This is a genomic window from Gordonia sp. NPDC003425, assembly GCF_053588635.1.
The window spans coordinates 115,343-159,314 of record NZ_JBSFQI010000010.1; the positions used below are offsets into that span (position 1 = coordinate 115,343).

Here is a 43,972-nt window from a genome sequence, read left to right on the forward strand (position 1 = left end):
CGGTCAACGAAACCCTCCCGCTGCCGGATCATCTCGCCGCGATCGAGGCGGCGAAGGGCCTGTTCGACGCCCACGGGGTGTCGCTTGCGCACGCCGGACTTGCCGCCGTGGGCCACCGCGTCGTGCACGGTGGTCGTAGCTTCTTTCATCCCACGTTGATCACGCCGGAGGTGATCAGCGAGATCTCGCGGATCTCTCCGCTTGCGCCACTGCATAATCCGGCAAACCTCACCGGCATCGAGGCGGCACGCAAGCTGCTTCCCGAGGTGCCGTCGGTCGCCGTCTTCGACACCGCCTTCTTCCACGACCTGCCCGACGCCGCCGCCACCTACGCGATCGATCGGGGTGTGGCCAGCCTGCACGCGGTGCGCCGCTACGGGTTTCACGGCACCAGTCACGAGTTCGTCTCCGGCCGGGTGGCGCAGTTCCTCGGCCGCGATCTCGCCGACCTCAACCAGATTGTGCTGCATCTGGGCAATGGCGCGTCGGCATCGGCGATCGCCGGGGGGCATCCGATCGACACCACGATGGGCATGACACCGCTGGAGGGACTGGTGATGGGCACCCGCAGCGGCGATATCGACCCCGGCCTCGTGCTGCACCTGAACCGGGTGGCCAAACTGAGCGTCGATCAGATCGACACCCTGCTGAACAAGAACTCCGGACTGAAGGGATTGTGCGGGGAGAACGACTTCCGCGTGATCACGACACGGATGGAGAACGGCGACGTCCACGCACATCAGGCCTACGACGTCTACATCCACCGCCTGCGCCGCTACATCGGCGCCTACATGATCGAACTCGGCCGGGTGGACGCCATCACCTTCACCGCGGGAGTCGGCGAGAACGCGGCAGGTGTGCGTGCCGACGCTCTGGCGAACCTGGAGAACTACGGGATCGTGGTCGACCCGGAACGAAATGCGGTGCGCAGCAAGGAACCGCGGCGGATCTCGGCCGACACCAGTGCCATCGACGTACTGGTGGTACCGACCAACGAAGAACTCGCGATCGCCCGACTGGCCGCAGAAGTGGTGACAGGAGGCGGCTAAAGCCATCTCTCAGCGGTTCTCGGTCAGGACGTGCCGGTACGTTCAGCGTAGTTCTTCCGTTTCCGGTGGTCGACGTCACCGAGGAAGACATGGTCGGCACCGACGAAGCGCTCGACGGCCTCAGCCACACCCTGAGGAAGAAATCTCCTGGCGCTCAACGCCAGGACAAATGATCGCGGCACCACGAGGCGCGGGCGCGGATTGTCGATCAGCCCGACAACCGCTTGCGCGACGTCATCGGGTTCGATATTCGCGAATCCCCTCGCGTGCCCGATCCCGGCGATCATCTCGGTGTTGGTCAGCGAAGGCAGTACCGCGGAGAACTCGACACCGGTGCCGCGATTCTCCAACCGGACCGCGTCGGTGAAACCGAGCACGGCGAACTTCGAGGCCGAATACGTTGCGATACCGGGTACCGGCATGATCGCGCCGGACGAGGAGATGTTGATGATGTGCCCGCGGCCCCGGGGGATCATGCGTGTGGCCGCGAGTTTGGTGCCCAGCATCATGCCGTAGGTGTTGACGGCCAGCACGCGCTGGGTGTACTCGTCCGGCTCGTCCACAAAGGGGCCCACGGCGATGATCCCGGCGTTGTTGACCAACACGTCGATTGCTCCGAGGTCGTCCTCGACCGCGCCGAGGAAGTCGCCGAAGGACTGCCGATCGGTCACATCCACACGGCGGTGGAGCTCGAACCCATTCGCGGCCGCCGCTTGTTCGAGGGCGCCCTGGTCGATGTCGCAGACGGCGACTCTGGCTCCGCGGACATGCACGGCCGCGGCGATCGCCAGGCCGATACCGCGCGCTGCACCGGTGACGGCGACGACCTTGCCCGCAAGACTGACTGATCGACTCATTTGCGCCTCCGCGAGGGAACACGTCGTAACGTCACTCTAGAACAATGTCCACGGCCGCACGTAGTTCGCGAGGTCGACCAGCATGAACCGGTGATCGCGATTGGTGCGCGTGGCGCGCGCGAGTTGCCGCAGCGACCGTTCGGTGCCCGCCCGCAGCCCCTGCTCGCTGAAGGGAAAGCCCAGGAGCTTCTTCGGTTCACCGCCCCCGTCGGGGTGCGCGATCACCCAACCCAGTGCGGTGCCGAGCACGATCAGGAGTAGTCGCGGCTTGCGGGGCTCGGAGTCGGGCATCGCCTCCATGCGGGCGGCCGCGGCCACCAACTGCGCCTTGGTCACCTCGGCCGGATCGCGACCATGCACGAGTGCGATCACCGCGGTGGCCCGTGCGGTGTTGAAATGCCTACTGGTGGCCGGAACCTCATCGAGCGGTTCGATCGCCGCATCGAAATCGCCGCGGGCCACTGCGAGGCGGGCCATACCGAAGGCCGCGGTCACGATACTGTGATCGGTCAACCACAGGTCGTGATAGTTTTGCGCGGCAACATGATACAGCTCGAGCACCCGATCCCGTGACCGATCGGAGTGGTCCTTCTCGTCGGACAGCCAGCGGCCGATCAGTTCCGCAGTGCCCGCGACGGCCAGCTTGGGTGCCACCTCGCCGGGCATCGCCAGCAGCACCTCGTCGAAACGTTCGTAGGCGAGTTCGGGCTCGTCGTTCATCAGCGCGCAGATACCCATATACCACTGCACCCGCCACGAATCGCCATGCTGCACAGACACTTCACGCAGCAGCGCCAGCGCGGTGTCCACGTCGTCGAGTTCCAGGTGTGCGCGTGCCTCGGCCAGGTCGATCTCCAGGGACGGGTGTTTGTCGCTCGACGCGTGTCCCAGCAGTGACCGGAATCCCTCGGCACGGGCGGCATGGATCGAATCCAGCGTCTGCCGCGGATCGGACAGTGCCGCCGAATTCAGCAGTCCGGCAGCGGGATCGGCCGGATCCACCAGCGGCACCGGCAACGCGCGGGCCATGTCCACCGGATCGTAGAAGGCCGCCTGGTCGGGATCGAAGAAGCCGTCGACCGGCGCCAGCATCAGATCGGTCCCGAAGGTGGAGCGCTGCGGGGTGAACACCGTCGACAGCGACGGCCGCGGCACACCGGTGTGCACGGCGACCGTCTCGCGCAGCACATTGAGCATCTGCGTGGTCATCTCCTCGGCGGAGGAGAACCGGTCGTGCGGATCGGTCGCGGTGGCCCGCGCCAACAGCAGGTAGAACGACGGATTGTCCCGGAACACCGGGGTGGTCTCGGCGTCGGGCAGCCCGTCGACCAGTCTGCCGTCCTTCTTGGGCATGTGGACGGTCAACGCGGCCAGGGTGCGCCCGATGCTGTAGATGTCGGTCACCACCTGCGGGCCGGTGCGCACGATCTCCGGTGCCTGGAAACCCGGGGTGCCGTACAGGTGCCCGTACCCGTTGATCGGCGACACCGCGCCGAGGTCGATCAGCTTCACCTCGTCACTGCCGACCATCACGTTGTCGGGTTTGACGTCGTTGTACACCAGACCCACCGAATGCAGGTATCCGATCGCGGGCAGCACCTCGAGCATGTAGGCCATCGCCTGCTCGACGGTGAGCAGTTTGCCCGGGCGCGTCGCGGTGATCTGCTTGAGGGTGCGGCCACCGATGTACTCCATCACGATGTAGCCGAAGCGCTCGCCGTACTCGTTGATGTGCTCGACGAAGTTGTAGATCTTCACGATGCCGGGGTGGTTCACCGACGCCAGGAACTGTCGTTCGGCCAGCGCCACCTGCTGCGCCTCGGAATCCGAGGAGTTCAGCAGACCCTTGAGCACCACCGGCCGGTCGGAGACGTTGCGGTCGATGGCCAGGTAGATCCACCCCAGCCCGCCGTGTGCGATGGCCCCGGCGATCTCGTACTGGCCGGCCACCAGGGTGCCGCGCGCCAGACCCGGCACAAACGAGTACCGCGCACCGCAATGCGGGCACACTCCGGTGAGTTCACCGGCACCCGAGCCGCCCGAACGCCCCACGGGTCGTCCGCACCACCAGCAGTCCCGCTTGCCCTCGGCGATGACCGGCGAGTCCAGCACGGCGTCTTCGGGTTCGATGTCGGTGATCTTGGGAAGCTCCACCAGTCCGCTGCCCAGCCGCCGGTCGTGCACGCGGGCGCGTTGGCGCGGCACCAACCGTCGGGTGTGTCCCACCGACACCAGCGCCTCGGTGGGAATGGTCGGACCCGACCGCACCACCGGTCCGGTGGAGTCACGGCTACCCGACTGCGGCGTGGCCTCGGTGCCCATGTCGAGTTGATCGAGACTCGCCTTCTGGGTGCCCATGTCGAGCTGATCGAGACTCGCCTTCTGGGTGCCCATGTCGAGCTGATCGAGGCCGGCCTTCTGGGTGCCGACGTCGAGTTGGTCGAGGGTCGCCTTCTGGGTGCCGACGTCGATATCCGAGCGCGCCCCATCCCCGGAGGTCCCTGCCCGCGTGGCGTCCGGGCCTTCGTCGGATGTCGACATCTCACACCGCCTCGATCAGGATCGCACCGCCTCAATCACGGTAGTCCGGTTGTGGTGGACCGTCGCCGGGTCCCAGGATCGACAGCCACTGGTTGTACATCTCCTGCCATCTTCCGGAGGCGCGGAGACGTTCGAGGGTGCCGTTGACGAATCGCACCATGTCGTCGTGTCCGCGTGGGATGCCCACCCCGTAGTACTCCTCGCCCAGACCCGGACCCACCACCTCGACCCACGGATCCTGGCTGGCGAGTCCGGCGAGAATCGCGTCGTCGGTGGTCACCGCGTCCACCTGGCCCTGTTGCAGCATCACCAGGCAATCCGCCCACGTCGTGGTCGTCACCATCTTCGCACGGGGCTGGATCTGCTGCATCCGGCCGAGCGACGTGGTGCCGCGCGCCGCGCACACCCGCTTGCCGGCGAGCTGTTCCGGCCCGCTGATCCCGGAATTTCGTTGTGCCAGAATCTTTTGCGACGCAACGTAATACGGGCTGGAGAAGCTGGCGTCGCGGAGCCGGTCGCAGGTGATGCTCATCGTCTTGACCACCACGTCGACCTCTTCGTTGCGTAACGCCTCGGTGCGTTCGTCGGAGCTCAGCACGCGGTACTCGATCCGATTCGGGTCGCCGAAGATGTCGCGGGCGATCTCGCCGGCCACATCGGCGTCGAATCCCTTGATGTCACCGGAGATCGGGTCGCGGAAGCTGAACAGGTTGGATCCGATGTCGAGTCCGACGATGAGCCTGCCGCGGCGCTCGATGGCCTCCATCGTGCTGCCCGGCGGCATCTTCATCGGTTCGGGGTGTTCGCCGCGCGGGCGCAGACTGGCCGTCGCGTCGCATGATTCGGAGTTGGGTGGACTCTCCACCGCAACGTTGGTCTCGGCGCCCGGCGGGGTGGGCATCATCGCCGCGGCGACAGGCGCGGGTGAGTCGGGTGCGGGAAACGTGACGCATCCTGTCAGCGTCACCGCGGCCGCCGCCATCGCCAGCGCGGCGGCGGCTCGCGTGCGCGCCTGCCGGCCGTTCATCGGTACTCCCGGATACGGGGGATGAGTCCCAGCACGAGCGCGACGGTGGCGAACACGGTCAGGGCGAGGATGCCGTTACCGGTGAAACCGAGCACGCGTTGGGCGGTGTTGATGTCGTCTCGAAACGACGTGCGGGTGGTGGTGATCCCCTCGACCAGAGCCGCATCCACCGCGTCGTAGCTGGTGGCCGAACTCTGCGGTGACTCGCCCACCGTCATCTCGCGCGCGGCGATGAAGTCACCGGCTTCCATCTTCTGCCGCACCTGCTCGTCGGTGGTCGTCCACTGGTCGAGCGCACCGCGCAGCGAGGTCAATTGCGTGGCGCTCAGGGAGCCGGCCGAACCCTGGTCGTCGCGCAGTTCGGTCAGGATGCGCCCGATCTGCGCGGTGGAATCCTCGAATGCGCTCTGCTGGGCGGCCTGGTCGCCGCGCCGCAGCAGCGAGAGCATCTCCGCCGACCGCGCCTGCTGGGTGAGGATGCGGGCCTCGGTGAGCTGCCGCAGTGGTTCGGCGCCGTCGGACTTGGCCGCGCTCGTCGCCGCCACCGACAGCAGTCCCGATGCCAGCAGCCACACCAGGCCACCCAGGATCGCCACCAGCGCGGCGAGAATGCCGACGTTGAACCGGCGTCGGGTCCGCTTGGCCAGGTAGCGGGACACCGCGACGAAGGCCATCGCCAGTACCAGCAGTGCCGCGTACACGCCCCACGGCGGCACGGTGAGCGTTTGCTGCGGGTCGGCGATCGCCGCCGACCGTCGTTCGTAGAGTCGCTGCGCGGCGGGCAGGATGCGGCTCTGCATGAGCGCGGAGGCCTGCCCGAGGTAGGCCGATCCCACCGGATTGTTGAGCCTGTTGTTGGTTCGGGCCGTTTCGATCAGTCCGCTGTAGACGGGCAGCGCGGTCGCGATGATCTTGAGATCGGAGTTCATGGCGCGATCGACGGCCGAATCCTGGGTGCCCGGGGTGCCGGTGTCGCCCGCGGCGATGAGCAGCGACGCCGACGCGGTCGCGAGCGCGTCGGAATAGCGCTCGCGCAATTGCGGGGTTTCCAGCCCGCCGGAGATGAACGCCGAGTTGGCCGCGGCGTCGGCGATCGACAGCGAACTGTAGAGCACCTGCGCCGCCTCGGCGAGCGGCTCGGCGCGATCGATCATCGTCTGCAGCGACGCGGTCCGGTCCTTCAGCGTCGTCGAGGCGTACCAGCCGGTGACGAGCGCAGCCACCGACAGCACCATGGAGATGAGGATGAGTTTTCCGGGCGTGGTACCCGCGTAGTGGCGCATCGACGACAGCGGCGACTGGGTGCGCGTCGGTGCGGAGGAGATGAGTTCGCGGCGGTCGGCGAGGACCTGGCGGATCGGCGGCGAGGTCGGATTGGGGCGGAAGGTTCTCCCGGCGCGGGTGAGTGCCGTGCGCACGGGAGAAGCGTCGCCGGTCACCTCAGATCCCTTCCGAGTGCTCCATCATCTGTGGTCCGCGCTCCCTGGATGCCTGCCATCTGTACGTATATCGCTCGCCGGTGCGAGTCCGTTTCCAGCCTAGCCCCCGACGCCGCGATCCGAGGTGGACCTGGCCCTCGCCGGGTGAGTCCCCTACGGTTGACCTGTGGTACGCGGAGACGGCGACGGCTGGGTGCTCGACCCGGACGGTACGCGGTACTGGGGTGTGCACGGTGCGGCCGGATTGCTGCTCCGCGCGCCGCTGCCGGACGGCACGATGACCGTCCTGCTGCAGCATCGGGCCATCTGGTCACATCAGGGTGGCACCTGGGCGTTGCCCGGGGGCGCCCGCGACTCCCACGAGAGCGCGATCGACACCGCCGTGCGCGAGGCCGACGAGGAGGCCGGCATCGGCGGTCACGATCTGCGGGTGGTGGCCGCGCTCGTCACCCACCGTGCCCGGGCCGGCTGGACCTACACCACGGTGATCGCCGACATCGACGAGCCGGTGCGCACCTTCCCGAACGGTGAGTCCGCGGAGCTGCGGTGGGTTCCCGAAGCCGACATCGCCTCGCTTCCGCTGCATCCGGCGTTCCGGGAGAGCTGGCCCCGACTGCGTGACCGGCTGGCCGCGCTCGATTCGAGTGCCTAGGCGATTTCCAGCAGCCGATTGGCCCCGGCGACCAGCGCGTTGATATTCGCCTCATCGGGTGAGGCGCCCACCCCGCATCCCCATCGCTGCAGCCGATCGCGTTCGCACAGCACGAACGTGGTGATCGTGCCCGCGGTCTCACGCTGGTGCAGGCGCAGGATCTGCACCGCGGCGCCGATGTCGTAGAGGATCGACGTCATCGCGCCCATCGCGCCCGACGCGGTGCCCGTCAGCGACATGATGCGGTCGGCATAGGCGATGGTCGCACGACATTCCACCAGGTCGGAGGCTGTGGGGGTCAGCGACCACGAACCGAGCCGGATGGCTCCGGAGGTCGAGTACTCGTCGATGAATTCCTGCCAGGACATGCCGGGGACCTCCTCGCGGATCGCGGCGGGCAGCAGCCCGCCGGGTGGACACGACAAGGCTGACTCGCGCAGATGAAGGCTGTGCATCACGAATGGTCATTTCGGTGGAAGAAGCGATGACCGACGAGCGCGCAACGACCCCGCAGCGGGGGGTCGATCGAATCAGACCCCGCTGCGGCGGGTTACGAGGAGGCTCGCGCTGCACAACATGATGTCGGTCAGCCTAGCAGGTGCGCGCGCAGTTGGCGGGTGGCGGTCGCGGGGTCGTGCGCGGCGGTGATCGCGCGCACCACCACCGCCCGCCGCGCCCCCGCGGAGCGCACCTGTGCGAGCCGCCCGGTATCGATGCCGCCGATCGCGAACCACGGCTTGACCGCAGCGACGGGCGCGGCGGCCACCTGCCGCACCAGGTCGAGGCCCGGGGCGGGCCGTCCCGGTTTGGTGGGGGTGGGCCAGCACGGACCCACGCAGAAGTAGTCGACGTCGGTGTCGGTCGCGGCGTGCATGGCCTGGTCGATGTCGTGCGTCGATCGCCCGATCAGCACGTCGGGGCCGACGATCGTGCGGGCGTCGGCTGGGGCCAGGTCATCCTGGCCGACGTGCAGCACGTCGGCACCGGCGAGAGCGGCGATATCGGCACGGTCGTTGACCGCGAGCAGCGCATCGCGAGCGGAGGTCAGCTCGCGCAGGCCGGCCAGGATCTCCAACTCGTGGCGTGCCTCGAGTGCACCGAACCGCTGCTCACCCACCGATCCCTTGTCGCGCAGTTGGACGATGTCGACGCCGGCGGCGAGGACGGCGTCGACGAAGTCGAGCAGATCACCGCGCTCGCGGCGGGCATCGGTGCACAGGTACAGCGTGGCGGCGTCGAGTCGCTGCCGTTTCCCTCCGGTCACGACGACAAGCGTAGGCGCGGGTAGCATCGCGACAACAAGCACACGGGAGTCCGCGGAACGCCGGGCTGAGAGTGCGGGACGCCCCCGCTGACCGTCACACCTGATCCGGATCATGCCGGCGAAGGAAGGATCTCTGCACTCATGCCAGCTGTACGCCCGTCGCCTGAGACGTACCCCCGCCCCACCGATCTCGCGGTGATCGGCGGTGGTGTCATCGGGCTGACCTGTGCGCTGGCCGCAGCCGACGCCGGACTGCGGGTGGTGGTTCACGACGCGGGTCCGGGGCGACGGGCCTCGCAGGTGGCCGGGGGCATGCTCGGCTCGCTCGGGGAGGGCATCCCCGGCGAGGAACGGCTACTGGCCATCACCTCGGCATCGGTGGCGCGCTGGCCGCAGCTGCTCGACCGTCTCGACGAGGTGTCGCCATCGGAGACCCCGCATCGGCCGGTGCGCACCGCCACCGACTCACTGTTCGTGGGAACCTCGTCGGCAGATTTGCGTGAACTCGATCGGCTGGCCGAATCCTCATGGGATGCAAGCCTTGTGCCCGGACGCGAGGTGCGGCGCATCGACCCGGCGCAGGTCCGCGACCTCGAGCCCGCACTGTCGCGCGTGCGCGGCGGGTACCTGGTGACCGGTGAGGGGGCCGTCGACAACCGTCTGCTTCTCCTTCGCCTGCGGGCGGCGCTGCTTGCCGCGGGCGGCACGGTGATCGACGGGCCGGTCTCCTCGCTCGACGACGTGCACGCCGGCCAGGTGCTGATCGCCGCGGGCGCCGGAGTGCGGAGGCTGTGGCCGCAGGCGCCGATCCACCTGCTCAAGGGCGAGATCCTGCGGTTGCGCCGCACCCCGTGGTCGGTGCCGCCACCGACCCGCGTCATCCGTGCCCGGGTGGACGGGCGCGCGGTGTACCTGGTGCCGCGTGACGACGGAATCGTGCTCGGCGCAACACAATACGAGTCCGACGACGAATCATCCGGCGCAGACGTGGGCGGTGTCACCGACCTGCTCGCCGACGCGGCAGAAGTCCTCCCCGGGTTGCGCGGTTACGAACTCGCCGAGGTCGGTGTCGGATTCCGTCCGTGCACCCCCGACGCGCTGCCGATCATCCGCCGCCTCGACGAGCGGACGTGTGTCGCAGCCGGATTCGGCCGCAACGGGATCGTGCTGGCGCCGTATGCCGCCGCCGAGGTGCAGCGTCTGCTGGGCGTGGACGCCACGCTCACGGTCGCGGGCACCGGGGGTGAGGGTCGATGACGATCACGGTCAACGGCGAACACATCGACTGGGCCGCGGGCACCTCGGTGGGTGATCTGGTCGCCTCGCTCGGGCTACCCGATCGCGGCATCGCCGTCGCGGTCGACGGTGCGGTGGTCCCGCGCGGGCGCTGGCACACCGCGGTGTCCGACGGCGCGATCGTCGAGGTCGTGACGGCGGTGCAGGGTGGCTGAGCGCCTGGTGATCGCCGACCGAGAGTTCGAATCGCGGCTCATCATGGGCACCGGCGGGGCGGCGAATCTCGCGGTCCTCGAACGCGCACTGATCGCCTCGGGCACCGAGCTCACCACCGTCGCCATGCGCCGGGTGGGCGCGGGATCCACAACGGGGATCCTGGATCTGCTGCGGCGGCTGCGCATCGACGTGCTGCCCAACACCGCGGGCAGCCACAGCGCCGCCGAGGCGGTCCTCACCGCGCAACTGGCCCGCGAGGCACTCGACACCGCATGGGTCAAGCTCGAGGTGACCGCCGACGAACGCACCCTGATGCCCGACGCCGTCGAACTCGTCGACGCCGCGCGCAGGCTCGTCGACGACGGATTCACGGTGCTCGCCTACACCAACGACGACCCGGTGCTCGCCACCCGCCTCGCCGATCTCGGGGTGGCCGCGGTGATGCCGCTCGGCTCGCCGATCGGGACGGGCCTGGGAATCGGCAACCCGCACAACATCGAGATGATCGTCGCCGGAGCCGACGTCCCGGTGATCCTCGACGCCGGGATCGGCACCGCGAGCGACGCCGCGCTGGCGATGGAACTCGGCTGTGACGGCGTGCTGCTGGCATCGGCGGTCACCCGCGCGGTCGATCCCGAACGGATGGCTACGGCGATGCGCCACGCGGTGGCGGCCGGGTGGCTGGCCGCCGGTGCCGGTCGGATCCCCAAACGCTTCTGGGCGCACGCCTCCTCGCCCGGCGCCGATTGATCGCTAGGGTCGAGGACGTGCTGGAACTAGTCCACCTGACCAAGAACTTCGGCGGGGTGCGCGCCGTCGACGATCTCACGTTCACCGTCGCACCCGGGCACGTCACCGGGTTCCTGGGACCCAACGGCGCAGGCAAGTCCACCACGATGCGCATGATTCTGGGACTTGACAGGCCCACGTCGGGGACCGCCACCATCAACGGGGCGCCCTACACGGCGCTGGCGCATCCGCTGCGGGAGGTCGGCGCCCTGCTCGACGCGAAATGGGTGCATCCCAACCGTTCGGCCCGCGCCCACCTGCGGTGGCTGGCCACCAGCAACGGCATTCCGACGGCCCGGGTCGACGAGGTGCTCGCGATGGTGGGCCTCACCGACGTCGCGGGTAAACGCGCCGGCGGGTTCTCCCTGGGTATGTCCCAGCGTCTCGGACTGGCCGGTGCACTGCTCGGCGACCCGCACACGCTGTTGCTCGACGAGCCGGTCAACGGTCTCGACCCCGAGGGCATCGTGTGGATCCGCAACTTCATGCGGGCGCTCGCCGGCCAGGGACGCACCGTGCTGGTGTCGAGTCATTTGCTCACCGAGATGTCGCTGACCGCCGACCATCTGGTGGTGATCGGCCGCGGCAAGCTGATCGCCGACTGCTCGGTCGCCGAGTTCACCGCGCAGGCCAGGCCCACCGTCCGGGTGCGTACGCCACAGCCCGCGGAACTGCACCGGGCGCTCGTCGACGCCGGATTGCACGTCACCGGGTACACCGCGCCCGACGGCCGGGTGGTGTTATCGGTGGCCGACACGGTCACCGACCGGGTCGGTGACGTCGCCGCGGCGGCCGGCATCACGCTGCACGAGTTGGTTTCCGACACGCCCTCGTTGGAGGACGTGTTCATGTCGGTCACCGCCGGCGCCGTCGAATTCCAGGGAGGCCGATGATGTGGGCCGGTGCATTGCGGGCCGAGTGGATCAAATTGACGTCCACCCGCGCGCCGTTCTGGTGCCTTGGCGTGGTGATCCTTCTGGGACTTGGTCTCTCGCTGTTGATCACGATCGCCACCCGCGGTGGCACCGGGGGCGGCCCCGACGCGGTGGCGGGGTTCGGTGCTGCCGACTATCTGACCGGGGTCAACTTCTTCGGCGTGGTGGTGTTGATGATCATGGCGGTGCTGGCCATCACCACCGAGTACCGGTTCGGCACCATCCGGGCGTCCTTTCTCGCGGTGCCGCGGCGCCCACTGGTGCTGTGTGCGAAGGCCGTGATCTACGGAATCCTCACCGTCGTGGTGGTCGCGCTGCTGTCGGCGGCGTCGCTGCTGCTGGTGCTCGCGGTGTCCGACGGGGCGAGCGGACTGCGGCTGGATTCCGAACTCACCCTGCGCCAGATCTGGGGGACCCCGATCTGGGCGGCGCTGTGTGTCCTCGTCGGCCTCGGTGTGGGCGCATTGATCCGGCACACGGCGGGGGCCATTTCGATCGTGCTGGTGTGGATGCTGGTGGTGGAGAACATCCTCGGGGCACTGCCGGTGATCGGGCGGCGGGTGGGACCGTTCCTGCCGTTCCAGAACGGGTCACGTTTTCTGTCCGGCGATGTCGGTGACTACCACTGGAATTCGTGGGTCTCGCTGGGGTATTTCGCCCTTTTTGCCGCACTGATTTTTGTCGCCGGAATCATGGTGATGAATTCCCGGGACGCTTGAGTGAATTTGCCGATGGATCGGTCCGTCGATTTGTATACAACACCCGGAAGTATCGTGGTAGAGGGCTAAAATCTGATCCATGCCGAACAGCTGGCCCCTGGTCGAGCGTGAAAAAGAATTCCGCACGATCCAGGCCGCCCTGACCGATGAGACGCAGGTGTGCGGAGTGGTTCTCACCGGCGATTCCGGGGTGGGCAAAACCACGCTCGCGCGGCACGTCACCTCCGGATTGTCCTCGGGGGTGCGGTGGGTGGCCGGCACCGAATCGGCCCGCTCGATTCCGTTGGGGGTCTTCGCGCATCTGGTGGGGCCCGCGGTGTCCAGCGATCCGGTCACCTATCTCGCCGCCGCACGCGAATCGTTGCTCGCCGACGGCAGCGTGGTGATCGGCGTCGACGACGCCCACCTGCTCGACGAACTGTCGGCCACCCTGCTGCACCAGCTGGCCATCGACCGGGCGGTGCACATCGTGGCGACCGTGCGTAGCGGCGAGGTGGTACCCGACGCGGTGACGTCGCTGTGGAAAGACAATCACCTGGTGCGGATCACGTTGTCGCCGTTCACCAAACAGCAGAGCGTCGAACTGGTCGAGTCGGTTCTGGGCGGGCAACTCGAGGAGCATTCGGCCGACCGGATGTGGGAGGCGTCCGGGGGTAACGCCCTGTTCCTGCGGCACCTCGTGGAAGGTGCCCGCGAAGCGCGGACTCTGCGGCAGGTCAACGGGGTGTGGCAGTTACGCGGTCGCGCGGCCATCACCTCCGAGCTCGCCTCCCTGCTCGCGGGGCGCATCGACCACCTGTCGCCCTCGGTGCTGGGCGCGCTGAAGTATCTGAGTCTGTGCGAACCCGTCGACATCGACGTGCTGTCCGAGCTCGCGGGTGAGGAGGCGGTGGAGCAGGCCGAGATCGACGGCCTGGTGCGCATCGTCCGCGACGGCAGGCAACTCAACGTCTCCTTCCAGCATCCCCTGTTCGGCGAGGTCATCCGGCGTCGGCTCGGCCTGGCCTCCTCACGCCGGTTGCGCGGGCAACTGGTCTCGGCGTTGCGATCGCGTGCGCTCGACACCCCGGCCGACCGGATCCGCCTCGCCGATCTGGCGCTGGAGAGCGACGTGTCGGCGGTGGACCGAGCCCTGCTCGGCGCCGCGGCCCGCGATGCACTCAACCTGGCGCAGACGCCGCTGGGGGAGCGGTTCGCGCGGGCGGCGATGGCCGAGGGCGGTGGGCCGGTCGAAGCCGAACTGCTCGCTCGCGCCCTGATGTGGCAGGCCCATCCGGATGAGGCCGAGGACATCCTGTCGCGGTTTCCCGTCGACGATCTCGACGAGGTGACGGCGACGAGTATCGGGCTCGTGCGGGTGGGCAACATGTTCTGGGCGATGGGCGACGCCGACCGAGCAGACGCCTTGCTGGGCGCCCTCCGCACGCGGGTGCAGGACCCGAACCTCACCGAGATAGTCGACGGAATAGGTTCTGCCTGTGCACTTTTCGAGAACAACCTGTCGCTCGCGGTGACCCTGTCCGATAAGGTACTCGGGTCGGCGGCGCCACTGCCGTGGGCGGTGGAATGGGCGGCTTTCGGCGGGATGCTCTCGCGTGCGTTGCAGGGGTGCGGTGATCAGGTGGCGCCGCTGGCCGAGCGTAGCCGGGAGGCCGAGGTGAAGACCGACGGACTCCTGCGTTTCCCCACCGGGATCGGGGAGATCCTCGCGCTGACGCTGACGGGCAACCTCCCGGCCGCCGAGACGGCTGCCCAGCGCTACGTCACCTTCGCCAACACCGCGCAGTATCTGGGATGGGCGATGGCCGGCGAACTCGTCGCGGCCGTCGAACTGGCCGGCGGTGCGTGCGGGTCGGTGGTCCGGCGTATCGAGCAGACCCTCGCCACCCTCGACAGCGAGGAGTTCGCGGCCGCCTGGAACTTCCCCGGATTCATCTTCCTCACCCAGGCGCTGAGCGCTCTGGGCCGTGTGGAGGATGCCGAGCGGGCGTTGTCGCGGGGGCGGGCGCGGTACGGCAGGCACGTGGCGGTGTTCGGGCCGATGCTGGAGATCGCGGCGTCGTGGCAGGCCGCGGCGGCGGGCACCCTGACGCGCGCCATCGAGATCGCGCACCAGGCTGCCGCGTCGGCCCGCGCCTCGGGCCAGTTGGCGATCGAGGCGGAGGCGCTGCACAGCGCCGCCCGGTTCGGCGACGCCTCCGTGGCCGACCGTCTCGGCGAACTCGCCGGTCTCGTCGACGGACCGCTGGTGGCCCAGTACGCGCGGCACGCGCGGGCGTTGCGCGACAAGGATGGCGTGGAACTCGATCTGTGCGCGGCAGACCTCGAATCGCTGGGCGTGCGACTCTCGGCGGCCGACTCGGCGGCGCAGGCCAGCGTGCTCCACGACAAGGACCAGCACCGGTCGGCGACCGTCGCGTCGTCGGCGATGGCCAATCGCCTCGCCGCCGAGTGCGGCGGATTGCGCACGCCCGCGCTGGTGCAGGCGGCGCAGCCGCTGCCGCTGACCACCCGCGAACGTGAGATCGCCAACCTGGTGGCCGCGGGCCTGTCGAACAAGCAGATCGCCGAGCGTCTTGTCGTGTCGGTGCGCACCGTGGAAGGCCACATCTATCGCGCGTGCGTGAAACTCGACGTCACCGACCGCGCCGAACTCGCCGCGCTGCTGCGACGCGACGGCTGAGGTCACCCCTTCATTCAGGTACTCAGGGCAAGACCCACCTCGTCGTCACTCACCTGGTGGAAGTCCTTGTACGACAATCCAACTGCGACGAACCCAGGGGGCACCGCCACCGCCACCGCCGCATCGGCCAGGGTGCGCATCACGGCGAGGGTGTCGGCGGGAGCGGTGGGCACCGCGACGATCACGCGGGCCGCACCGCCGCGTCGTGCAGCCTCGACGGCCACGCGCATCGTCATGCCCGTCGCGAGGCCGTCGTCGACGAGGATCACCGTGGCGCCGCGCAGAGCCGGGGCCGGGCGGTCTCCCCGGTAGCGGCGTGACCGCTCGTCGAGAAGTCGGGTTTCCCGGGCCACCGCCTCGTCGAATCGTTTCTGCGACACGCCGAGCCGTCGCGGCACGTCATCGTTCACCACCACCAGACCGCCGCCCGCGACGGCTCCCATCGCGTACTCGGGATTGCCCGGTGCCCCGACCTTGCGCACCACCAGCGTGTCGAGTTTCGCGTCGAGACGGTCGGCGACCTCACGGGCAACGGGGACACCACCGCGTGCCAGCCCGAGCACGATGACCTCGGTGCCGGGGTCCTCGGGGTGGGGGCTGTGGGGGTCGAGGCCGCCGATCTGCGCGATGAGGGTGGCCGCGAGTTGCCGTCCCGCGTCGGCGCGGTCGGCGAACACGGCATCGGAGGCCATGACTCAACCTCACCGGCCTGCACGGTCGGTGTCAAGGCGGTGGCGGACCTAGGGTTGATCCGTGGCAGACGAGTCGGCGCCCGACGACCAAAGCGGTGCACGCACCCACTGGTTGCGCGGCCTCAAGAATCTCGTCGCATCCGAATGGCGCATCATCCGCGGACGCGACCCGGATATCGACGCGCACGAGATCTCCGAGTTCTCCGGGCCCCTGCTCGCCGGCGCGATCATGGTTATCGTCGTCGGGCTGCTGCCGCTGGTGGGTGTGCGGCTCACCGCCGACTCCGAGGCAACCTTCGGTCCGCTGGTCGGATCGTTCGCGCTCGCCGCGGTGTGCACCACCACCGTGGCCTGGCTGATCGCGGTGGTGCTCGCCGGATTCGTGGTGCTCATCGTCTACGACGCGAGCCCGAAGGCGGCCAGTGCGGTCACCGAGCAGGCGGTCCGGTCGTCGTTCGGGCGCATCGAGGACGCGACGGGCAAGGTCACTCTGCTGGCGCTGATCTCCGGTCTCGTCTCCCTCGCGATCGGTCTCCCGGCGATGAGTTCGTCGGATGACGAGACCTCGGTGCTCGAACAGCTACTGGCCGCGCAGGTGGCGTGTCTGCTGCTGGTGTTGGTGCTCGGCTTCACCGTGGAGGCCATCCGCACCACCGCGGAGATCCTCGGATCACAGATCAAGGCGATCTCGTGGCTGGGGGCGCTGGTCATCACCCTGGTGGCGTTCTATCTGGCCGCCACGGTCGGCCCGTTCGAGCCGATCGCGCTGACCCGAAACCTGCTGGACGCCTGGTTACCGGCCGAGGTCGAGGGCGTCCCGCGCGCCGAGGTGGTGGCCGACCTGGTACCGAGTTCGGCCGGGTGGTGGTCGGCGCTGGTGATCGCGCCCTTTGTGCTGATCACGTGGACGATCACCGCGTGGCGTTCCGGCGAGCTGCGCCATCTGCGGGCCGAGATCCGTCAGGCCGGCCGGGAATGATCGCGGTGGACCTCGTCGACCTGCGTGTCGGTCACGTGCGTGTCGCCGACATGGGTTTCGGTGACATGGGTTTCGGTGACATGGGTTTCGGGGACGTGGGTGTTGGGGGCCGCGTCGGCTGCGCGGCGCTCGTCGGGATCGGGTGCATCGGCATCGGGGTCTCGGGCGTCGGCATCCTCCCGGCCGCGCCGCCACCCGCCCTTGAGCGGCGGTGCCTCACCGAAGTGATCGGGGTCGCCCGAGCCGTACCAGGCCACCAGCACCGCGCCGATCACCGCGCCGGCAAATCCCACCATGGCGAGCAGGCCCATGCCCGGTTTGGCGGTATCGCCGAGGAACAACACGCCGATCAGGCTCGGGCCCGCCGTCTCGCCGACCACCAGCATTGCGGTGACCCCGTTGACGGCGCCGATCTGCAGCGCGATCGTCTGCACGAAGAAGCCCACCGCACCGGCCACCGCGATCGTCCATGCCGCGGGGTCGAGTAGCACCGTCACGAGATCGAACGGGTGCACCCCGTCGAGGATGCGCACCGAAATGGCGATGACGCCGAACAGCAGGCCCGCCATGGCACCGCCCACGACGGCCGCATGCTTGCCCAGCCGATACACCGCGAACAGCGCGAACGCCGCCAGCCCGAGGGTCGCGATGAACAGCGCCCAGTGGAACGAGCGCTCCTGGCCGCCGCCGGTCTGATCGCCCGCCGACATGCCCAGCAGGCACAGCGAGAGCACCACCAGCCATATCGCCACCCAGTCGCGGGTGTGCAGGGCGATGTTGAGCATGATCGTGCCCAGCAGGGCGGTGATGATCAGGTTGGCCGACACGATGGTCTGCGAGAGGAACAGCGGCAGAAAACGCGCGGCCACCGCACCTCCGGCGAAACCGATGGTCACCAGCAGTGTGCCCAGCAGGAATGCCGGGTCGAAGAAGGTCGATACCGTCGACCGCAGGGTGGGGCCGCCGGCCGGATTGGTGGTGTCGGTGCCCTCGTCACGTTCGGTCTGGGCGACGCGGCGTGCGCCGAGCGCGCGCAACACCGTGGACATGCCGTAGGCCACGGCGGCCAGGCACGCAGCGACCACACCGATGAAGAACACCACGCACCTCCGATCGCCATCGCCGTGATCTCCGAGTTCGAGATTCTCGTGATTCCCGCCGCCTCGTCAACGAGAATTTCCAACAGCGTGCGACGGGTCTCCTATTCCGCTCTCAGTATTGCCCAGACCCCCGACAGTGGTCGCAGGGGCTGATCGGACGGCGCACACGGTGTCATTAGACTCGCCGTGTGGCCAGTACCGGGAAGCATGTGCTCATCACTTTCGGCCGTTCGTTTCTCACCCTCAACCTGGCGCGGCTGATGTCGGCCGGGGGTCATCGGGTCACCGTCGTCGACAGCATTCCCATCGGCGTCAGCAGGTTCTCCCGCGCCGTCGACGGCTTCCATCTGGTGCCCCCGCCCAAGTTCCGTCCCCAGGACTACTGCCGTGAACTGGCCCGGATCGTCGCCGACGAGGCCGTCGACATCGTGATCCCGATTCACGAGGAAACCGACATCCTCTCGATGATGACCGGTCTGTTCCCGCCGGAATGCCTGCTCTTTCTCTCCGATTTCGAGACCGAGAATCGCCTGCACAGCAAGTACGACTACCAGCGTGAACTGGTGGAACTGGGGATCGAGACGCTGAAGTTCGCGCGGGTCGACGGCCCCGAGGACGCGGCGAAACTCGACTTCGACGTTCCCTTCGCGCTCAAACGCTGCTACTCCCGTGGTTCGCAGAAGGTGCACAAGGTGTTTCCCGGCGACGACCTGTCCTGGGTGGACCATGACCCGGGCAATCCGTGGCTGGCGCAGGAGTGGCTGGCCGGCGATCGGTACTGCACCTATTCGGTGTGCCACGACGGCAAGGTCCTGGCGCACGCCACCTATCCGGTCGACTACGCCATCGGCGGCAGCTCCTGCCTGAACTTCACCTCCGTCGACCACCGGCCCATCGCCGACTGGGTGTCGCGGTTCGTGGCCGCCGAGAAGTTCACCGGTCAGATCGGACTGGACTTCATCGACCATCCCGACCGCGGGCTGTTCACCATCGAGTGCAATCCCCGCGCCACCAGCGGAATCATGATGTTCCGTCCGCACAACCGGGTCGATCGGGCCTTCCTGGGAGAATTTCCGGACGGGGCTTCCGCAGAGGGGGAATCCGCAGAGGGGGAATCCGCAGATCACGCCCCGATCGTGCCCGACCCCGACATCAACCGGATGATCGGATTCGGCATGGCGCTCTACGGCTGGCGACGCTCGGCGCGCAACGGCCGGTCACTGCGACAGTTCTTCCGCGACTTCCGGGCCGGCGACGACGTCATCACCGAGAAGGGTGATCAGAAACCCGCGATGATGCTGCCGTTGGCGTACGTGTGGATCCTGCGCAGCTGTGCGCGCTACCGGGTGGGATTGGCCGAGGGTTTCATGCACGATCACGAATGGGACGGACGTCCCATCTGATCGTCCGGCGCCGCCCCCCGGCGGTGTTCACCGAGGCGCCCGCACCCGGGCGCCACGCACGTACACCTCGGCGATCGCAGGCTCGCGCAACCCCATCAGCAGCGCGAACAGCGTCTGATCGCGCGCGAGCTGCGCGTCGTCGGCGCGCACCCCGTGACGCAGCGACGCGGCCAGCGGCGGCCACCGCTCCGGTTCGATCACCAGGAAGTCGGCCTCCTTCCCGACGTCGAGATTGCCGAACCGATCCTCGGCATCGAGCGCACGCGCTCCGGCGAGGGTGCCGGTGAACAGCATTTCCGCCGGATGCATCGACACGCTCGCGTCGCCGGGTTCGGAGATGTGCACCTTGAAGGCGTCGGCGAGCACCCGCGACACCAGCCACTCGTCGCCCGCGCCGCAGTCGGTTCCGGCGCCGATCGTCACACCGGCGGCGACGGTCCGTCGCCACGGCATGGTTCCCGAGCCCAGGAACAGTTGGGAGGTGGGACAGTGCGCGATGGAGGTACCGGTCTGTGCCATCCGCGCGAGTTCGGCGTCGGTGCAGTGCACCGCGTGCGCCATGATCGTGCGTCGTCCCAGCAAGCTGTCGCCGCCTTCGCGTGACCCCGGCAGAAACTTGCCGTCGTAGGTATCGAGGTATGAGTCGACGGCGAAAAGCTGCTTGACGGTGTCGATTTCGCCGGTGCCGGGGCGGTTGTTCTCGTTGAGGTGGCTGTGCACGAACACCCCGCGGTCGCGCACCGACGCGTACAGGTCACCGAGGGCGCGCAGCGTGTCGGTGGTCACCGACAGCGTGAACCGGGGGACGATCGCCACCTGTAGCAGCGCGGTATCGGGCCCGGTCGCGTCGGCCTCGTGCCACCGGTCGATCTCCGCGGTGGTCAGTGCGATCGCGTCGGCCTCCGACGTCATCAGCGGTGCCGCCGACGGCGGACCGGCGGTCTGGATGCCGCGTCCGCTGACAATGCGGAGTCCGGCGCGTCGGGTGGCCTCGAACAGCTCGTCCTGGGCGGAGGGGAACGCCGACCCGAACACCATTGCCGCGGTGGTTCCCGCGGCCACGCGGCGGCGGGTGAACTCGCGAGCCGCCGCGCGCGCGAAGTCGGGGTCGGCGAGGCGGGCCTCGGCGGGAAAGATGCAGTTGTCCAGCCACTCCAGCAGCTGCCCGCCGCCGTAGGCGTCGAGCGAATAGATCTGCGGAAAGTGGACATGGGTGTCGACGAACCCGGGGATCAGGAAGGCGTCGCCGTGATCGATCACCGGGCCGGTGCCCTCGGCGGTCCCGGCGCTCTTGGTGTTTTCGGTGTTTTCGGTGTTTTCGGGGGGAAGCTCGGTGCGTGGGCCGCAGAACGTGATCCGGCCGGTGTCGTCGTCGATCGTCAGCGCACCGTCGGGCAGGTCGACGAGATGTTGCGCCGCCGCGTCGACGGTCGGCGCTCCGGAGATGTGCACGATGTGGCCGAGGTGGGTCGTCACCCGAGACAGCCAAACACAACGGCCCCGATGGCGCTGGCCGGCCGATCGGACCCGATCAGCCGGTTTCGCGTCTGCCGACGGTGTGGATCACGGTCACCTCGGGATTCCACGGCAGAAGCCGGTCGACGGTGTGCCGCAGCGAGGACACCGGCGGAAGGTCGTGCGGTCCCAACACATTGACCGTCACCGATTCACCGCTGATCGACACGCCGGACACCTCGGTGTCCCGGACCCCGCCGTCGCTCAACCACACCTTCGTGGCCCCGGTGATCTGGCTGACCCACAGCGACGACAGCGAGTACCCCACCATCGGAACCAGGACGATCACCAGGGCCACGGCGACCGCGATGTAGGCGTTCCTCCGCCGGGTGACCGGTCCCTCGTAGGCGACGGCGGCCGCGTAGGCGTAGCCGGCCATGGTCAGCACCACGATGGACGTGATGACCATCGCCACCACGTTGGAGGCGAACAGGATGAACGCTCCCAGCGCGAGTGCGGGCGCCCCGGAGCCCAGGCACACACCGACCACACCGAGCGGGGGAACCAGCGAGATGGCGATGGCCACGCCGGGCAGCACGTCGCCGACGTCGCGTCGCGTGATGGCGATCGCCCCGACCAGGCCGGTGGCCAGCGCCGCCAGCAGGTCGTCGATGGTGGGGGAAGTCCGTCCCAGCACCTGCGCATTCGACAGCACAGTGACCGGATTGGGAATGACCTGCGCGAGGAGTACACCCATCAGCGTCACCACCGCCGCGCCGGCCACCACGTAGCCGACGCTGCTGACAATCAGGTGGCGCCTTCCGGTGACGATCCCGTGCCCGATCCCCAGGATCGGGGTGGACAGCGGTGCGACGATCATCGCGCCGATCACCGTGGCCGTGCTGTCGCCGATGATGCCGGCGATCGCGATGATGCCCGAGAGCGTGAGCATGATCCAGAACGCCGACCGCTTGGCCGATCGGTCACCCACCGCGAAGTCGAGTCGTTCCTCAAGTTCGACCAGTGTGCGGCGTTGCGAATCGGGGATGAGTGCCGACCTGATCGCTGCGCTGACCATCACGGCTTACAGTGAACACGCTCGGGTAGCCGGTCTTCACCTTTTCCGGACGAATCCTGCGACGGCCATGACGTTCTCCGGGCGACGCGCCGGGCGCCGCCGTACTCTCATGGCGTGACGTCGACAGCCCCCACCCAGGACACGGGAATCGCCCCCGACCGGCCGGGACTCGTACTCGCCGCACTGATCCTGGTGGCGGGCGTGGCCAACATCAATCTCGCCGTGGCCAATGTCGCACTGCCCGACATCGGCCGCGATCTCGACGCCAGTTCCACCCAGCTCAATCTCGTGGCGGTGGGCTACTCGCTCGGGCTCGCCGCGTCGGTGCTGTATTTCGGGGTGCTCGGCGACCGGTACGGCCGCAAGAAGTTACTCGTCCTCGGCATGTTGCTGACCCTGCCCGCGTCGATCATCGCGGGTACCGCACCCAACCCCGACATCCTGTTCGGAGCGAGGGTCCTGGGTGGTATCTCGGCGGGCCTGGCCTTCCCCACCACACTGGCGGTCATCACGGCCCTCTGGTCGGGGCCGCGCCGCACCAGGGCGATCGCGCTCTGGTCGGCTCTCGGTGGTGCCATCTCGGCCACCGGCCCCGTCATGTCCGGCGGACTGCTCGAGGTGTGGGACTGGCATTCGGTGTTCCTGGTGACCATTCCGTTGGCGCTGGTGGCCCTGGGCATGGCGTGGTTCTTCGTGCCGGCCGACGGCGGCGACAGCAAGGTCACCGTCGACAACATCGGCGGCATCACGTCGATCGTGTTGGTGGGTTCGCTGGTGATCTCGATCAACTTCGCGCCGTTGGGTTCTGCCTACCGAACCGCGGTGATCGTGCTCGCCGTGATCGCGGTGGTCTCGACGGTGTTCTTCGTCTGGCGTCAGTTGCACATCCCGGTGCCGCTCTACGATTTCCGGATCGCGTCGCGACGCACCTTCTGGGTTGCCGCGGTCGGGGGGATCATCATCTTCGGCACCCTCATGGGCGTCATGTTCATCGGTCAGCAGTACCTGCAGAACGTCCTCGGGTATTCCACCCTGGAGGCCGGCGCCCTCGCCTTGCCGGCCGCGGCCGCCATGATCGTGGCCGCGCCCCGGTCGGCCAAACTCGTCGAGTCGGTCGGTTCGCGCGTCACGCTGCTCCTCGGGTACGCGTTCATCCTCGCGGGATTGGTGCTGGCCCTGTTGACCTGGAGGGATACCGCATCACTGTGGATGGTCATCGGGGTGTACCTGCTGATCGGGCTGGGCGTGGGATTCGCGGGCACACCCGCATCACATTCGCTGACCGGGTCGGTGCCGGTCGCCCGTGCGGGCATGGCGTCGAGCACGTCGGATCTGCAGCGTGACCTCGGTGGGGCCGTGATGCAGTCGATTCTCGGCGCCATTCTCACCGCGGGCTATGCGAAGTCGCTCAACGAGTCGATCTCCTCCTCGCCACAGGCCGATCAGATCAGTAGCGAGACTGCTGCGGCGCTGACCAAATCGTTCTCCAGCGCAGCCGATCTCGCGCAGCGCTATCCGCAGTACGCCGAGCAGATCATCGCCGCGGCCCGCGACGCGTTCGTCCACGGCGATCTCCGTGCGTACGCCGCGGGCGTCGTGATCGTCGCCGCCGGTGCGGCACTGGTGGGCTTCTGCTACCCCAACGCCGCCGACGAGAAGGCTGCGATGAAGGAGTATGCGGCAGAGAATGACGAGGCCTGACGCCCTCGCGGCGTCGAGCGCCGCCGACGTTCTCACCGCGGTGGGTTCCTCACCGCGTGGTCTCACCGAATCCCAAGCGCGGCAACGGCTCGAGCGAGACGGGCCCAACGCACTGCACACCGTGCGGGTGCACCCGCTGCGCATCCTGGCCAACCAGTTCAAGAGCGCACTGATGGTGCTGCTGATCGTCACCGCGATCCTGGCCGGGGTGCTCGGCGACGTGAACGACGCGGCCGTCATCGGGGTGATCCTGGCCGCGAGCGTGCTCGGCGGTTTCGTCAACGAACTGCGGGCCGCGCGCGCCACGCAGGCCCTGCACGACCGTGTGCACCACACCACCACCGTGATCCGCGACGGCACGCCACGCTCCATCGACGTCACCGGCCTCGTGGTGGGAGACATCGTGCAACTCGTTCTGGGACAGATCGTTCCGGCCGACCTGCGGCTCCTCGAGGTGACCGACCTCGCCTGCAACGAGGGCGTTCTCACCGGCGAATCGGTGGCCGTGGACAAGAAGCTCGACCCGGTGGCCGCCGACGCCGCCCTCGCCGACCGTACCGACTGCGCCTTCATGGGCACGGTGGTGCAATCCGGTGGCGGGGTGGGGGTGGTCATCGCCACGGGTCAGCGCGCCGAGTTCGGTGCCATCGCAGGCGGTTTGGGCGGTGAACCACCGCAGACGGCATTCCAGAAGGGGCTGTCGAAGTTCTCGATGCTGCTGTTGCAGGTGGCCGTGGTGCTGACGATCTTCATCCTCGCCGCGAATCTCATCCTGGGCCGCCCCATCATCGACTCGGTGCTGTTCGCACTCGCGATCGCGGTCGGTATCACCCCGCAGTTGCTGCCCGCGGTGGTCACCACCGCACTCGCCGCGGGGTCTCGCCGGCTGGCCGCCGACAAGGTTCTCGTCAAACGCCTTGTGGCCATCGAGGATCTCGGCGACATCGACATCCTGCTCACCGACAAGACGGGGACCCTCACCGAAGGCCACATCGAACTCACCGCCACGTTGCGGCCCGACGGCACCGCCGACGACACGGTGCTCCGCGCCGGCCTGCTCGCCACCGACAGCACCCTCGCGGCCGGCGGCAATGAGCTCGACGCGGCGCTGCGGCGCGGTGCGGGGCACCTCGCCGACGACGCCGCGGCCCGCACACGCGTGGCCACACGACCATTCGACCACGACCGGCAGATGGCATCGGTGATCACCGTCGACCCCGACGGGGCGGCGCGACTCGTGGTCAAGGGCGCCCCGGAGAAAGTGCTGGAACGCTGCGGAGTCGGCGCCGACGAGACCGCGGACAACACGCTGACCGGCCTGTTCGCCGCCGGTTCGCGGGTGGTGGCGGTGGCCGACAAGCCGATCGCGCCCGACTCCCGGGTCATCACCGACGCGGACGAGCACGACCTGCGGCTGGTGGGCTTCCTGGTGTTCCTGGACAAACCGAAAGCCTCTGCGGCGCAATCCCTACAGCAGCTCGCCGACCTGCACATCACGGTCAAGGTGGCCACCGGCGACAACGTGGTGGTCGCCGCCAAGGTAGTCGACGATCTCGGCATGGCCTCCGGGGGCGCGATCACCGGCGCCGAACTCGACGGCCTCGACGATGCCGAGTTCGAGTCGGTGGCACGCGACTACACGGTGTTCGCGCGCGTGACGCCCACCCAGAAGGCACGGCTCGTCCGCGTGTTGCGTGCGCACGGCCAGGCGGTGGCCTTTCTCGGTGACGGCGTCAACGACTCACTCGCGTTGCACGCCGCCGACGTCGGGATCTCCGTGGACAGCGCCACCGACGTGGCGAAGGACTCGGCCGATGTGGTGCTGCTCGAGAAGGACCTCGGTGTGCTCGCCCGTGGGGTCGCCGAAGGCCGCCGCACGTTCGCCAACACCATCAAGTACGTCCAGATGAGCACGTCGAGCAACTTCGGCAACATGTTCAGCGCCGCCGGGGCATCGGCGCTGCTGCCGTTCCTGCCGATGCTGCCGAGTCAGATCCTGCTCAACAACCTGCTCTACGACAGCAGCCAGCTGGCCATACCGAGCGATCGCGTCGATCCGGAATCGCTTCGCTCCCCATCGCATTGGGACATCGCGGCCATCCGCCGATTCATGTTGTTCTTCGGTCCGCTCAGTTCGCTGTTCGACTTCATCACCTTCGCCGTCATGATCAACGTGTTCCACGCGAAGGCGGCGGAGTTCCACACCGCATGGTTCGTGGAGTCGCTGGCCACCCAGACGCTGATCGTGTTCGCCATCCGCACCCGACGCATCCCCTTCCTGCGCAGCCGGGCCGGCGGGTGGCTCATCTTCTCGGTGTGCACCGTGGTCACGATCGGCGTGGTGCTACCCTTCACCCCGCTTGCGCACCTGCTCGGTTTCGTGGTGCTACCCGCGACGTTCTACGCATTCCTGGTCGGCATGGTGCTGACCTATCTGATACTTGTCGAGTTGGGCAAGCACGTGTACTACTCCACGGCCACGTTCGGCCCGCAACTACCGCCGCGCTGGCGTGACGAGGTGCATCACCTCGAGCGGCGGGCCTCACGCTTCACCGTCACGCACTCACGTCGAATGCGGGGCTGACGCCGGTGAACGAACTGATCGTTCCGCCACCACGTTTGGCGTCCCCGAAGTAGCGGATACGGAAACGCCCGCTCGATCCGGGCGCGATTCGCCACGCGATCGTGATGATCGACGACGTCGTGGAACCGGCCGGTCGGCGCCAGTTCAGTTCGCTGTCCCAGCTGTCGTCGTCGACGGCCGCGGTCCACCGGCCCGACTCGAATCTCTCGATCACGAGTAGCCGTCGCGTGCCGCCGAACCCGACGCGCCCACCCGGCGCACCTTGTTCGCCGGATGAGCACCGCAGAAGTCCACCGACACCGTATCGCCGACGCGATACCCGGGCTTCGGACCGCGCACCACATCACCGAATCGCCGGCCCGCAACCGGGGTGTCGGCGGGTGTCGGGGGCAGCAGGTCGGGTTGCACGCCGCTGAAATCGGCGGGCGAGGGACCGCCGCCGGTGCGGCGCCCGGCCTTCATGTCGCGGGCGAGACGATCGAACTCCTGCATGTATGCGCATAGCGTGTACCGCCCGAACTGCGTCTCGCCGCCCTCGTACTGCTGCGACAAATACTCCTCCGGCGTCGTCACGTACTGGCTGTAGGCGTTCGAATATCCCTGGATGAGAACGTATTCCAGTGGCACGCCGAGAGCCTCGGCCACCACTCGGCGGATGCGCAGGCCGGCGGTGATGGTGTACTCGGCCGGTCCGGCCACCAGCACGAGGTCGGCGATGCGCAGAATCTGAATCGGCAACACCTGCTGAATCCACGGACGGGGCGGCATGAATCCGAGCGGGAACAGCGGCACCTTCGGTGCCTGCATCTGCAGCACCCAGTCCGGCGCGTTGGCGTTCGGGTTCACCCCGAGCGCGGCGGCAAAGGGAAGCACCATGCCCTCGGACAGGAACGACAACTGGCTGCGCGTGTTGTCCTCGGTGCTCGTGGCCGCGGCGGCTGCGCCCATCACCGCCGGTGTGGTGCGTGCCGGCGTGCCCGACGGTGTGTAGCGTCCGTCGATCGCGACGTCGGACATGTCGACGAACCGGTAGGCGTAGTCGATACTCCCCGACATCGGCCTACTCGATGCGAGAGCGCGGTTGCCCGCCTGGAACTGACGTTGCCCGATGATCGCGCAGTTGGCGCGGTGATCGGCGGTCGGGCCACCCGGATGCAGCTTGCGAACCCACAGGTTCGGCGTCATGTCACCCGCGTTGGTCTGCGGGAACGAGGCGACGACGGCCGGATCGCGCCGCTCGGCCAGGTACGAGGCGTAGCCCTTGTTGTCGGTGGAGATGAGGGTGTTGGCGTCGGTCAGCGAGGTGCCGTGGGTGGAGAACCAGGTGATCTCGCCGATCACGGTGCCGCCCTGCCGAAGTCGCAGCGAGGTGACCTGCGGATCGATGTGTTCGGGAAAGTGGTCGCGATCGGCGGCCGGATTCTCCATGAACGCGGCCAGCGAGCGATTGGCGCTGGCGTTGTGCAACTCCGAGTGCCCGATCTCAAGGGTGCCGGGGGAGAGGCTGCGGTGCGCGGCATCGATGGCGTCGACGAGCCCGGCGATCTCGGCGCGATACGAGTTCTCCCGATGGCCCTGTGCGGCAAGCACGTACGCGTAATCCCAGGCCGTACCGCCACACGTGTTGTGGTTGTGCGTCGCGTTGAGGTTGACGTTCTCCTCGCGGTAGAGGTTCCCGAAGCGGCGGCGCAGTTCCTTCATCACACCCACGCGGTGGGATTCGAAGATGATCGCGAGGTCGGCGTTGACGAAGACGATCCGTTTACCCGTGGCGGCGTCGGCGATGATGTAGGCCCGCGCCCAGGTGCGTTGCAGCAGACCGGATGCCACCTGACTGAGGTCGGAGTATCCCATCATTCCCTGCCCGGCGATCGCGCCGGTGAGATCGCCCTTGCCCGCGCCCACCAGGTAGCCCGAGGACGGTGCCGCATGCACCGGCCCGGCGGCGGCCGATCCGGTCGCGATGGACGCGCCCAGCAGGCCCACACCGGCCGCACCGGCGGCGGCGCCACCGAGGAAGCCGCGTCGGGTCACTCCCCGCATGCGTGTGTCACGTGATGTGCTCATGAATTTCCCCCTTGGACAAATGGACGCGGGTCAGCGAACGCTACGGACGAGCAGAACCGAGATGCCACCGAAAATGCCGAACACGGCCGATGCCACGTAGAGACCGGTGAATCCGCCGGTGAGTTCCACGATTCCGGCGCCGACGAGCGGGCCGACCGCCTGCGGCACGGCCATGGCGATGTTCATGATGCCCAGGTCTTGGCCGTTGTGTTCAGCGTCGGGCAGCACCTGCGTCGCCAGGGCCTGGTCGACGCCGAGGAACACCCCGAAGCCCATCCCGAGTAGGCCTGCGGCGACCATCGTCATCGACAGGTCGGCGACCGATGCGATGCAGATGGCGGCCGCCCCCTGCGCGACGCCCGCCGCCAGCACGAACGGCTTCCGTCGGCCCACCTTGTCGCTGAGCACACCGGAGATCAGCGCGCTGGCCACCACGAACACCATGTACACCACCGACACCAGCAGCACGTCGTTGTCCGGATCGCCCGAGTGCAGCCCGAACGCGAGGAAGAAGAACAGCAACGAGGTACCCAGTGCATTACCGAGATTCACCAGTATCCGGCCGAGCAGTGTCCAGCCGAAGTCGGGATGTTCGGCGGGCGAGATCCACAGTTCGGCGATGATCGTGCGCGGACTCAGCCGGCCCTTGTCGTGCGCCTGCTGTGCGGGGTCGTCGAGGTAGAAGGCGAACGGCACCACACACAGCAGGAGTACGAGGGCGTAGAACACGTACGCCGGCAGCGCGGCCAGCGCCAGCGTTGACACCACGGCGATGCCGAGGATGGCGCCGATCGCCTGCGGCGCTGACACCCAGCTGGACACCACACCGCGCTGGAACACCGGGACCTGATCGCTGATCAGGGCCGTCAATGCCGCCGAGACGGCGCTGAAGCCCGTGATGACGGCGCACCACAGCACCGTGATCGCGATGATGTTGTGGCTGAGACCGAGTCCGATCAGCGAGGCCGCGAACAGCGCTGCGCCCCCGAGAATCCAGGGCCGTCGCCGACCGAAGCGGCTCGTGGTGCGATCCGACAACGATCCGGTCAGCGGAAACGCGATCAGCGCGCAGACCGCCGAGATCCCCGACACCACACCGAAGGTGAGCACGCTCTGCCGCCAGTTACCGGCGTCGACGGTGCTCCCGATGCCCAGCCAGTCGTTGATCTGGTTCGGCAGGGTGAGCTGGAACGGGGCGAGCTGGGCCAGCCAGACGCCGAGCCAGGACAGTGCGAACAGTGCGATCCACTTGCCCGGCACCCGCTGCCACGGCAGCGTCGCCATGTGCATGGTGTCGCGTCCCGGCGCGTCGGTCACCGACTCACCCATGCCGTGCCCGCACCACTGTGAACGCCTCGTCTGCCACCTCGAGGGTGCGGGTGATGTCCGTGTCGGTCAGTGCGGCATTGATGAAGTGATTGTGATGGGAGGTGAGGAAGACGCCCCGGCGCACGCATTCGGCGATCCACTCCTGGTGCAGCATCAGGGTGTCGTCGTCGGCGATGCGCAGATAGAAGAGCGCCGGCTCGCCGGAGGCGACCAGATGAAAGCCGTTGTGTGCGGCCACCTCCACCAGTCCGTCGGTCAGCGTGGTGCCGAGCCGGCGGAACAGGGCCGGCGCGTCGATCTGTTTCAGCTTGGTGATGGTGGCGATGGCGGCGGCAAACGGCACCGCGCTCATCCAGTAGCTGCCGGTGTAGGTGATGGAACTGACCGATTCGCGCAGTGATTCGCGTCCGCACAGTGCGGAGACGTTGTAGCCGTTGGCGATTGCCTTGCAGAAGCAGATGAGGTCGGCGCTGAACCCGTAATGGTGGTCACTGCCGGCCAGGTCGAGCCGCCACCCTGCGCGCACGTCGTCGCAGATGAGTACCACGTGGTGCTCGTCGCACAGGGCCCGCACCGCCTGCCAGTACCCGTCGGCGGGCAGTTCGTTGTCGACGAAGTTCCCGTGCTTGTACGGTTGCGCGATCAGCGCGGCGATCTCGCCCCGATGGTCGCTGAATGTCTTTCGCAGGGAATCGATGTCATTCCAGGGCACTTCGATGTTTCCGGCCACGTCCTGCGGCAGGACTCCGGGGTAGTCGAGTTTCTGGGTCCACGGATCCACCCCGTGGTAGTAGCCGTCGAAGAACACGATGCGCTGCCTGCCGGTGGCGGCACGCGCGGTCATGATCGCGAGGGTGGTCACGTCGCCGCCGTTCTTGGCGAAGAACGCCCAATCCGCGCTGGCCACCGTGTCGGTGAGGAGTTCGCCGAGTTCCACCATGGTGGCGCCCGGGATCGACACCACGTCTTCGCGGCCGGCCTGCGCCGCCGCGGCGGCGTCCACGTCGGGGTCGCGGTAGCCGAGCACGTTGGGTCCGTATCCGCACATGTAGTCGATGAACTCGTTACCGTCGAGATCCCAGAAGCGGGTTCCCTCTGCGCGATCGGAGAACAGCGGATAGGCCGAGCGCGGGATGTAACACCCCTCGCTGGGACCGAGGTGGCCGTAGATGCCGCCGGGGATCACCTTGACGGCCCGGTCGAACATCGCGTTGCTCTTGGCGTAGCGACGGAGATCGGACTCGACGACCGTGCCGGCCCCCGCGTGGTTGAGGGTGGGATGGGTGAGTGTCATGTCGGGCTCATGCCTCCAGGTAGCTGCTGACGCGGTCGAGGATGCGGTTGGTGTTGTCCACGAGCGGGATGAAGCCGCGCATCGCGATCCGGCCGTCGCACAGACAGGCCAGTGCGCTCTCGCGGCCGGTGAGAATGCCGCCCGCGACGTCGAGGTCGGCGAATCGCAGTGCCGCACGGGGCGGGGCGGTCAGGTCGTCGTCGAGGCGCAGGCGGTGATCGTTGATCTCCACCCGATAGCGGATGGCGTCCCCGACCTCGATGTCGAGGGTGCCATCGGCCATGTGCGCGGCCGAGAACCGCCCGCTCTCATCGAGATTCCCGACGATGGTGATGGCCGTGGCCGCCACGTGCAGGAGCAGTAGGGTGGTGGTGTCGGGATCGCGCGGGTCCGCCGACGCCGGGTCGTCGCCGCTGCGCAGGTAGGTTTCCAGCAGATCGGTCAGCGGGGTGAACACCCGCGTGAGAAACCGGATTCCGGCTGGGGTGGCCAGCGGAATCGGTTGGGCTGCACCGCCGATCACCGCGTTGAAGTGTTTGGGTGAGGTGAACAGCAGGGTCGGTCCGCTCGCCCGGCGCGCGACGGTGGAGATTCCGTCGGGGCCGAAGCGGTAGTGGGCGGTGGGCCCGCCCCGCACCACGAGGTTGAGAGTGGTGGGGGAGTGGACGCCGGTGAGGATGTCGGCGGCCCCGGGGGCCAGTTCGGCCAGTCGGGGCAGCGCGCCGAGCACGGCGTGGGCGTTGATCTCGGCGAGCACGCGGTCGTCGTGGGTGAGCATCATGACGGGGTGAGTTCCCCTTCGGAATCGGTATCGGAACTGGAATCGGAATCGGTGGGGGCTACGGCCAGACCGGCGATGGTGGAGGCGAGGATGTCGATGTGCCGGCGGGCGGCCGCGGAGTCACGGTCGGTGAGCCAGGAGACGGTGAGGCCGTCGATCGATGCGGTGACCACGTGGGCGAGTTGGTCCAGCGGCAGGCTCCAGCGGAAGGACATCCGTTCGGCGAGATAGCGCATCGCGTCGGCGACGGAGTCGCGGTAGGTCTGCCACTGCGTGCGAACGGCGTCGGGATCGTGGCGCATGCCGTGCGTGGCCAGTTCGAGTAGTGCGATCTCGCGGGCGGGGTCTTCCTCGAGCAGACGCAGGTAGCCGTCGAGCGCCTCACGCACCACGTCCCGCACCGACATGTTCTCCATCACCATGTCTGCGCTGAGGATCGCGGTGAGCTGTTCCTGGTCGGTGACGTGTTCGATCACCGCACTCAGCAACGCTTCTCGTGACGGGAACACATAGAACAGGGCGCCCTGGGGCATACCCGCCTCGGCGACGATCGCTCGCGTGGTGGCGGCTGTCAGGCCATCGCGGGCGATCACGCGTACCGCGGCGTCGATCAATTCGCTGCGACGTTCATCGAAGGTCATGCGGCGCATCTCGTGGACGGTCCCTTACGTTGGTGGAAAAGTTGACCACTTGGTCAACTGGGAACAATGTGCGCCGCCCATGGGTGGCCTGCAACCGAAACCGGGAGGAGTTAACGAACACGCAACACGGCGCCGACGGTCGAGCGTCGACGCAGGTGAAGGAAGTTCGGCTGGTGTTCACCCGATGGCGGTAGGGTCCGGCCCGCTCGAATGAAGGAAGGCACGGGGAATGAATACTTTCGACAGGCGGCCGCTCACGCGACGGACGGTGTTGCGCGCGGCGGGCACCATCGCCGGTGCGGGAGCCTTGACCGTCGCGGCAAATGATTTGTCCGGCAACGCTTCCGGTGCTCCCACTGCGGCCTTTGCGCACGGTGTGGCGTCGGGCGACCCGCTCGCGGATGCGGTGCTGATCTGGACGCGCATCACCCCGTTCGCCGACGCGACGCCCGGATCGGGTCGCGGCGGCCCGGCGTCGCTGCGCTGGGATGTGGCGCTCGATGAGAGTTTTCGGCATATGGTGCGCAGTGCGACGGTCACCACAACCGCGGCGCGCGATCACACCGTCACGGTGGACGTGACCGGGCTCTCGCCCGCCACGCGGTACTTCTACCGGTTCACCTCACTCGACGGGCCCACCGCCGGGCAGGTGTCGCCGGTCGGCCGCACCAAGACCGCGCCCGCGCCGGGTGCCGGCGTGCCCGCGCTGAACTTCGCGTTCGTCAGCTGCGCCAATTACGAGGCCGGGTTCTTCACCGCGTATCGCCGGCTCGCCGACCACGACGAGATCGACGCGGTGGTGGCCCTCGGTGACTACATCTACGAGTATCCGCACAACGGGTACGTGGGTCCCAAGGGCGCGGTCCGCACCGTCGCCCCACTCCACAATGTGGTGCGATTGGCCGACTACCGGTTGCGACTGGCCACGCAGCGCACCGACCCGGACCTGCAAGAGGCCCACCGGCTCCATCCGTGGATCTGCACCGTCGACGATCACGAGCTCACCGACAACGCCTACCGCGACGGCGCCACCGGCGACAACCCGCACGACCCCACGCGCGACGGTCCATGGCAGGTGCGCAAGCGGGCATCGTTTCAGGCGTACACCGAATGGATGCCGGTGCGCTGGTCGGGCAATCTCGACGATCCGCACCTCTACCGCACCCTGCGTTTCGGGTCCCTGGCCGATCTCACCATGCTCGACCTGCGCACCTACCGCACCCGCCAGCCCGGACTCTTCAGCAGCGCAATCGATTCGCCGTCGGCGACGATCACCGGCAAGGCCCAGCTCGATCACCTCATCAACGCGCTCACCACGTCGACGGCCCGCTGGCAGCTCGTGGGCAACCCGGTGATGTTGTCCCCGTTGCTGTTTCCGCCGTTCGACGCGAATCTCACCGGCGCGCTGGCGGAGAAGATCGGCCTGCCGCACGAAGGGGTGGTGGTCAACCCCGACCAGTGGGACGGCTACAGCCACGATCGCGCCACCCTCTTCTCGGCGATCACCCGTCACAACGTGCGCAACCCCGTGTTCATGACCGGGGACATCCACACCTCGTGGGCCAACGACCTCCCGCTCGACGCCGCCGCCTACCCGGCAGGCCAGACCGCGGGTGTCGAGTTCGTCGGGCCGTCGGTGACCGCCAACACGATCGGCGAGACGCTCTATCTGCCCGACGGGAGCCTCGGATTCGCGGTCGACGCCCTGCGCGGAATCAACCGCCACGTCAAATGGGCCCAACTCGATCAGCACGGATTCGTGCTGCTCAACGTCACGCCGGCCCGCGCGCTGGCGACCTGGCATCTGCTCGACGATGTCACCGCACCGGGTGGCCGCACGCACGTCGCCGCGCGGTGGCAGGTGCGTGACGGTCGCCGCCGCATCGAACTCCCGTAGGATTGGCGCAGCAACGACGCTGCCACCACGTCGCCACCGAGGAGTCCTTATGAAGCGCAGACTTGTGATTGCCGCAGCCTCGGCCGCGGCGGCCCTATCGTTCGCCGCGGTCGCCGCCCCCGCCGCATCGGCGGCCCCGCTCGACTCGCGCGGCTTCATCGAACCGCACGACGCCTTGCGGGTCTGCATCAGTGTGCCGGTGGGTTCGTCGAACATCAGTATCTGCCTGCCCTGACCCGGCCGTCGGTCACTCCGGCTCGCGCGGCCGCATGAGTTCGAACATGGTGCGCATGCACTCGTCGAGCGCGAGGTCGGGGTGATTGAGCCAATATTCATGTGCGGCAACAACTGCCGCGTTCGCGCAATGGCCCGTCGCGAGCGGTAGGCGGGCGCTTGCGGTGCTATCGCTGCGGTCGGCCACGAAGCCGGCCACCGTGTGCCGCCATCGCCGGTAGACCGCCCACGCCTGGGACTGCACGGCCGGCTCGTTGAGGATGAGTTGGGCGCGGTGCCGGGCCCATTCGTCCTCGGCACGTCCGTGATCGATCGATCCGATGTAGGCCTGTGCCACCGCATCCCACGGATCCATCCCGGGTTCCGCCGTCGCGAGCAGCCGCTCGAAGTGCGCGTGCTCGGCGTCGGATTCCACCCAGATCACATCGGCCTTGGTCCGAAAGTAGCGGAAGAACGTCCGGCGGCTCACTCCGCCCGCCGTCGCGATGTCTTCGACGCTGGTCTGATCGAATCCGTTCTCGAGGAACAGTCGTTGGGCCTGCGCGGCGAGTTGGTGTGCGCTGGTGGTGGCCGGCCGCCCGCCCGGGTCGTGTGCCATCGCTCCATCATGGCCGACACGCACAGGCCAGGCGGCGTGACCGACGGCTTGATGTCCTATCGAAATCCGCACTGTTATGGCACACCGTGTCATATCCTCCGATTGAGACTCAGGTCACATCGCCAAACCGGCGAGGTCGAAGGAGGAAAGAAATGAGAACACGCGCTGCCGTTCTGCGAGAGGCACCCGGCGAATGGTCGGTCGAAGAACTCGAACTCGACGCCCCGAAGGACGGCGAACTGCTGGTACAGATGGTCGCCACGGGCCTCTGTCACAGCGACGACCACATCTCGCACGGCGACATCAGCGCCGGGCACCTGCCCGTCGTCGGCGGCCACGAGGGTGCGGGCATCGTGCAGGAGGTGGGCCCGAACGTCACCGGCTTCGAGGTGGGTGATCACGTCCTGACCTCCTTCATCCCGTCGTGCGGTCGATGTCGCTGGTGTGCCGCCGGAATGCAGAACCTCTGCGACAACGGGGCGCTGATCCTGATCGGCCACCAGATGGACGGCACCTACCGGATGCATTCCGACGACGGCCTGGACGTCGCGACCATGGGCTTGCTGGGAACCTTCTCCGAGTGGCAGGTGTACGACCAGATGTCGCTGGTGAAGATCGACAAGGATGTTCCCCTCGAGATCGCCTGCCTCGTCGCGTGCGGCGTGCAGACCGGCTTCGGTTCGGCCACCACCGCGGGCAATGTGCAGCGCGGCGACGTGGTGATCGTCGCCGGTGTCGGTGGCGTCGGCATGAATGCGGTGCAGGGTGCCCGCGAAAGCGGGGCCGCGCACATCATCGCTGTCGACCCGGTGGCCGACAAACAGAAGTGGGCGGTCGATTTCGGCGCCACCGAGACGTTCGGGTCGATCGAGGAATCGATGGGCCGCGTCGCGGAACTCACCAACGGGCAGGGCGCCGACGTCGTGATCCTCACCGCGAGCATCGTGACCAACGAACTCATCGGCCAGGGTTTCGCCGCCACCCGCAAGGCGGGAACGGTGGTGGTCACGGGGGTCAGCCCGGAAGCCGAGGATGGCGTGATCCCCGGGGTCAACGCCAACATTCTCGCCATGATGCAAAAGCGCATCCAAGGGGCGCTCTACGGTATGAAGTCGCCGCGCGAGGCAATGCCGATGCTGCTCAACATGTATCGGGCCGGCAAGCTGAAGCTCGACGAACTCGTCACCCGGACGTACACGCTCGACCAGATCAACACCGCCTACGACGACATGCGGGAGGGCCGCAACATCCGCGGTGTCATTCGGTTCGGGTGACGCGCACGGCGCCGATGTGGCAGTAACGTTTCCTGCATGAAGCGCTGGGGCGTGCTGCTGATCCTGTGCGCCGCCCAGTTCATCATGGTGCTCGACACCACCGTGATGAACGTGTCGGTGTCGAGCGTGGTCGCCGATCTGGACACCACGATCACCGCGGTCCAGTTGGCGATCACGCTCTACACGCTGGTGATGGGTTCGTTCATGCTCTTCGGGGGGCGCCTCGGCGACATGTTCGGTCGTCGGCGCGTGTTCGCGGTGGGCCTGGCCGTGTACGGGGCGGGCTCACTGATCACCGCGCTCAGTCCCAACATCGGCGTCCTGTTGTTCGGCTGGTCGTTCATCGAGGGTGCGGGCGCGGTGATGGTGATGCCGGCGATCATCTCGCTGACCGCCGGCAACTACTCCGGCAAGGACCGCGCCACGGCCTACAGCGTGCTCGGTGGTGTCGCCGCGGCCGGTGCGGCGGCGGGCCCGCTGATCGGCGGGTGGGTCACCGAAAACCTCACCTGGCGAGTGGTTTTCGCCGCCGAAACGGTGGTCTGTATCGGGGTGATCCTGTGTGTGCGGGTGATCGCCGACACCGCGCGGGCCACGTCCCGCCGGATGGACTGGGGCGGCACCGCGCTCTCCGCGATCGGTCTGGGCCTCATCGTCTTGGCCATGGTCCAGGCGGGCACGTGGGGTTTCCTCAAGCCCAGCGGTGCGCTGACCATCGCCGGCCACGAGATCACGCCGTTCGGATTCTCGGTGGTTCCCTTCATGATCGCCGCGGGCATCTTCGTCCTGATCGGATTCTTCGCCTGGGAACGCCGGGTGATCGCCCGCGGTGACGTCCCGCTCATGCATCCCGATCTGCTCCGGAAACTCCAGCTGCGCAACGGATTGAGCATGCTGTCCGCGCAGCAGATGATCATCGGCGGCGTGTTCTTCGTCATCCCCATCTACCTCCAGGTGGTCCTCGGATACAACGCGTTCGAGACCGGGATGAGGCTGGCACCGATGTCGGTGGCCATGCTGCTGGCGGCGTTCGTGAGTCCCCGCTTCGCGGGCACACAGTCGCCGCGCACCGTGGTGTCGCTCGGGTTGGTGCTCGTCGCCGCGGGATCGATCGTGCTGGTGTCCACGATCGATCCGCAACTCAACGGACTGCTCTTCGGGATCGGCATGGCGGTCTTCGGCGCGGGCTTCGGGCTCGTGGCCTCCCAACTCGGCAACGTGATCATGTCGTCGGTGGGCGACAGGGACCGAGGCGAGGCGGGTGGCCTGCAGGGAACCGCGCAGAACATCGGTATGTCGGTCGGCGTGGCATTGCTGGGCGCGTTGCTGATCGGTTCGCTCTCGAGCGGCTTCAACGATGCCGTGCAGTCCGATTCCGCGGTGTCCGCCCAGACCAAGAGCCTCGTCGCCGACGCCTCCGCCGACGGCGTCGACGTACTGCCCGCGGATCGATTGGACGACGTCGCCCGCGCCAACCGCATCCCGCAGGGCGAGGTCGCCACGCTGAAGGACCACTACCGGGATTCGGCGATCACGGCGATCAAGAAGTCGATTCTGCTCGCCGCGTTCCTGGCCCTGCTCGGACTCCTCCTTGCGCAACGGCTGCCGCGGATCCCGGCCGCAGAACTTGGTGCGGCGCAGTCGGATTCGGATACTTCGGCGTGAGTCTCGATCAGCGTGCCGCCCGGTCCTCGAAGTAGTGTCGGCGGCACAACGCGCGATAACTGATCGCGCCGGCCGTGGTGTCGCCGATGGCGACGAGGTCACCCTCGCGCACCATCCGGTCGTCGACGATTCGCGCGTTGAGGAACGCGGTGCGCCCGCACCAGCACAGCACCACGGTCTGGATGCGGTGCATTTCGTCGGCCACCTCCACGAGTCGTGCCGCACCGGGAAACAGGACCGAACGGAAGTCGGTGAGCAGGCCGTAGGTGAAGACGTCGACGCCGTCGGAGTCGGCGACGCGGACGAGTTCGTCGACCTGCGTGGGGGTGAGGAATTGCGCTTCGTCGCACACCAGGTAGTCCAGTCCCGCGCCGCGTCTGGCCTCGGTGGCCACGCGGTGCACATCGGTGTGGTCGTCGATCATGACCGCCTCGGCCTCGAGTCCGATGCGGCTCGTCACCAGCGCCATCCCCGATCGGTCGTGCTTGGTGAGCAGAATGCCCACGCGGCCCTGCTGGCTCTGGTTGAAATGCGTTTGCAGGGCCAGGGTGGATTTGCCGGCGCCCATCGGTCCGTAGAAGAACACCAGCCTGCCGGGTTGGGTCATGAGGTGGGCGGGGGTCCGATGGGGGCGTGACGTGTCTCGGCGAGCTTGCCGTCGCGCACCACGTAGAGGCTCAGGCCGCGGGCGGTGGTGCCGGTGGGCAGGTGGCCCGTCCACGCCACCGCCACGGTGTCGTCACGCGCCACCAGGGCGTCGATGTCGTAGTGGATGGCGCCGCCCACCATGGCCACCGCATGCTCGTAATCGTCGCGGGCGCCCTGCGGACCCCGGCCGGGCGGATTGTGCCCGTAATCGGTGTAGCCGTCGTCGACGATGTCGCCGAATCGTTCGGGCGCCGACTCACTGTAGGCAGCGTAGAAGGCGCGCACCACGCCCTCGGGCGAGGTTGGGTCGTCGCTCATGGATTTCAAGCCTACTGCGACGGAGTATGTTGATCTCGCTATGGACATGGGCCGACTGACCGTCAACTGCTCGATCCTGCTGACCGATCTGCCGTTGCTCGAGCGTCCGCGGGCCGCACGTGCGGCCGGATTCGGCGCGGTGGAGTTCTGGTGGCCGTTCGACGTCGCGGTGCCCGCCGACCGCGACGTGGAGTCATTCGTTCGCGCGGTGGCCGACGCCGGGGTTCGACTGACCCACTTGAACTTCGCCGCAGGCGATCTCGCCGCGGGAGATCGCGGTGTGCTCTCGTACCCGACGACCTCGGCGCAGTTCCGCGACAGCGTCGACGTCGCGATCGGTATCGGTGACCGACTGGGTACGGTCGGTTTCAACGCGCTGTACGGGAATCGTGTCGAGGGTCTCGACGCGCACGCCCAGGATGCGCTCGCGGCGGAGAATCTCGCGTTCGCCGCCCGCCGTGCGGCGACGATCGGCGCGGACGTGTTGCTCGAACCGCTCAGCGCCGTCCCCGCCTACCCGCTGACCCATGCCGCCGACGCACTGGCCGTCGCCGACCGCGTGGTCGGCGACTACGGTGCATCCAATGTGAAGCTCCTCGCCGACCTCTATCACCTCGCCGTCAACGGCGAGAACCTCGATGAGGTCATCGACCGATACGCCCGCCGCATCGGGCATGTACAGATCGCCGACGCCCCCGGCCGCGGCGAACCCGGGACCGGCGCGCTCGACCTCGCGCACCATCTCCGGCACCTCGCCCGCACGTCGTATGAGGGCTGGATCAGTCTGGAGTACCGGGCAACTCGCCGCGACACATTCGATTGGATCGCCGGCTATCCCGTCTGAGGTGGTCGGGGAAGATCTTGTCTTGAAGGAGGAAAGCCCCATGGCCACAATCGCATTCATCGGTCTGGGCATCATGGGGAGTCCGATGTCGATCAATCTGGTGCGCGCCGGGCACACGGTGACGGGTGTCAACCGTACACCTGCGAAGGCGGCGGATCTGGTGGAAGCCGGTGGGCGGCGCGCTGATTCGATCGCCGCGGCGGTCGCCGGTGCGGACATCGTCGCGCTGATGCTGCCCGACTCCACCGATGTCGAACTCGTCCTCACCGGCGACGACGGAGTGTTCGCACACGCCGCGCCGGGGACCGTCATCGTCGACTTCTCCAGCATCCGCCCGGACGTGGCGATCCGGATGGCCGAGGCCGCCGCCGCGGCAGAGATGTCATTTCTCGACGCGCCGGTCTCCGGTGGTGAGGAGGGTGCGGTGGCCGGCACCCTGTCGATCATGGTCGGCGGCTCCGACGACGCGTTCGCACGCGTCGCGGCAGTTCTCGACGTCCTCGGCGCCACCGTGGTGCACGTCGGACCTAGCGGTAGCGGGCAGATGGTGAAGGCTGCCAATCAGCTCATCGTGGCCGCCAACATCGAGGCGCTCGCGGAGGCGATCGTCTTTCTCGAGGCGCAGAACGTGGACACCGATGCCGCGACGCGGGTCCTCGCCGGCGGACTCGCGGGTTCCGCGGTGCTCGACCACAAGGCGACACGCATGATCGATCGTGACTTCGCGCCCGGCGGCCGAATCGACCTGCACCACAAGGATCTCGGCATCGTCACCGAGGCCGCACGCGCGGCCGGTGTGGTGATCCCGGTCGGGTCGCTCGTGGCCACCCTGATGGCCTCGGCGCGCGCCAACGGCGACGGGGGTCTTGATCACTCCGCCCTGTTTCGCGGGGTGCAGCGGTTGTCGGGGCGGCTGCACTAGCTGTTGCGGGTCAGGACGTTGGTGACGCTGATTGGAGCCCGAGGCGCCACGAACCCCACTCATGCACGGGCGAGCAGGGTAGGCCGTGACGCCTTACGATGCGCGGCTGGACTCACGCCCCGCACCCGGGAGAACGCGGCACTGAGCGCGAACGGACTCGAGTACCCGACCAGCCGCGCGATGCGGGCCAGGGTGTCGTCGGTGCGCGTGAGCAGATCGGCGGCCACGGCCAGTCGCCACGAGGTGACGTACTCCATCGGGGTCTCGCCGACGAGGGTGACGAATCGCCGGGCGAAGGCCGCCCGCGAAACGCCTGCCTCGGCCGCCAGCGACGCGACCGTCCACGGGTGAGCGGGTCGCTCGTGAACTGCCCTCAGCGCTACTCCCACAACATCATCGAGTGCTGCGCGATACCACGCAGGTGCGGTCGCGCTGTGCTCGAGCCAGGCACGGATGACGCCGAGTACCACCAGATCCAGCAGCCGGTCGAGGAAGACCTCCTGACCGGGAGTGTCGCGCTGGACCTCCTCGCACAGCACGGCGACGAGATTCGACGACCACTCGTCGCCCCGGAGCACGAGTAGCGAAGGCAACGCGCGCAGAAGTCGTTCGCTCACCGCCGAACTCGACTCGTACGTGCCGGTGACGAGCACATCTTTCCCGGTCTGGTCGTTACCCCAACTGCGGCTTGATGATTCGAAGACCATCTCTGGGGCCATCGAGTTGCCGAACGCATCGACACAATGTTGTCCGGGCTCGATGAACACAGTCGGCGCGATCGAGGGGTCTGCGGCCACGGTGTAGGGATCAGGGCCGCGGAAGACCGCGACGTCGCCCGGATGCAGGTGCACTGGCGGAGCATCGTCGGGCACGACCCAGGCCGCGCCGCTGACGCACACCGCCACCGCCAAGGGGGCCTCGTCGCGGATTCGGAAGGACCACGGCGGCGAGAACACACTCCGGATCATGAAGGCGCCGTCGGCCCGCGCACCGTCGAGCAGCCCGGCCACCGCGTCCATACGCCCAAGGTAGACGATGACGTATGCCAGAGCGAGGAATCAGCATGGTTCGTCTCCGCGAGTGGAGGTGAGATGGCTACATGACCCGCACACTTCTGCTCTTGGCCGTCATCTCCACCGGGTTGATCGCCGGCTTGTTCGCCGCATTCTCCTACTCCGTCATGCCGGGGTTGCGTCGCGTCGACGACGCCTCCTTCGTCGCCACGATGCGGGGCATCAACGTCGCCATCCTCAATCCGGTGTTCGGCGCGTTGTTCGGCGGCGCGCTGATCCTGACCCTGGTCGTCGCGGTACTCGGATGGCGCGGTGAGGCCCGCTGGTGGCTTGTCGTCGGTGCGGGCCTGTACGTCGTCGCCGTGGTGATCACGATGGCCGTCAACGTCCCGCTCAACACCGCACTGCAGGACGGAGTGGAACCGGTGGCTCGACTTCGTGCCGCATTCGAGTCGTCCTGGACGGTTTGGAACGTGGTCCGAACCGTCACCAGCGTCGGCGCATTCGCGAGTCTTGCCGTGGCCGCCTTGCGGCTCTGACCGGGTGCGAGCGAGTCGTGGCGCCACAGACACGACGAAAGTCCCGGTCAGATCGCTCTGATCAGGACTCTCGTTGATGGTGCATCGCGGATCGAGTCGACCGTCGAGACCGTATAAAGCAGACCGACCGCGGAAGCGTCTGGTGTGCGCGGCGGGATCAGCCGGATGGCCGAGTCTGGAGCCGATGACGGGAATCGAACCCGCGTATTCAGCTTGGGAAGCTGATGTTCTGCCATTGAACTACATCGGCGCGCGAGCCAGGACTCGCGAACGACAGAGTAGCAAACCCAGCCCGCGACATGGATGAGTAGCTCTCTTCGGGCGCCGTCGATGAGAGAAACCAACCAGCCGGTTTGTATAAACCGACCGGCCGGTATATTGTTGGCGCCGTGAGTCCGACACATCCACCCACCGCCAAGGGCGCCGCCACTCGCGGTCACCTCCTGCAGGTGGCTGCACGGGTGTTCGCCGAGAAGGGCTATGAGGCCACGCGGTTCAGTGAACTCATCGCCGAGTCCGGTCTCACCAAGGGTGCCTTCTACTTCTACTTTCCGTCGAAGGCGGCGTTGGCCGAGGCGGTCATCGACGACCAGGAGGAGCGGTGGGTACAGCACGTGCAGGGCCGCGTCCTCGCACTTGCGACCCCCACCGAGCAACTCGCTGACCTGATCCCGGCCATGCTCGACCTGCTCGACACCGACCCGGGAGCGTGGAGCGTCGTCCGGCTCGTGCGTGAGCTGGCCGGATCGTCGACGACCGGTGAGGCATACGAGAAGCCGATGGCCGAGTGGATCGGCATGGTCGCCGACATTCTCCGCGCCGGTCAACAAGCCGGCGAGGTGCGCGCCGACATCGACGCGACCTCGGTCGCCACCGTCCTGGTGGGATCGTTCGACGGCATCAAGGGAATCGTCGACTCGATTCCGGCCGCCGAGCGGACAACGGCGTTGCACCACTACGCCGGGATTCTCCAGCGGCTCGCACTTGATGGACTCGGAATCACGCACGCAGACAACATGACTCAACCCAAGGAGTGACATGGATTACCAGAACCGCACGGCACTGATCACCGGGGCCAGCGGGGGCATCGGCGAGGAGTTCGCCAAAGCCCTCGCCGCGCGAGGTGCGCAGCTGATCCTCGTGGCCCGTAGCGAGGACAAGCTCACCGCGCTCGCCGAGACCCTGCACGCTGAACATGGGGTGCGCACCGAGGTCGTCGCCGCCGACCTGTCGCTGCCCGCCGCCGCCGACGAGGTGATCGCCGACGTCGAGGCACGCGGACTCACCGTCGACATCCTCATCAACAACGCCGGTTTCGGTACCCACGGATTCCTCGCCGAGGACGATCCCGCCCGCATTCGCGACGAGGTGGCACTCAACGTGGGAGCCCTCACCGACTTCACCACCGCATACCGGCTCTTCGAAGTTGAGCGGGCAATTCCGTTCAGCAGTGGAATTGCTGGATGCTGGCCCGCTGGGCGCGGGTGCAGTGGAATCGTATCCGGCGCC

Annotated in this window: 41 protein-coding genes and 1 tRNA gene (1 of these 42 only partly in view); 21 read left to right on the forward strand and 21 right to left on the reverse strand. The window is 67.8% G+C overall.

The window, feature by feature from the left end; all coding sequences use genetic code 11:
• On the forward strand, positions 1–1,049 hold the 3' portion of the coding sequence (locus ACWDTD_RS13710) for an acetate/propionate family kinase (protein WP_449747661.1). It extends 163 nt beyond the left edge of the window; 1,049 of the gene's 1,212 nt are visible here — the last part of the coding sequence; its start codon lies off the left edge, out of view; the stop codon is at positions 1,047–1,049.
• Positions 1,050–1,072: 23 nt separating this feature from the next.
• Here the strand turns inward: ACWDTD_RS13710 and ACWDTD_RS13715 are convergent, their stop codons facing one another.
• From ACWDTD_RS13715 to ACWDTD_RS13730, 4 genes are read right to left on the reverse strand one after another with little or no spacing between them, the layout of a single operon-like run.
• Positions 1,073–1,906 (reverse strand): SDR family oxidoreductase, encoded by an 834-nt coding sequence (locus ACWDTD_RS13715; protein WP_449747662.1) that lies wholly within the window; start codon positions 1,904–1,906, stop codon positions 1,073–1,075.
• 36 nt (positions 1,907–1,942) lie between these two features.
• Positions 1,943–4,447, reverse strand: coding sequence for a serine/threonine-protein kinase PknG (locus ACWDTD_RS13720; protein WP_449747663.1), 2,505 nt, complete (start codon positions 4,445–4,447; stop codon positions 1,943–1,945).
• Positions 4,448–4,478: 31 nt separating this feature from the next.
• Positions 4,479–5,429 carry a glutamate ABC transporter substrate-binding protein gene (locus tag ACWDTD_RS13725; protein ID WP_449747704.1) on the reverse strand — a complete coding sequence of 317 codons (951 nt, stop codon included), beginning with the start codon at positions 5,427–5,429 and terminating at the stop codon, positions 4,479–4,481.
• Positions 5,430–5,470: 41 nt separating this feature from the next.
• Positions 5,471–6,913 carry a hypothetical protein gene (locus ACWDTD_RS13730; RefSeq protein WP_449747664.1) on the reverse strand — a complete coding sequence of 481 codons (1,443 nt, stop codon included), beginning with the start codon at positions 6,911–6,913 and terminating at the stop codon, positions 5,471–5,473.
• Positions 6,914–7,079: 166 nt separating this feature from the next.
• On the opposite strand from ACWDTD_RS13730, the gene ACWDTD_RS13735 reads away from it, so the two are divergent.
• Complete coding sequence (locus ACWDTD_RS13735) at positions 7,080–7,565, forward strand: NUDIX hydrolase (protein WP_449747665.1); 486 nt, start codon at positions 7,080–7,082, stop codon at positions 7,563–7,565.
• Here the strand turns inward: ACWDTD_RS13735 and ACWDTD_RS13740 are convergent.
• Both ACWDTD_RS13740 and thiE read right to left on the reverse strand, forming a co-directional pair.
• Positions 7,562–7,933 (reverse strand): hypothetical protein, encoded by a 372-nt coding sequence (locus tag ACWDTD_RS13740; protein ID WP_449747705.1) that lies wholly within the window; start codon positions 7,931–7,933, stop codon positions 7,562–7,564. The two genes, ACWDTD_RS13735 and ACWDTD_RS13740, sit on opposite strands and share 4 nt — an antisense overlap.
• A gap of 218 nt (positions 7,934–8,151) precedes the next feature.
• Entirely contained in the window at positions 8,152–8,856 is a 705-nt protein-coding gene (gene thiE, locus ACWDTD_RS13745; RefSeq protein ID WP_449747666.1) for a thiamine phosphate synthase, read from the reverse strand.
• Between the two features lie 114 nt (positions 8,857–8,970).
• Between thiE and ACWDTD_RS13750 the strand changes: the two genes are divergently transcribed.
• From ACWDTD_RS13750 to ACWDTD_RS13775, 6 genes are all read left to right on the forward strand, one after another.
• Complete coding sequence (locus ACWDTD_RS13750; RefSeq protein ID WP_449747667.1) at positions 8,971–10,086, forward strand: FAD-dependent oxidoreductase; 1,116 nt, start codon at positions 8,971–8,973, stop codon at positions 10,084–10,086.
• Positions 10,083–10,280 carry a sulfur carrier protein ThiS gene (thiS, locus tag ACWDTD_RS13755; protein WP_449747668.1) on the forward strand — a complete coding sequence of 66 codons (198 nt, stop codon included), beginning with the start codon at positions 10,083–10,085 and terminating at the stop codon, positions 10,278–10,280. Before ACWDTD_RS13750 ends, thiS begins: the two co-directional genes overlap by 4 nt.
• Complete coding sequence (thiG, locus tag ACWDTD_RS13760) at positions 10,273–11,031, forward strand: thiazole synthase (RefSeq protein ID WP_449747669.1); 759 nt, start codon at positions 10,273–10,275, stop codon at positions 11,029–11,031. The genes thiS and thiG overlap by 8 nt, the downstream gene beginning before the upstream one ends.
• 17 nt (positions 11,032–11,048) lie before the next feature.
• The gene (locus tag ACWDTD_RS13765) at positions 11,049–11,963 is read left to right on the forward strand and encodes an ATP-binding cassette domain-containing protein (RefSeq protein ID WP_449747670.1); all 915 of its coding nucleotides are present in this window, start codon (positions 11,049–11,051) and stop codon (positions 11,961–11,963) included.
• Entirely contained in the window at positions 11,963–12,724 is a 762-nt protein-coding gene (locus ACWDTD_RS13770; protein WP_449747706.1) for an ABC transporter permease, read from the forward strand. Before ACWDTD_RS13765 ends, ACWDTD_RS13770 begins: the two co-directional genes overlap by 1 nt.
• A gap of 79 nt (positions 12,725–12,803) precedes the next feature.
• A complete protein-coding gene (locus tag ACWDTD_RS13775) occupies positions 12,804–15,407 on the forward strand; it encodes a LuxR C-terminal-related transcriptional regulator (protein ID WP_449747671.1) in 2,604 nt (867 codons plus the stop codon).
• Between the two features lie 14 nt (positions 15,408–15,421).
• Here the strand turns inward: ACWDTD_RS13775 and ACWDTD_RS13780 are convergent, their stop codons facing one another.
• The gene (locus tag ACWDTD_RS13780) at positions 15,422–16,099 is read right to left on the reverse strand and encodes a phosphoribosyltransferase (RefSeq protein WP_449747672.1); all 678 of its coding nucleotides are present in this window, start codon (positions 16,097–16,099) and stop codon (positions 15,422–15,424) included.
• A 61-nt stretch (positions 16,100–16,160) separates the two neighbouring features.
• On the opposite strand from ACWDTD_RS13780, the gene ACWDTD_RS13785 reads away from it, so the two are divergent.
• Complete coding sequence (locus ACWDTD_RS13785; protein ID WP_449747673.1) at positions 16,161–17,078, forward strand: hypothetical protein; 918 nt, start codon at positions 16,161–16,163, stop codon at positions 17,076–17,078.
• On the opposite strand, the gene ACWDTD_RS13790 is transcribed toward ACWDTD_RS13785, so the two are convergent.
• Positions 17,060–18,178 carry an EamA/RhaT family transporter gene (locus ACWDTD_RS13790; RefSeq protein WP_449747707.1) on the reverse strand — a complete coding sequence of 373 codons (1,119 nt, stop codon included), beginning with the start codon at positions 18,176–18,178 and terminating at the stop codon, positions 17,060–17,062. The two genes, ACWDTD_RS13785 and ACWDTD_RS13790, sit on opposite strands and share 19 nt — an antisense overlap.
• A 188-nt stretch (positions 18,179–18,366) precedes the next feature.
• On the opposite strand from ACWDTD_RS13790, the gene ACWDTD_RS13795 reads away from it, so the two are divergent.
• Positions 18,367–19,581: a carboxylate--amine ligase gene (locus tag ACWDTD_RS13795; protein ID WP_449747674.1), complete on the forward strand. Its 1,215-nt coding sequence runs from the start codon at positions 18,367–18,369 to the stop codon at positions 19,579–19,581.
• 27 nt (positions 19,582–19,608) lie between these two features.
• Here the strand turns inward: ACWDTD_RS13795 and ACWDTD_RS13800 are convergent, their stop codons facing one another.
• Complete coding sequence (locus ACWDTD_RS13800; RefSeq protein WP_449747675.1) at positions 19,609–21,057, reverse strand: amidohydrolase family protein; 1,449 nt, start codon at positions 21,055–21,057, stop codon at positions 19,609–19,611.
• Positions 21,058–21,112: 55 nt separating this feature from the next.
• Complete coding sequence (locus ACWDTD_RS13805; protein WP_449747708.1) at positions 21,113–22,114, reverse strand: DUF389 domain-containing protein; 1,002 nt, start codon at positions 22,112–22,114, stop codon at positions 21,113–21,115.
• Positions 22,115–22,228: 114 nt separating this feature from the next.
• Between ACWDTD_RS13805 and ACWDTD_RS13810 the strand changes: the two genes are divergently transcribed.
• Complete coding sequence (locus ACWDTD_RS13810) at positions 22,229–23,815, forward strand: MFS transporter (protein WP_449747676.1); 1,587 nt, start codon at positions 22,229–22,231, stop codon at positions 23,813–23,815.
• On the forward strand, positions 23,802–26,399 hold the full coding sequence (gene mgtA, locus ACWDTD_RS13815; protein ID WP_449747677.1) for a magnesium-translocating P-type ATPase: 2,598 nt from the start codon (positions 23,802–23,804) through the stop codon (positions 26,397–26,399). Before ACWDTD_RS13810 ends, mgtA begins: the two co-directional genes overlap by 14 nt.
• On the opposite strand, the gene ACWDTD_RS13820 is transcribed toward mgtA, so the two are convergent.
• The 6 genes from ACWDTD_RS13820 to ACWDTD_RS13845 are packed head-to-tail and all read right to left on the reverse strand — an operon-like array spanning position 26,371 to position 32,511.
• The gene (locus ACWDTD_RS13820; RefSeq protein WP_449747678.1) at positions 26,371–26,613 is read right to left on the reverse strand and encodes a neutral/alkaline non-lysosomal ceramidase C-terminal domain-containing protein; all 243 of its coding nucleotides are present in this window, start codon (positions 26,611–26,613) and stop codon (positions 26,371–26,373) included. The two genes, mgtA and ACWDTD_RS13820, sit on opposite strands and share 29 nt — an antisense overlap.
• Positions 26,610–28,466, reverse strand: a complete 1,857-nt coding sequence (locus tag ACWDTD_RS13825; protein ID WP_449747679.1) for a neutral/alkaline non-lysosomal ceramidase N-terminal domain-containing protein — start codon at positions 28,464–28,466, stop codon at positions 26,610–26,612. Before ACWDTD_RS13825 ends, ACWDTD_RS13820 begins: the two co-directional genes overlap by 4 nt.
• A gap of 30 nt (positions 28,467–28,496) precedes the next feature.
• Complete coding sequence (locus tag ACWDTD_RS13830) at positions 28,497–29,795, reverse strand: MFS transporter (protein ID WP_449747680.1); 1,299 nt, start codon at positions 29,793–29,795, stop codon at positions 28,497–28,499.
• Positions 29,788–31,089, reverse strand: a complete 1,302-nt coding sequence (locus ACWDTD_RS13835) for an aminotransferase class III-fold pyridoxal phosphate-dependent enzyme (RefSeq protein ID WP_449747681.1) — start codon at positions 31,087–31,089, stop codon at positions 29,788–29,790. The genes ACWDTD_RS13830 and ACWDTD_RS13835 overlap by 8 nt, the downstream gene beginning before the upstream one ends.
• Positions 31,090–31,096: 7 nt before the next feature.
• On the reverse strand, positions 31,097–31,870 hold the full coding sequence (locus tag ACWDTD_RS13840; protein WP_449747682.1) for a hypothetical protein: 774 nt from the start codon (positions 31,868–31,870) through the stop codon (positions 31,097–31,099).
• Entirely contained in the window at positions 31,867–32,511 is a 645-nt protein-coding gene (locus ACWDTD_RS13845; protein WP_449747683.1) for a TetR/AcrR family transcriptional regulator, read from the reverse strand. Before ACWDTD_RS13845 ends, ACWDTD_RS13840 begins: the two co-directional genes overlap by 4 nt.
• Positions 32,512–32,740: 229 nt before the next feature.
• Between ACWDTD_RS13845 and ACWDTD_RS13850 the strand changes: the two genes are divergently transcribed.
• Complete coding sequence (locus tag ACWDTD_RS13850; protein WP_449747684.1) at positions 32,741–34,408, forward strand: alkaline phosphatase D family protein; 1,668 nt, start codon at positions 32,741–32,743, stop codon at positions 34,406–34,408.
• A gap of 49 nt (positions 34,409–34,457) precedes the next feature.
• Positions 34,458–34,643 carry a hypothetical protein gene (locus tag ACWDTD_RS13855; RefSeq protein WP_449747685.1) on the forward strand — a complete coding sequence of 62 codons (186 nt, stop codon included), beginning with the start codon at positions 34,458–34,460 and terminating at the stop codon, positions 34,641–34,643.
• A 12-nt stretch (positions 34,644–34,655) separates the two neighbouring features.
• Here the strand turns inward: ACWDTD_RS13855 and ACWDTD_RS13860 are convergent, their stop codons facing one another.
• Positions 34,656–35,240 carry an acyl-CoA-like ligand-binding transcription factor gene (locus ACWDTD_RS13860; RefSeq protein WP_449747686.1) on the reverse strand — a complete coding sequence of 195 codons (585 nt, stop codon included), beginning with the start codon at positions 35,238–35,240 and terminating at the stop codon, positions 34,656–34,658.
• Between the two features lie 152 nt (positions 35,241–35,392).
• On the opposite strand from ACWDTD_RS13860, the gene ACWDTD_RS13865 reads away from it, so the two are divergent.
• Complete coding sequence (locus tag ACWDTD_RS13865; RefSeq protein WP_449747687.1) at positions 35,393–36,514, forward strand: NDMA-dependent alcohol dehydrogenase; 1,122 nt, start codon at positions 35,393–35,395, stop codon at positions 36,512–36,514.
• Positions 36,515–36,550: 36 nt separating this feature from the next.
• Positions 36,551–38,179, forward strand: a complete 1,629-nt coding sequence (locus ACWDTD_RS13870; protein WP_449747688.1) for an MFS transporter — start codon at positions 36,551–36,553, stop codon at positions 38,177–38,179.
• A gap of 7 nt (positions 38,180–38,186) precedes the next feature.
• Here ACWDTD_RS13870 and ACWDTD_RS13875 read toward each other — a convergent pair whose 3' ends face one another.
• Positions 38,187–38,786 carry a thymidine kinase gene (locus tag ACWDTD_RS13875; protein WP_449747689.1) on the reverse strand — a complete coding sequence of 200 codons (600 nt, stop codon included), beginning with the start codon at positions 38,784–38,786 and terminating at the stop codon, positions 38,187–38,189.
• Positions 38,783–39,145: a nuclear transport factor 2 family protein gene (locus ACWDTD_RS13880; protein ID WP_449747690.1), complete on the reverse strand. Its 363-nt coding sequence runs from the start codon at positions 39,143–39,145 to the stop codon at positions 38,783–38,785. The genes ACWDTD_RS13875 and ACWDTD_RS13880 overlap by 4 nt, the downstream gene beginning before the upstream one ends.
• Before the next feature lie 40 nt (positions 39,146–39,185).
• On the opposite strand from ACWDTD_RS13880, the gene ACWDTD_RS13885 reads away from it, so the two are divergent.
• Entirely contained in the window at positions 39,186–39,989 is an 804-nt protein-coding gene (locus tag ACWDTD_RS13885) for a hydroxypyruvate isomerase family protein (RefSeq protein ID WP_449747691.1), read from the forward strand.
• 40 nt (positions 39,990–40,029) lie between these two features.
• The gene (locus ACWDTD_RS13890; protein WP_449747692.1) at positions 40,030–40,911 is read left to right on the forward strand and encodes a 2-hydroxy-3-oxopropionate reductase; all 882 of its coding nucleotides are present in this window, start codon (positions 40,030–40,032) and stop codon (positions 40,909–40,911) included.
• A gap of 59 nt (positions 40,912–40,970) precedes the next feature.
• Here ACWDTD_RS13890 and ACWDTD_RS13895 read toward each other — a convergent pair whose 3' ends face one another.
• On the reverse strand, positions 40,971–41,930 hold the full coding sequence (locus tag ACWDTD_RS13895; RefSeq protein WP_449747693.1) for a cupin domain-containing protein: 960 nt from the start codon (positions 41,928–41,930) through the stop codon (positions 40,971–40,973).
• Positions 41,931–42,010: 80 nt separating this feature from the next.
• Between ACWDTD_RS13895 and ACWDTD_RS13900 the strand changes: the two genes are divergently transcribed.
• The gene (locus ACWDTD_RS13900) at positions 42,011–42,463 is read left to right on the forward strand and encodes an anthrone oxygenase family protein (protein ID WP_449747694.1); all 453 of its coding nucleotides are present in this window, start codon (positions 42,011–42,013) and stop codon (positions 42,461–42,463) included.
• 176 nt (positions 42,464–42,639) lie between these two features.
• Here ACWDTD_RS13900 and ACWDTD_RS13905 read toward each other — a convergent pair.
• A tRNA-Gly gene (locus ACWDTD_RS13905) sits at positions 42,640–42,713 on the reverse strand.
• Between the two features lie 139 nt (positions 42,714–42,852).
• Between ACWDTD_RS13905 and ACWDTD_RS13910 the strand changes: the two genes are divergently transcribed.
• Positions 42,853–43,500, forward strand: a complete 648-nt coding sequence (locus ACWDTD_RS13910; RefSeq protein ID WP_449747695.1) for a TetR family transcriptional regulator — start codon at positions 42,853–42,855, stop codon at positions 43,498–43,500.
• 1 nt (position 43,501) lies between these two features.
• A partial coding sequence (locus ACWDTD_RS13915) for an SDR family NAD(P)-dependent oxidoreductase (RefSeq protein WP_449747696.1) occupies positions 43,502–43,972 on the forward strand: 471 nt, incomplete at its 3' end.

Bases quoted from the DNA above. Each gene is read 5' to 3' on its own strand.
- ACWDTD_RS13715 (WP_449747662.1), bottom strand. From the start codon at position 1,906: ATGAGTCGATCAGTCAGTCTTGCGGGCAAGGTCGTCGCCGTCACCGGT.
- ACWDTD_RS13720 (WP_449747663.1), bottom strand. From the start codon at position 4,447: ATGTCGACATCCGACGAAGGCCCGGACGCCACGCGGGCAGGGACCTCC.
- ACWDTD_RS13725 (WP_449747704.1), bottom strand. From the start codon at position 5,429: ATGGCGGCGGCCGCGGTGACGCTGACAGGATGCGTCACGTTTCCCGCA.
- ACWDTD_RS13740 (WP_449747705.1), bottom strand. From the start codon at position 7,933: ATGTCCTGGCAGGAATTCATCGACGAGTACTCGACCTCCGGAGCCATC.
- thiE (WP_449747666.1), bottom strand. From the start codon at position 8,856: ATGCTACCCGCGCCTACGCTTGTCGTCGTGACCGGAGGGAAACGGCAG.
- ACWDTD_RS13750 (WP_449747667.1), top strand. From the start codon at position 8,971: ATGCCAGCTGTACGCCCGTCGCCTGAGACGTACCCCCGCCCCACCGAT.
- thiS (WP_449747668.1), top strand. From the start codon at position 10,083: ATGACGATCACGGTCAACGGCGAACACATCGACTGGGCCGCGGGCACC.
- ACWDTD_RS13770 (WP_449747706.1), top strand. From the start codon at position 11,963: ATGTGGGCCGGTGCATTGCGGGCCGAGTGGATCAAATTGACGTCCACC.
- ACWDTD_RS13775 (WP_449747671.1), top strand. From the start codon at position 12,804: ATGCCGAACAGCTGGCCCCTGGTCGAGCGTGAAAAAGAATTCCGCACG.
- ACWDTD_RS13780 (WP_449747672.1), bottom strand. From the start codon at position 16,099: ATGGCCTCCGATGCCGTGTTCGCCGACCGCGCCGACGCGGGACGGCAA.
- ACWDTD_RS13805 (WP_449747708.1), bottom strand. From the start codon at position 22,114: ATGGTCAGCGCAGCGATCAGGTCGGCACTCATCCCCGATTCGCAACGC.
- mgtA (WP_449747677.1), top strand. From the start codon at position 23,802: ATGACGAGGCCTGACGCCCTCGCGGCGTCGAGCGCCGCCGACGTTCTC.
- ACWDTD_RS13825 (WP_449747679.1), bottom strand. From the start codon at position 28,466: ATGAGCACATCACGTGACACACGCATGCGGGGAGTGACCCGACGCGGC.
- ACWDTD_RS13830 (WP_449747680.1), bottom strand. From the start codon at position 29,795: ATGGGTGAGTCGGTGACCGACGCGCCGGGACGCGACACCATGCACATG.
- ACWDTD_RS13835 (WP_449747681.1), bottom strand. From the start codon at position 31,089: ATGACACTCACCCATCCCACCCTCAACCACGCGGGGGCCGGCACGGTC.
- ACWDTD_RS13840 (WP_449747682.1), bottom strand. From the start codon at position 31,870: ATGATGCTCACCCACGACGACCGCGTGCTCGCCGAGATCAACGCCCAC.
- ACWDTD_RS13845 (WP_449747683.1), bottom strand. From the start codon at position 32,511: ATGACCTTCGATGAACGTCGCAGCGAATTGATCGACGCCGCGGTACGC.
- ACWDTD_RS13850 (WP_449747684.1), top strand. From the start codon at position 32,741: ATGAATACTTTCGACAGGCGGCCGCTCACGCGACGGACGGTGTTGCGC.
- ACWDTD_RS13855 (WP_449747685.1), top strand. From the start codon at position 34,458: ATGAAGCGCAGACTTGTGATTGCCGCAGCCTCGGCCGCGGCGGCCCTA.
- ACWDTD_RS13860 (WP_449747686.1), bottom strand. From the start codon at position 35,240: ATGGCACACGACCCGGGCGGGCGGCCGGCCACCACCAGCGCACACCAA.
- ACWDTD_RS13865 (WP_449747687.1), top strand. From the start codon at position 35,393: ATGAGAACACGCGCTGCCGTTCTGCGAGAGGCACCCGGCGAATGGTCG.
- ACWDTD_RS13870 (WP_449747688.1), top strand. From the start codon at position 36,551: ATGAAGCGCTGGGGCGTGCTGCTGATCCTGTGCGCCGCCCAGTTCATC.
- ACWDTD_RS13875 (WP_449747689.1), bottom strand. From the start codon at position 38,786: ATGACCCAACCCGGCAGGCTGGTGTTCTTCTACGGACCGATGGGCGCC.
- ACWDTD_RS13880 (WP_449747690.1), bottom strand. From the start codon at position 39,145: ATGAGCGACGACCCAACCTCGCCCGAGGGCGTGGTGCGCGCCTTCTAC.
- ACWDTD_RS13885 (WP_449747691.1), top strand. From the start codon at position 39,186: ATGGACATGGGCCGACTGACCGTCAACTGCTCGATCCTGCTGACCGAT.
- ACWDTD_RS13890 (WP_449747692.1), top strand. From the start codon at position 40,030: ATGGCCACAATCGCATTCATCGGTCTGGGCATCATGGGGAGTCCGATG.
- ACWDTD_RS13895 (WP_449747693.1), bottom strand. From the start codon at position 41,930: ATGGACGCGGTGGCCGGGCTGCTCGACGGTGCGCGGGCCGACGGCGCC.
- ACWDTD_RS13900 (WP_449747694.1), top strand. From the start codon at position 42,011: ATGACCCGCACACTTCTGCTCTTGGCCGTCATCTCCACCGGGTTGATC.